Raw genomic sequence first — 57,671 nt, 5'->3', positions numbered from 1 at the left:
AAATCGAGCATCAAACCAAAAGAGATTTCCAATCCACAGGTTTATAAAAACCTGGTTGAATGGCGCAAAACCATCGCATTGCAGCGGGGCACGCAGGATTATGCTGTACTTTCTGACTTAGCGCTACTTTCTATTGCCGAAAAAATGCCCAGAACGACCGACCAGCTGGCGGCGCTTAAAAGCGTAGGGATTGGTAATGCAAAAGAACTGGGCCAGCAAATTACCCGCATTGTAAACGCCCATTTGGGCACAAGCGAGTTATTTTAAATGATTAAGCATTTATAGCCTTTACAATAAAGAAAATATTTAAAAGAAGGTAAATGGTTAAAAGCGAGATGGAGAAAAACCGGTCAAACTTTTCCGCTTTTTTCTCTTCTCCTCTTTTGATCATTTTTAAAGAAAAGGCCGTTAATATGATCACAATCAAAATAAATACCAGGGTAATTCCGTGTAAGGTATCTACCAGCGTAAAAGTAGTCGATTCGGGCAGCGAGCCATCAATAATGTATTTATTACCAATTACGGCAAAAAGCGAGCCTACACTTAGTCCAAAGCGCGAATCGATGCTATCTGCATGGATATAAAAACACATGTAGGCAATAAAAAAAGCAACATACATGCCTAAAAACATTTTCCAGAACAGGCCAAAAGCATCTCTGCTAATCCCGATCCTTACCTTATAACTGCTGTATTCGGTTCTCGGCACTTTTATACTGGGATCGCCAAAAGCTGTTTCATAAATTTTATTGGCTGCAGAAGTTTTTAAACTGTCGATATTCCAGCCGCGCAGGGTAAAACGGGGATCAAATTGTTTGCCCAGGGTATCGGGTACAAATATGAGTGATGAGGAATCGAATTGTGAATTTTCTACCGAAAGCCTCAGTAACTGATGGTCGAATGGAAAATTGTTAATCGACCATGAATCTTTCATTACACATTGCAGTTTCATCAGCATGTACACTTCATTTCCACTGGTATCGATGGTAGAAAACGACTTACTAACGGTTTTAGCCTGAGGCACTTCAAGGTTATCGGCAAAATTAAATTCTTTGTTTTTATATTTCAGCCATAACCAGAAGTTAACGGTATATTCTTTGTCTTTAAAATCTATATCGTGTATACTGGTAACGTAAATGCCGGTTTTTACCGTATCTGGTGTGTTTTTCTGTGCGAAAGAAACGGTAATGATACAGAAAAGCTGGAGCATTAAACCCAGTAAAAAGAGTTTGGCGGTTTTCAACTGTGTTTTTAATTTATGGTGTAAAGAATTTCTTAAATATACAGAATAAGACTTTATTTATAAGCGATATTTTAGCTTATCGCTTTCAGGCCTCGCTTTTTTTTAATACTTTCGCAACCCCATTTTAGTCGCCAACCACAGCATTTCAAGCATGAGCAAGTTTTTATACGGAATCGATTTTGGAACAACCAATTCGGCACTTTCTATTTATGATGAAGAGAAGAAAGAAATTGTAGATACGATTTCTATTCCTTCGTTAATTTATTTTACAGAAGTAAAAAGCATTGTTGATGGTGAAAGTCATATTGTGGGCGAAAAAGCAATAGCTGCTTACCTAAGCGATGGCATGAAAGGGCGCTTTATCAAATCCATCAAACAGATCCTCTCGAGAACGACGTTTACCGAAACCCGTATCCACAATAAAAGGTATACCGCTTCCGATCTGGTTACACTGATTCTTAAAGACCTGAAAGAAAAAGCCGACCTGATTACCGGCGAAGATTGCCACAAAGCCATTATCGGCCGTCCGGTTTTCTTTGACGACGATAACACCATGAAAGATACCCTGGCACAAACCAGGTTAAAAAAAGCTGCCGAAAGCGCGGGTTTTACTGATGTTCGTTTTCAATTCGAACCTATTGGAGCGGCTTTTGCCTACGAGAAAACCATTCAGAAAAAAGAACGCGTTTTAGTAGCCGATTTAGGTGGAGGTACTACCGATTTCACCTACCTGATCCTCGATCCGGATAAGGTGGGTAGCAAAGACCGTAAAAACGATATGATTGCCTCTGGTGGTATCTACATTGGTGGCGATAGTCTCGATTCTGCTTTTATGTGGGATAAAGGCACACCCTATTTCGGAAAAAATACCATGTACGAGGCTACCCCTGGTAAAGTTTTAAATGTGCCGAAATCGCTTTTTGCCAATATTTGTACCTGGGATAAAATGAACTTTTTTAATGGTTTAAAAATCCAGAAAGAGATTGAAGAATATTATTATTACTCGGGCAACGATCCGAAATTCAAAAACCTGATTACCCTGATCGAAAACAACCTGGGTTATTCGTTGTTCAGATCGATCGAGAAAACAAAAATCGAACTTTCTGACCAGCCTGTATCTAATTTTGCTTACAGCAATATGGAAATTGAAATCGATGAAAATATTTCACTCGAGCAGTATAATTCGATTATCGAAAAAGACATTAATAAAATCGATGCTTACCTGGATCAGTTTATGGAAACCCACAAAATCAATCCAGAAGACATTGACTGTTTATTTTTAACCGGAGGAACCTCGATGGTTTCTGCCGTACAAAACCTGTTTAAAAACAAATTCCCACACATCCCGTTAAACTCCGGCGATAACTTTAAAAGTGTAGCCAAAGGACTGGCATATAGCGGTTACCTGTTTGAGGATTAAAGATAAATCTGCAACATAACAGCGCTGTCTGCACACGCCATAGGTCGAAGAGAAGAAAAACTGATTTGGATTTGGAGCGCAATGTCTGTGCAAACAGTCAGTTTCTTATACCATGGTCTGTGTCCGCACAGACCATTTAATTTAAGATCTTGAACCACATAAGAAATATAAGTTCATTGAAGCTAATATGTTCTTAAATGACTTATATGGTTAAAATTAGATGTTCAGTAGCCAAATAATCACAAAGAATCGTCAGCATCATTCATGTTGGGATCTTCACAAACCATTTAATTTTAGATTTCGGAGAGAAGTCAAGTTTTGAAAACTTGACTTCTCTGGCATTGCAGCCGCGGCTTATGGACCAAAACAGTGTTTCATTTTTAGGGTTGTTAGGCGCACCTTATACCATGGTTTGTGTTCGCACTGGCCATTAATTTAAGATCTTGAACCACATAAGAAATATAAGTTCATTGAAGCTAATATGTCCTTAAATGACTTATATGGTTAAAATTATATGTTCAGTTGCCAAATAATCACCAAAAATCCTCAGCATCATTCATGATTGGGATCTTCACAAACCCTTTAATTTTAGATTTCGGCCTGTGAGGACACAGGCCAAGGAGAAAAAATGTTCAATAAACAGAGAGAAGTCAAGCTTTAAAAACTTGACTTCTCTGGCATTGCATCCTTGGCTAGTGAGCAAAAACAGCATTTCATTTTTGGGATTGTTAGGCGCACCTTATACCATGGTCTGTGTCTGCACAGACCATTTAATTTAAGACCTTGAACCACATAAGAAATATAAGTTCATTGAAGCTTATATGTTCTTAAATAACTTATATGGTTAAAATTAGATGTTCAGTAGCTAAATAATTATAAAAAATAGCATCATTATGGTTGGGACCTTCATAAACCATTTAATTTTAGATTTCGGCCTGTGAGGACACAGGCCAAGGAGAAGCCAGGAACCACAAGCTATTCCTTTTCTAATCATTCATAAAAATAATTATCCCTCCACTTTACGACGATATCAGATTCAAAAAAAAGGTTGGTGAGACACCAACCTTGAATTCATTTTACAATGATTTTTTAACCTGTTTATCGCCAAATGGCAGCACCTTACTTGCTGCTTTTATACCAAACCTGGAGGGCAGATTGGACGAGCAACAAATTGCCGGTTTCTTTTTCTCTTTTACCTGCGCAATTTCTTTAACCTTGCCGTTTTTACAGGTGAAAAGCAAAGCGCAGCTTAAAACTAGCATTATCCTGATCACTTTCATCTATTTTTCAATTTCTGACCAATCAAAACGTGGATTTTCTGCCGGCGTTTTAGCCTGTTTCATTAATGCATAAAGCGCCTTTACCGTATCAGGGTTTTTGGCTGCAATATCATGCTTTTCACCGATATCCGCTTTTAAATTATATAATTCTAACTTTTCGGCAGTGCCTTTATCTTTAAAACGGATTAATTTCCAGTCGCCTTTGGTTAAAGCTTCTTTTAAACCGCCTTCGTTAAACTGCCAGTAGAAATAATCATGTTCTTTAACTGCTTTTTTGCCGCTTAACAATGGAGAGAACGACAGCCCATCAATATTTTTTGGTGTGGCTGTTCCGCTAAGTTCACCAAGCGTTGGCAATACATCCCAAAAGGCCCATGGCGTAGGATTAACCTGACCGGCAGCAATTTTACCTGGTGCCCTTACAATTAAAGGTACACGAATTCCACCTTCGTAGAGATCTCTTTTTACGCCCCTAAACTCGCCACCACTGTTAAAAAACACCGGATCGGCACCTCCTTCTTTATGCGGACCGTTATCACTGGTAAAGAAAATGTAGGTATCGTTATCCAAACCTAACTTTTTGATCAACGCCACAATCGTACCCACATCGGCATCCAGTTTATTTACCATTGCTGCAAAAGTAGCATGTGGCTGCGCCTGACTGTCGTAGTTTCCTTTTTTCTCAAAAGGCGTTTCAGGTGGAAATTTACTCGAACCATCTGCATTTTGGAATTTCTTCAATAATTCTGCAGGTACTTTCAATTCCGCATGCGGAACTGTTAATGGCAGATACAAAAAGAAAGGCTGATCTTTATTGGCGTTAATAAAATCAACAGCTTTATTTACAATCAGGTCTTCGGTATATTTTGTGGTATCAACAGGTACTTCTACAGTTTTACCACCAACAATTTCGTACAAACGATTGGTGTAATAATCGTGTGCATGCGATTGATCCAGGTATCCGTAAAAACTATCGAAACCTTTTAAATGTGGCGCTCCTTTGCTGTCTTCATCGCCGAGTCCCCATTTACCAAACATGCCGGTTTTATATCCGTTTCCTTTTAAACGTTCGGCCAGGGTAGTATCCTGTGCACGTAAGGCAGCAAGACCGTCTTTGGCTTTTGCGTTGCCCCTTACCCAGGCATGGCCCATGGTATAACCGGTCATTAAGGCGCATCTTGAAGGGGCACAAACGGTATTTCCGGAATAGAAACGGGTAAACTTAATTCCCTCTTCGGTAAGCTTATCCAGATTTGGCGTTGGAATTTTAGAATTCGGGTTAAAGCTGTGTACATTACCATAACCTAAATCATCGGCCAGGATAAAAATAATGTTGGGTTTCTTTTTACTTTGTGCCTGTGCCGTAGCTAAACTGCCCATCAGACCAGCAAAAACGATAAATTTTAATATTTTTTTCATCTCTATTTGTTATAGTTAGGATTCTGTTTTAACGCCGGATTATTCTGGATCGCAATGGAAGGTACCGGCCATAAATAATCTTTATTGGCATCGAAGAGGCGGCTATCAATCCTTGCCCCTGCGCTATTGGTAATATTTCCGTTTAATAACTGATCGGCTATCCTCCACCTGCGTATATCGTAATAATACAAACCTTCGCCTGCCAGCTCTACTCTCCGCTCGTGTCTGATCTCTGCCCTCAATTCTTCCTGACCTAAGGTAGATGGAATATTTGGCATCTTCGCCCTTGCCCTAATTAGGTTTAAAGCATCAAAAACCGATTGATCTGGTCCGCTGTCTTCATTTTTTGCTTCGGCGTACATCAGGAGCACATCAGCATAACGAAGTAAAATTAAATTTAACTCTGATGTTCCGCTGGTTGGTGCGGCCACAGGTTTTTCATTGTCTTTAAAAATAGTGTATTTTTTTAATCCGTAACCTGTACTCGGGTATTGAATTGCGGTTACGGTAGCACCTTTAAACTGCGTACCTGGTAAAATTACAGTAGCCTGCAATCTGCTATCGCGGTTTTCGAAAGGTTTTGCGGCATTATAAACGGCAGAACTGTTAATCGGCTTACCATCCGTTGCGTAATAGGTATTAACCAGATCGGGCAAAGGTGCTGAACCCAATTGCTGATCTAAACTGATATCGAGTGAATGGGTAAACTCCGGATATTTGTATTGCACATCAAAAATAACTTCTGCATTGCCTTCATTTTCCAGATAAAACAAGCCGCGGTAATCCGGAAATAAACTGTAGGTTTTTAAATCGATAACGGCTTTTGCAGCTTCTGCAGCTTCTTTCCAACGTTTGGCATACAACAAAACCCTCGCCTTTAAAGCCAAAGCCGCACCACGCGTAGCCCTTCCTTTATCTACACCTGAGTAGGTTAAAGGTAATACGGTTCCTGATGAAGCTTCGGTTAAATCTTTTAAAATCTGCGCCAGCAACTCATCGGCAGTGTTTCTTGGCAAATTGGCCTGCGTTTCGTAATTGGTGGCATCGGTAATTAATGGTGCACCACCAAACAGGTTCCAAAGGGGAATATAATATAAGGCGCGGAGGTATTTGGCTTCTGCTTTATACCTTTCTTTTAAAGCGCCGTCCATATTTACTTTATCGATATTGGCCAATACGTTATTGGCCCTGCCTATACCTTTGTAACTGCCATTCCAGGTTTCGTTAAAATAACCCGTTGCCGCGTTGTGCAAGCCCCTCGAAATGATGTTATAATCGTTATTATACTGATAGGTATTCGGACTTAAAGCATCCAGATAAATGGAATTGGCCGCATAAACATTATAGTAAATTGCTGCATAGGTTCCGTTCAGGGCAGCTTCTGCCTGAACTTTTGTATTCCAATAGGTGTCTTGTGTAAAACGATCTGTTGGCGTTACATCCAGATAATCTTTACAGCCAAACAGGAACACCGAAATTAATATGAATAGAATATATTTTTTCATGACCGGTTATTTAAATGATACATTAATTCCCGCACTAATTGTTTTTGCATTTGGGTATTCAATCAGATCGGCCCGGGTTAAATTCCTTTCCGGATCGCTAAACTTGAAGTTCGAGAAGGTTAAATAGTTTTGTGCATTCACAAATACCTTTAACACATCAATGCCTGCTTTATTGAGCCATTTATTGGGAAAGGAATAACTGATCTGCACATTTTTCAACCGGAGATAAGAGGCATCTCTTACCCAAAAACTCGAAGTCTGAAAGTTTTGAGGGTAGCCATTCGATGTCGTTAAACGCGGTAAAGAAGCGCCAGTATTGGTAGGCGTCCACGAATCGGTAAGCCAGTCTTTGGTTACACCTGCGCCATTTTTAAATGGCTGTGCTAAATTTCCGGTTAAGTAGGTATCCACATCCTGCAAGCCCTGGAAGATGAAACTGAAATCCCACCTCTTATAACCAAAACCACCTGAAAAACCGTAAACAAATTTTGGAATACTATTACCGATGACCACACGGTCGTTATTATCGATCACTCCATTGGCATCTACATCTTTATATTTCAAATCGCCGGGAACCGTACCTGCATTTTGAAAAGCGTGTGCTTTCACTTCTTCTGCGCTTTGAAAAATTCCTTCGGCCTGTAGTCCAAAAAAGCTGTCAATTGGCGATCCTTCCTGAATAATGGTATTACCGCTATAATATTTCTGGCCGTTTACATTGGTGACTTTGTTTTTCACATAGGTAAGGTTCGCGTCGATGTTGTAGCGAAAATCTTTAACAGAATCTTTAAAACCCAGTGTGATTTCAAAACCACGGTTATTTACCGCACCGATGTTTTTTACAGGTCCGGCTAAATTGCCTACCTGCCCCGGAACGCTGATCTGTCTGAGGATTTTCGAAGTCTGTTTATCAAAAAAATCGACTTCAAAAGTCAGCTTGTTTTTAAAGAAACTACCTTCTAAGCCGATATCGCTCATGGTGGTGGTTTCCCAGGTAATGTTAGGGTCGCTTAGCTGCGTAATGGCCGCGCCACTTACAATGGTTCCGTTAAAATTGTAATTCTGTCCCAGGGCAATGGCATCTACATAACTGAATAAGGGTACATTCTGATTACCCAGCTTACCATATGATGCCCTAAGTTTTAAGTTGCTAAAAACATTTAAATTTTTAATAAAATCTTCTTCACTGGCTCTCCATCCTGCTGAAAAGGAAGGAAAAAAGCCCCACCTGTTGTCTTTAGCAAATCGTGACGAACCATCATACCTGAAATTGGCCTCGAACAGGTATTTTTCATTGTAATTGTAGTTGAAACGACCAAAGTAAGATTGTAATCTAGAAGCGCCCGAGGTACCGGTCACCTGTGGTGATGTGCTTCCGGCATTGAGTTCGGTTAGGTCATTGCCCAGATAACCCTCATTATAAGCAGAGAAATTGCTGTCATCAAAACGTTCTAAACTAAACCCTGCCAAGGCACCAAAATGGTGTTTATCAAGTGAACCTTCCCAGTTTAAGGTATGAAAATTGGTAATATTGATATTGTTCTGGCTGATTTGTCTAACTCCTCGTGCCGGTGTATTGCCAATTGGGGTTACTACTCCGGTTTTGGGGTTGGTTAAATTAATAGCCGGATAAGAATATTTGTTGATACCATAAAGTAAGTTAGCACCTAAGGTGGTTTTATACCTGATGTTAAATGGCAACTGATATTCTAAAAACACATTGGCCAGGGTGCGGTACTGGTTATTTTTATTAAAACCTTCGTTCGCCAGGGCAACGGTATTCCTGAAAAAGTTATGTCCGGGTACCCTTATCCATTGATCGGCATAAGTACCATCCTGTGCATAGGGTGTTTGAAAAGGCAAACCACGATAGGTTAACCCCATTAAACCGCCCTCGCCATTGCCATCATCGGCGCTATAGGCACTTTCTTTACTATTCCAAAAGTTAGCAGTCAAACTTGCACCCACCTTTAGGTTTTTGGTGATATCAGAGCTGATATTCGAATTTAAGGAATAACGTTTACCCGAAGAGGCGATTAAAATCCCATCCTGATCTAAATAACCCAGTGAAATGGAAAAAGCTGTTTTTTCTGATCCGCCGGATATACGCAGGTTATGTTCCTGTATGGCAGCATTGCGGAACATGATATCGAACCAGTTGGTATTTGGATAAATAAAGGGATCGGTACCGTTTCTAAATTCGTTAATCAATGCGTCGCTACTTTCGGCAGGCTTGCCTTCATTAGCCAGGGCACGGTTTTTACCGATCATATAATCGACCGTATTGGTTACCACATCGGGAAACTGCGTGGCTTTTTGCGAACCTGCGTAAAAGTTATAATCGATAGAAAATGTTCCTTTTTTACCGGTTTTAGTCTTTACTAAAATGACGCCGTTTGCGGCACGGTTACCGTAAATGGCAGCAGATGCGGCATCTTTTAAAACGGTTACACTTTCAATATCGTTTGGATTAACATCGCCCAGGGGGAATTCAACACCATCAACCAGCACCAAAGGGTTGTTGTTATTCAATGTACCTGCCCCACGGATGCGAATGGTTGCGGCATCAGCCCCAGGACGGCCTTTGGTTTGATTGGTAAAAACACCAGGTACATTTTGAAGTGCCTGGGTAGCATTGGTAATGGGTCTGTTGGCCAATGTTTTGGCATCTACAGTGGCTAACGATCCGGTCAGGTTAATTTTCTTCTGTGTGCCGTAACCTACAACCACCACATCATCCAGCGGATTATAGTCTTCTACAAGTTCTACCGTAATCTGACTTTGGGTAACCACCACCTCGGTTTGTTTATACCCAACAAAATTAACCAGTAAAGTAAAGGGGAACTTTTGTCCGGTAATTAAACGAAACTTCCCTTCCCTATCGGTTGAGGAACCGTTGGTTGTACCCTGAATTTTAACTGATGCACCGATTAAGGTTTCTTTGGTTTTTGCATCAATTACAGTTCCCGATAAGGTGGCATTAATGGTAGGTTCTGATGGGTTTTGTGCCTGCGAAAACAGTGGAGAGCATAAAAACAGCACAGGTAATAAAATACGGCAGGTTTGCCGTATGCCCAACCGAAAATTGGACATCATACTTCGTAAAGCCAGATCCCCTTGTACGGGATTGACTTTCTCAAAATTTTGCATAACTTTGAAATAGGTGATTTGATTGATTTGAAACAGGTGCAACGCCAATTGAATTCCTGTTTCGTTAATTTTGCCTGGGGAAAATACACTTGTATTTTCCTTTTTTGTTACTACACGAGTAGAAACAAACCATTATTTTTAAATCAACAGCAACAATACATTCTATTTACAGCGATAAATAAAGGGCCGGGTATGAGAACGGATTTCGTAAACTCTTGTTTCATAATGATTATATTTTTGGCAAATATAATTTTTTTCAAATAGACTACAAATTTACTAGACTTTTTATTTTTCCCACGCCAAACTGAGGCAGATACCCATTTGTAAACGCCGAAATACAGCTATGTAACATTATTAAGAATATTTTTTTTCTTTAGCCTGAGATTTTATAATTTAGCCGATGTAAAATTGGTGCGGCTGATAAAATAGCGTCAGTAAGCAAAACTTTACGCGTTAGGCGCGCAAGCAATTAATGTGGTGAGGTCTGGAATACCTGTCTTCTAGAAGAGATGAAATCAAACTGATGAACATTTCTTTGGCAGACGCACCAATTTTCATTCAACTTAGTTTTGGCGGCTAAACTGCAGTACCGATATGCCTTTGTGGCGTCTAAAACTGGTGCTAAAATTAGTGGTTTGCTCAAAACCCAATAGCTCAGCTATTTCATCAACAGTATAATCACTATGCAGCAGCAATTCTTCTGCTTCGCGCATAATCCGATCTTTGATCAGTACAGTCAGGCTTTTCCCAAGTACACGGTCTAAAAATTTATTTAATTTACCAGTACTCATCCCCATGCCTTCTGCATAAAACTGAATGGATCTTTCTTGTTTGTAAAATTGTTCTAAAATGGCCCTAAACCGCAACACCTGCTGCAAATCATCTAAGGTTAAGGCCGCAAGATAGCCATCTAAACCAGCCGTAAATCCAAGAAATAAGGATAAGTATTGTGCTAAAAAGGGCATATCCTTTTTAATATTGATTTCTCTTTTTAGCTGATCGAGTAAACTATACGTTTTAGTTGATTCTTGCAAATCGAGATCCCTGAAAGACAGATTTAAAAAGAGGTTCTTAGCCTGTGGATCTAAGTGCTGAAGTAAAAATTCGGCATACAATAAGCTACTGAAACTTAACCAGTAACCTGAAGTAATTTCTCCATCGATCCTGACCAGGCCTTCCTCAGGGATAAAAAAAATCCTGCCTTTTAACAGGGGGTAATCGCCAGAATTCATGCACAAAAAGCCATTCCCTTCGCGTACAATCAACATACGCATAGGGTATATTGCCTGCAACGCACGTTCTCTTTTAAAAAACCCGTTAATTGGCTCTAATTGTATCATAAAAACTTAAGGATAAACAACAGTAAGACCAAATTTATCAGATTTGGTTACAAGTTGCTAAATTAATTTATTATAATATTAAATGCTATCTGTAATACAGACGAAGAATCAAAGCATTAAACAATCATTAATCTTTCGGCTCAAGAATTAGCACATTTACTGCAATTGATAATGTTTGATGCAGTTCAAAAGAAACTTTTAACCCCCTTCTTGGATTAAATCCATTTATCGGGCCGCTTTGATAAAACAGAACTTCTTCTCCAATATCGCTCCTGATTTTCCCAAAGCCTTCAGTCTCATTATAATAATCTATTGTTCCCATTTCTTTTGCCTCCATTTTCGACGATTTGCGTTAACTATTGTATAGCTAACCCAAAAAACTGTGCCAAATAATAACAGAAGCCTATATAATATAAAAACAACTTTACAATAAATGTATTGTCTATGCAGATAACACCATCACCTGAACAGCCTCAATGCCACTTGGTGTAAATTCGATGTCAAACTGAACAATATTATTGGATTTTATCGGATCAATTACACCATGGGCAAAAACACTCACTTCTCTCCCTCCGTTTGATGGTGTGATACTGCCAACGCCTTCTTCCTGATTATAAAATTTTACGGTACCTAATCTCATAGAACTACTGAATCAGTTTTACATTAACCGCATTGGGTCCTTTTTTCCCCTGGGTGATTTCGAATTCTACCCGATCATTCTGACTTATTTTATCAGTTAAACCTGTAACATGAACGAAAACTTCTTCTCCGTTTTCTGTGATGATGAAACCAAATCCTTTAGATTCATTATAAAATTTTACTGTTCCTTGCATTTAATTTAGATTTTAATACAACAAACATACAAAAACTCAAAAAGGTTTTGGGAATTAAATCGATTTCTATACTAAATCTATAGATTAAGCAATAATTTGTGCTGATTTTGGAATTTAGACAAGCAAAGCGCATTTAAACAAAAAAGTCGCAGACTGAATCCACAACTTCCCTATTTTGATACCATACACTAAGCATTGATCAACTGGATTAAAATAAAAGAAAGGATATAATGAAGAAATTACCGGTATAGAAATCCCGATAGGCATACAACAAGGCATAGCAAGCGGTTAGCTTACATTGTTGCATAGTCAATCAATCCTAGTTATATAGGACTGTGTAATACCAGAAAGTGAAATCTTTTTTATTTGGATACCGAATTTTGCCGAATCATCAAAATAAACCATTCAAGGAGGAAAGTCCCTCCTGAAAAAAGTATTTGAAAATTGAACTAACCCTTTTTTCCACTAAAAATCACAACGAAAACACTAAAACCACCTAAAAGGAAAACTATTCCAAGAATCAAATTTACTTTATCGCCCATTCCGTAATTTACAGATTAAAATGACAATGACAATAGGCTGACACAAAATAATTCTAAAAAACAACTTAAAGTTGTACGATTATTAAATTAGCTTACATTTTTACGCAGTTGTTATAAGCTGATAACGAGCCAAAGGGAATGTTGAGCAGGAGATGATATGAGATTTAAAATCGAAAGCTGTGTATTAAATTAAGGTTTTGGGTCTGATCTTTAATTTAGCCACGCCCATGATGTTTTTAGCCACTACTCCTCTTTTGGTAATAGCGGTATCAAACTCCACTGTACTCCCAACATACAAACCTTTTGCTTTGCAATCTACTATATCAAAATAGATGCTTTCTAAAACTAAATATTGAGAGATCAAACCGAAACCTCTTTCTTTATTATAAGCTGTTATTACTCCAGTCATAGCATTATTTTTAGCGATTTTACCTATATAAAACTAACATTATCAACGCAATACCAATTCAACAGTAGAGATCCTGAAAGAAAAAATAGATAACCTTAATAAATTTGTTGATGACTGGATTTTGATTAAAAACGTTTTATAACATCCTTTTTTGATTTTCAGCATGAGCGAAGCCTTCCTTAATAAAATTAAACAGGCCCACATTACTTCCTGCTGTTTAAGTTACATAATCTTTACTTATTGTGAAAAAATTAACCCGATATCTTTAACGCAGTGATGTGCTTTATTTAATCATTGCTTCATGCTATAATTCAATCATTCATTAAATAATAACTAATTCTATTTTGACATTATTCGCATAAATTTTGATACAATACCACAGGCTATAAAACTATATCCTATATTTATTAAAAATCTCTGAACCAAATAAATGAAAACAACTTTTACCCTACTGTTATCTGCCCTTGCATTTGTATTTATATCGGCAACCACATTAAACAAAAACATTTACGAGAGCAAGGCTTTCGAATTTTTCACCAAATCTAAAATAGACACACCAGATCAAGATCGTTTTGTAAAAGTTACCCTCGCGCAGGGAGAATTTACAGAACCTACCGAAATGACCATCCTCCCTAACCTGGATATTTTGGTGGCACAGCGCAGAGGAGAAGTGTTGATTTATAAAAACCAGACTAAAAAAATTAAGGAGGCGGGTAAACTCGATGTTTATTTTAAAACCTCTGTACCCGACGTGAATGCTGAAGAAGGTTTACTGGGTATGGCTGCAGATCCGAAATTTGCAGTTAATCAATACATCTATCTTTTCTATAGTCCGTTTGATAAATCGGTAAATCGATTATCCAGATTTAAATTGATAAACGATCAGATTGTAAAAGAATCAGAAAAAATCATTTTAGAATTTTATTCTCAACGCGAAATCTGCTGCCATACCGGAGGATCTATTGCTTTTGGATCGGATAATTTACTTTATGTTTCAACAGGTGATAACTCTACTCCTTTTGATGTACCCAAACAACAATATGTGAACAAAGGTTATGCCCCGCTCGACAATAGAAAAGGTTTAGAACAATATGATGCCAGAAGATCGGCCGGAAATACCAACGATTTAAGAGGCAAAATTTTAAGGATCAAAGTAAATGAAGACGGCACTTACAGCATACCTGATGGCAACCTTTTTTCTAAAAACGATCCAAAAGCCAGACCAGAAATTTATGTAATGGGCAATAGAAACCCTTACCGCATTTCGGTAGATCAAAAAAACAACTTTTTGTACTGGGGAGAAGTTGGTCCCGATGCCAGTAATGATGACGCTTTAAGAGGCCCAAGGGGTTATGATGAAGTTAACCAGGCTCGTAAAGCAGGTAATTTTGGCTGGCCATTATTCGTCGGTAATAACTATGCGTATAAAGCTTACGATTATACCAATGGCGCCAACGGGAATGCATTTGATCCTGAATCGCCTATCAATAACTCCCCAAACAATACGGGTTTGGAAAAACTTCCGGCGGCACAACCGGCATTTATCTGGTATCCTTATGGTGCATCGAAAGAGTTTCCACAGGTGGGTGCAGGTGGCCGTACAGCAATGGCTGGTCCGGTATATTATGCTACAGCAAACTCACCCTACCCGGCTTATTATAACGGCAAGCTGATTATTTATGAATGGGTACGTGGATGGGTTAAAGCGGTAACCATGAATGCACAGGGCGATTACCTGAGCATGGAGCCCTTTATGGCTAAAGTTTCTTTAGCAGCACCTATTGATATGGAATTGGGACCTGATGGAAAAATATATGTCCTTGAATATGGTAAAGGCTGGTTCACCAAAAATCCTGATGCTGCCATTACCCGAATCGATTACCTGAAAGGTAACCGTCCGCCAACAGTTGAAGACCTAAATATTGCAAAAACAAGTGGCCTGCTTCCCTATAAGATGACAGCAACAGTTACCGCTAAAGATCCTGACGGAGATGCTTTAACTTATATCTGGAACCTGGGCAAAGGAGTAACCAAAACAACCACTATACCAACCATACAGCATACCTATACCAAAGCAGGCGAATATCCGTTAAGTGTTACGGTGATGGATAAAAGTAAAGCTTCAGCAAAAAGCCAGGTAATTCCGGTTTTTGCAGGCAACGAACACCCTAATGTGAATATAGATTTAGCCGGTAATAAAAGTTTTTATTTCCCGAATAAACCCGTTGATTACAAGGTTTTAGTGAGCGATAAGGGCGCAAAAGTAAATAATAGCCGCATTTATATTTCCAATACCTATACCGAAGGAAGCGATTTAGCTGGAGCACAATTGGGCCATCAGCAGGCAGCACAAACCCTTGTGGGTAAAACCATAATGTTAAAATCTGATTGCAGCACCTGCCACAAAGAAGCTGCTGTTTCCATCGGACCTGCGTTTAACAAAATTGCCGCAAAATATAAAAACGACAGCAAAGCGGTTGATTACCTGGCTTCGAAAGTGATTGCGGGCAGCCATGGTGTATGGGGAGAAGTACCCATGCCGGCACATACCACGATGAAAGAAGCTGAAGTGAAAAAAATTACAGAGTGGATTATGACTTTGGGTAACAAGGAAGCCGTTAAGGCATCACTCCCAACTTCTGGCAAAATTGTTCCGCCAGCAGCTACCGATAAAAAGAAATCGGTACTTACCTTAAAAGCAACTTATACCGATGCAGGTGCTGCAGGTTTAAAACCTTTAACCACGACCAATCTCATTAACCTTAAAAGCAGCGTAATTGATGCGGACGACATTAAAGATTTTGGAGGCTTTCAGCGAAAAGATGTTTTTGGTGGAGAAAAACTGGTATTAACGAAGGATAATGGCTGGTTAGCCCTCAAAAATATCGACTTAACCGGTATTTCTGGCTTTGGTTTCTCATTCTTAAACCTTGATCCGGGTGCTGATGGAGAGATCGAAATCAGATTGGATGACAGCAAAGGCATTATGATCGGAAAATCTACTTTTAGAAAAAGTATACCAATCAACATGCTTTCGGATGGAAAATTTCATTCCATTTATTTTGTGTTCAAAGAGTTAAAAACAAGTGATAAAAAAAACAGGCCAATTATTCAATCGATAACGGTAGAGCCTAAATAATATAAATCATTATGGAGTTGTTGTCAGTCTGAGCTTGTCGAAGACCTTTTGATAACGAAAACAAAAAAACATTTGTCCTTCTACAGGCACAGGATGACAATGTTTTGTTTTCTCCTTAATTTAACAACATTGGCTGGGAATCTTAAGATAAAAAAAACACTAAAGCATTAAGGTTCCCAATCCAGTTGGGAATGATGATATCGCAAATTATGAAGCCCGAAACTTATCGACTATAGGTTTCGGGTTTTTTATTGTAAAAAAACTTCGTTTAATACACTTCATTAAACCAGCAATAATATCTTTGCAGCAAATCAAGATGATTTCCATGCAAAACATTAAAAACATTATTTTCGATTACGGAAACGTAATATTTGATATCGATTTCAGAATTGCTCAGGCATCTTTTCAAAAATTGGGCATCACCGATATTGAGAATTTCTTTGCCCATAAAGCACACAATCAATTATTTGATGATTTTGAAACCGGGGCAATTTCTCCTGCCGAATTTAGGGCTGGAATTAGAAGGGCGGCAGGAAAACCTGAATTAACCGATCAGCAGATTGATGAGGCATGGAACAGTTTATTAATTGGCACCATTCAGGAAAACCACGATTTACTGCTTGAAGTAAAAGAAAAATACCGTACTTTTTTGTTAAGCAACAACAACGAAATCCACTACGACTGGATCATTGATTACCTGAAAGCAACTTTCCAGATCAATAATTACGATGCTTATTTTGAGAAAGCTTATTTCTCTCAGCACATGAAACTGCGCAAGCCCAATACCAATATTTTTGAGCAGGTATTAAAAGAAAACAATCTAAACCCGGCCGAAACCTTATTTATCGACGATAGTCCGCAACATATTGAAGGTGCTAAAAAAGTGGGTTTAAATACCCTATTGATGACCGAAAAACCTGCTCAACTGGGGGCCTTTTTAAAAGCAAATGGAATTTTGTAAATTAGTATATGTCAGAAAAAAAGTTTAAGTCGCTAAAAGAGTTCTACCCTTTTTACTTGTCAGAACATACCAATACCACCTCGCGTATTTTACATTTTATCGGGACCGGATTGGTTTGTCTTGCCTTTTTTACTGGTTTTCTTTTTCACAACTGGCATTTCTTTCTCGCCATACCTGTATTGGGATATGGTTTTGCCTGGGTTGGACATTTCTTTTTCGAGAAAAATAAACCCGCTACTTTTCAATATCCCGGTTACAGCTTAGTGAGCGATTTTATTTTATTCTACGACCTCTTAACTGGCAAACAATCTTTTGTGGTGAAGAAATAGTTAGTAGTTTTCAATTGACAATTTTCAGTTCGCAGCATCTATTGACTACCCTGGCCTGGAGCGAAAGAGGACTTGGGAAGTTTAAGCCATAGATTTCAAAATCTACTACCGCTCAACCTAAACTCGATTGAAGCGGCATCCTTTTTGGCTGTCACCCTGAGCGTAGTTGAAGGGCAGCCAAAAAGATATAGCGCAAAGCGAGACTGTACGTCCCGAAGAACTACTGCATGCTCATTTTCAAAAAAATAATGGATTAATAAGATGCTGAACTAAATTACCTTCGGTGAGCTCGCTTAAGGCTCGGTTTACTTCGTAGCTTTCCACTTCGTTACAGGTCAGCATGACGATACGAAAATAAAAAACAGCTGGCAATTTCCAGTCAGCAGTTTCTATTACCGCCCAAAACTGAAAATTTCCAACTGTTAACCGAAAACCGAACTACAGTTTCCTTCTTTTTAATTCTCTTTCAATCAAACCTAATTCACGGCCTGTTTGTCCGGCAACAGATGTATTTTCTTGTGCCCTTCTGAACAAATAAGGCATTACCGCTTTAATCGGTCCATAAGGAACATATTTGGCTACATTATAATTCGAATCGGCAAGGTTAAAGCTTAAGTTATCGCTCATCCCCAACAACTGGGCAAAATAAACATGCGGGTGATTGTGTGTAATATTCTTTTCCTCTAAAAGATATGTCAATAAACGGCTGCTATCTTCATTGTGCGTTCCGGCCACAATGGCAATTTCTTCAATATGATCTACACAATAACGCAAAGACTCATTGTAGTCACGGTCTGAAGCTGCTTTATCTGGCTGAATTGGCGAAGGATAACCCATTTCTGCTGCGCGTTTACGTTCTTTTTCCATGTAGGCCCCACGAACCATTTTCACACCGAGAATAAAACCATCTGCTTTAGCAATTAAATGATCAGCTTTCATATCGGCCAGCTTATCATGACGGTACATTTGATAGGTATTGTAAACAATAATGCGTTCACGGTTAAATTTACGCATCATATCCAGGGCCAATTCATCAATTGTATCCTGAATCCAGGTTTCTTCCGCATCGATCATAATGGGAACCCCTTTATCGAAAGCGGTCTGGCAAATCTTCTCGCAACGTTGTTTCACCTTTTCGTACTCAGCTTTTTCGCTGGCATTTAGCGTTTCTTTAGCGTCCAATTTCTGCAACAAGGCAAAACGACCAATTCCGGTGATTTTGAAAACGGTAATCGGGATTTTGACATCGCCATCAGCGCGCATAATGGTGCGGATAATTTCGGCACAGGTTTCATCAAAAACCTGCTCTTCTTCTTCTCCTTCTACCGAATAATCTAAAATGGTACCTACACCACCTTTATGTAATTGTTCAATGGCTTTATCACATTCGGCAATGGTTTCGCCACCACAAAATTGCTGAAAGATAGTTGCTTTTATTGCGCCCTGAATGGGTAAACCGATATTTAAAAAGAAATTGGTAATGGCAGGACCAACTTTGGTAAGAAAATTACTGCCAATCATTTTAAAAAGCCAGTAAGCTTTTTTTAGTTCGCCGTTTGTTTTTTGTCGGAAAGCGACTTCCGTATTATCGAAATTTGGTTGCTTGTTGGGGGATAAATCCATTTTTTATCTATAATTAAGTCAGATTGGTGCAAAATTATAAAAAGCATTGATTGTTAAAACTAAAAACCTCTAAATAATCGTATTTTTGCAGAAAATGATACAATTCAAATTAGAAGGCGAATTTATTCCACTCATCCAGCTGTTAAAAGCAAGCGGATTGGTTGGCAGTGGCGGCGATGCCCAAACCGTTGTTGAAGATGGTTTAGTAAAAACAAACGGCGAGGTCGAATTCCGCAAACGTTATAAGGTTAGGGTTGGCGATATTATTACTTTTGGCGAAAACAAAATAGAAGTTATTTAATGAAACCACTAACCAGCGCAGGTCACACCCTATATTTCGAAAGTAGTTTAGCCGCACTAAAAACACTTTTAGAAAGCAACAAATACAGTAAAGTTTTTGTACTTGCTGATGAGCATACCAGCGAAATCTGCTTACCGCTTTTTCAGTCGCTTTTAGATGATTTTTCTGAATTTGACCTGATCGAAACTTCGGCAGGTGAAGAAAACAAGAATATTGATTTTTGTATCGGCATCTGGAAAACGCTTTTAGATTTTGAGGCCGACCGCAAAAGTTTAATGATTAATTTAGGTGGCGGTGTAATTACCGATATGGGCGGATTTATTGCCTCTACCTACAAACGAGGTATCGATTTTATCAATGTACCTACTACCCTTTTATCGCAGGTTGATGCTTCGGTAGGTGGTAAAACAGGAATTGACATCGACAATGTAAAAAACATGGTGGGTACCTTTACCTTGCCACAAATGGTTTTTATCGAAACCGCATTCTTAAAAACATTGCCACAACGCGAGCTTTTATCGGGCTTTGCCGAAATGATTAAACATGGCTTGATTTATGATAAGCCCTATTACGAAAAGTTAAAAGAAAGCAACTACTTAACCCCTTCTGCTGAAGACATTTATCGATCTGTAGAAATTAAAAACGAAGTGGTTACCATCGATCCGCATGAGAAAAACCTGCGTAAGATTTTAAACTTCGGCCATACCATTGGGCATGCCGTTGAAGGTTATTCTTTGGCTAATGACGAAAATCCGCTAACGCATGGTGAAGCCATTGCTATCGGTTTTGTTTGTGAAGCTGCATTATCGATTAAAAACAGTACGTTAACACAAGCGGAACTGAAAGATATTAGTGAATATATTTTATCCTTATATCCTAAATACCACATCAAAAAAGAAAGCTTTGATACGCTTTTAGAATTGATGCAGAGTGATAAAAAGAATGAAGATGGAAACATTCTCTTTTCGCTTTTAGAAACAACAGGCAAATGCACGTTTAACTGCCGTGTAAGCACTGCCGATATTTTGAGCAGTTTAGATTATTATAACAGTTTATAAAATGAAATTTACAGGAAGTGATATTTCTGTTGTTGGCCTGTTTGGTTTTGTAATCGTTTTAACCCTGGTTGAAATGTATTTCAGCTATGTGCACGACAGAAAATTATATACTAAACGCGATACCTGGACCAATATCTACCTGATGACGGCCGCTATTGTGATTAATTTAGCCACAAAAACAGGCACTTTTTTTCTATTGCAGTTCTGTTATCAATTCCGTTTGTTCCAAATTCCTAATATTTGGCTTTACTGGTTCGTTTTGATTTTAGCGCAAGACTTCCTGTATTGGTTTTTGCATACGGTTGGTCATTATGTACGCTTTTTCTGGGCCATGCATGTTACACACCACTCGTCTGAACATTTTAATTTAACCACTGGTTTCCGTTCAACTGTTTTCGAGCCATTGTACCGTGTTTTCTTTTATTTGCCACTGGCATTTATGGGTTTCACCGCGGTTGACATTCTTTTTGCTTACCTGGTGACCCAAATTTATGGTAATCTGGTGCATACGCAGTACAACATTAAACTTCCGAAATGGTACGGATATATTTTCGTTACCCCATCACATCACCGGGTGCACCACGCCAGCAATGTACGTTACCTTGACAAAAACATGGGCATGGTTTTAATCCTTTGGGATAGATGGTTCGGCACTTTCCAGGAGGAGTTACCTGAAGATGTGGTGAAGTACGGCTTAACAACCCAGCCTGAAGATACAGGTGCCGTTAACATTATTTTCCATGAGTTTGTTGCATTAAGTGCCGATGTTAAAAAAGCACCAACTTTTATAGATAAAGTGAAATACATTTTCAATCCGCCGGGTTGGAGCCATGATGGAAGCACCAAAATTGCTAAAATTATGCAGCGGGAATTACGTGAAGAGGAAGAGAAAAGGTATGAAGCGTTACAACAGAATAAAGTAAAAGGGCTCAACGACCGCGGAGAGTTAAGTTCTACCGGATAAAAAATAATCTAAAGGTCTGTGGCTCCACAGGCCTTTTTTGTTAACATCTTTTCTATGTTTTTTTTGCCACGGATGCACGGAAAAACACGGATGACGTTTTAGCACGATAAGGTGCTGTGATTATGAGGGGTAATTTATTTTAAACAAATAAATATAAATGACGTTTAAATATCAGCAAGTATATAATTCCCCTCTTTTAGAGGGGTGTCCGCAGGACGGGGTGTTCTATTTGCCCTAGCCAGACGGGCCTCTCTTTTTCTAATCACTTGCAGATGCTGAACGGCAAAGCATTCGATCTGTAATTAATAGATCTCACTTATGCATAACTTTAATTCGATATTTAGCATATTGCAGTAAATTATCGTCATGAAAAAACTAATGCTCTCGCTCCTCTCCATTTTCTTCCTCACACTCAGTGTTAAATCGCAGCAAATTAATAACATCAGGTATTTTGATATAGATAGTAAGGAAATCAGTAAATCAATCTTCGAAGAAAAACGGGCAAACCATGCTGTGCTGGATATTTCTGGTGATTCATTAAACCATCGTAAATTAATTAAAAGAGAAGAGCAGGGAAAAATCGGCAACCGTAAAGAACTCATTGCCCTGCTCCAAAATGCTTCGCATAAAAAGATCGACACTTTACAACAGATCGTCATCATCTATTATCCCGGACCGGATCCCTGCAATGCTAATGGCAATACCAGCTTCATCACATCAGCCTACAAGGAGATTGAAAAAGGCGTTAGAGACATCGCAAATGCCAAAACACTTTATATTTATAAAGACATTGCAGGCCTTGAGAAATATAAAAATGCCATTCCATGGATAAAAGATCCGGAACAAATTGTAGAAAAGACATTTTTTAAACACCCCTATCCTTGTAGCAGCTTTACCGTTATTTCGAAAGACGGCAGCTATTTCAGTTATTTTGGAGAATTTTATAGCGGTTTTGTGCTGGAAATCTCAAAAAAAATGCGGTAAATAATCTCGGTCTTTACATGATTGATAAATTCGATACCTTAAGCACAAAGCATCTTTAACCATATAAAAATCCGTTTTTCAACCGTTTTAATCAACAAAAAGACCTATTAAGAAACCAGTTCATTTTAAACAAAATTAAATTTTATTAAAAATATTTTCAATTTCCTATTGACAAATAAAATTTTGTTACTACATTTGGCTCAACAAAAAAAAGAGATGCAAATTACAAACACATATTACTTTGGTTACTTTTACTATTTTAGTAAGAGCCGGGGCTAATATGCAAAAAGATATATAACAATATTAAAATGTATAAGAAAGTCCCGGCAAACAGCCGGGACTTTTTTGTTTTAACGCAAAAATGGAAACGACAAAACGAGTAGCAATTCAGGGTATTAAAGCATCTTTCCACGAAGAAGCTGCATACAAATTCTTTGGTAAAGACATTGAAACTGTTGAGTGTAATTCTTTTAAAGAAACCTGCGACAAGCTAGAGAAAAACGATGCCGATTTCGTAGTAATGGCTATCGAAAACTCTATCGCTGGCAGTTTATTGCCAAACTATACACTGATCCGTGATTTTGGTTTTTCGGTTGTAGGCGAAGTTTACTTACCTATTCAGTTGCACTTAATGGCGCTACCAGGCGTAAAATTTGAGGATATTAAAGTAGTTACTTCTCATCCCATCGCCATCCGCCAGTGTATCGATTTCTTTTACGATTATCCACACATTAAAATTGTAGAAAGCAACGATACCGCTGCCTGCGCTAAACGGATCCAGGAAGAGCAATTAACCGATACCATGGCCATTGCAAACAGTTTAGCTGCAGAACTTTACAGCCTGAACATTTTAGAACGCCGCGTAGAATCGAATAAAAAAAATTACACCCGTTTTTTAATCCTTAAAAAAGATAAAACAGACGAAGGAAAGAAAATAAACAAAGCATCAATCTGTTTTCAAGTTGGACACAAAGCCGGCTCGCTGGCCACAGTGTTAAATATCTTTGCAGAACAGGATGTAAGCTTAACAAAAATACAATCTATGCCGGTTTTAGGTAAGAGAAATGAGTATTACTTTTACGTCGATTTAGAATGGCCAAGTACTGAAAAATACGATAAAGCCATTAGAAAAGCATTAAAATATACATCGAACTTCAACATTTTAGGAGAATATCAGAAGAACGATAAAGTATAAAAAGTCGGGAGTCCGAAGTCAGGAGTCCGCAGACAAAGTGAGCATTCAAACTTGTAATAATAAAATAATTAAAATATAACTCCGGACTTCCGACTAGGAACTCCGGACTTTAAACAACCCCATCATCATGAAACTTAATTTAAACATCCAATCCTTAAACACCTGGTTAAACGTAAACAACGAACCATTAATCATTTCTGGTCCTTGTAGCGCAGAAACTGAAGAACAATTATTAACTACAGCGCATTTATTGGCTGCTACCGGTAAAGTATCGGTATTGAGAGCTGGTATCTGGAAACCACGTACCCGTCCGGGAGAATTTGAAGGTATCGGAAGTATCGGTTTAGAGTGGTTAAAACGTGCTAAAGCAGAAACTGGTTTACCAACAGCTGTTGAGGTTGCGAATGCAAAACACGTTGAAGAGGCTTTGGCAGCGGGTGTTGATATCCTTTGGATTGGTGCACGTTCTACTGTAAATCCTTTCACTGTTCAGGAGATTGCTGATGCTTTAAAAGGCCATGATGTTCCGGTATTGATCAAAAATCCGGTTAACCCTGATCTACAATTATGGATTGGTGCAATTGAGCGTATTAATGGTGCAGGAATTACTAAAATTGGTGCTATTCACCGTGGTTTCTCTTCATTCGAGAAAAGTTCTTTCCGTAACGAACCAATGTGGGAACTTGCTATCCAGTTAAAAACACTTTGCCCTGAATTACCAATCATCAATGATCCAAGTCACATTTGCGGTAACCGTGAGTTAATCCCTTACATTTCTCAAAAAGCATTAGATTTAGATATGCAAGGTTTAATGATCGAATCTCACGTAGATCCTTCAGTTGCCTGGACAGATGCTAAACAACAAGTTACTCCAGCAGCTTTAGCTGAATTGGTTGATCGTTTAACTGTTCGTGAACCAGAAGCACCAAACGAAGCTTTCGCTGATAAATTAGCTGATTTACGTAAATCAATTGATAAAATTGATGATGTATTATTGCAAAAACTAGGCGAACGTATGGCTATTGTAGAGAAAATTGGTGAATTTAAACGCGATAACCAGGTAACTATTTTACAGGTTAACCGTTGGGATGCCATCATTAAAAAAGGTCATGCTTTTGCAAAAGCTTTAAAATTAGACTTAAACTTTACCGAGAAATTCTTAGAATTGGTGCACGGTGAATCGATCCGTAAGCAAACTGAAATTATGAATGCCGGCAAAGCTGAACAAGGCATTGCTGCTGAGCAACATACTGAAGTTAAAGCATAATAAAGCTGGAAGGTTTAGCAGTTTAGGGTAAAACCAAATGCTTAACCCAAACTTGAAAACTGAAAGACGAGAGCTTAAAGCCGAGTTTAACAGTGGTGTCATGCTGAGCCTGTCGAAGGATTTATGATAATTTTCGGCAAACTCAATATGATATAAAAAACAAATATAATGTGGTGTCAGATGTTTCATCTGACACTTACATTTAAGAATAAAAACAGAATAAAATGTCGAAAAACGCCTTAGTTTCTTTTAAAGGAACCAAGAATATTAATACGGAAATCCAATTAACGGGCTCGAAAAGCGAATGCAACAGGGCTTTAATTATTAGCGCTTTAAGCAAGAAACTGGTTAAAGTTGAAAACCTTTCCAATGCTGCCGATACGGTAACCTTAAATGGCATTCTGAATAATCTTGAAGAAGAGTTAGAAGTAGAAATCCAGGAATCAAAAACAGTTGATGTTGGCCCTGCCGGAACCGCTATGCGTTTCTTATCGGCTTATCTTTCAGCTAAAAATGGCAATTTCTTACTTACCGGTACCGAGCGGATGAAACAACGTCCTATTGGTATTTTGGCAGAAGCCTTAAAAACAATCGGGGCTGATATTTCTTATGCAGAAGCCGAAGGTTTCCCCCCATTGAATATTGTTGGGCCCTTAAATCAAAAAACTGCTGAAGTTAAAATTAAAGGCGATATCAGCAGTCAATATATTTCGGCTTTGCTGATGATTGCCCCTATCCTACCTCAGGGTTTAACTTTAGAAATTGAAGGCGAGCTCACTTCTAAACCATATGTAGATATGACTTTAGATATGTTGGCTGAAGTTGGCATTGCACATTCCTGGAATGGAAATTCAATCTCCATTAAACCACAGGCTTTTAAACCCGGCACCTTGGTTGTAGAACCCGACTGGAGTGCAGCATCGTATTGGTACAGCATTGCAGCTTTAGCTGATGAAGCAGAAATTAGTTTACCTGCCTTAAAAGAAAAAAGTTTGCAGGGTGATAGCCAGATCAAAAATATCATGAAGATTTTTGGCATTGCAACCAGCAAAACCGATAATGGAATTGCGATTAGCAACTTAGGCCTTTCTTTAGATACAAAAGAAGTTTTAGACTTAAAAACCTGTCCTGATTTAGCACAAACTATTGTCGTTATTGCGGCAGCTTTGGGTAAAAACATGGCCTTTACAGGTTTAGAAACCTTAAAAATTAAAGAAACAGACCGTATTGCAGCCCTTCAGAACGAATTGGCCAAAATAGGTGTGACATTAACGGAAGACAACCTGGTGTATACACTAAACACTGACAATCTTCATTTCCCGGATAAAATTACGATTGCAACCTACGAGGACCACCGTATGGCAATGGCTTTTGCACCGCTTGCACTATTGATTAACGAAGTTGAAATTGAAGAAATGCAGGTCGTAGAAAAATCTTATCCGTATTATTGGGAAGATTTGAAAAAAGCGGGATTTGATGTTAGCATCAAGTAGCGAGAAGAAAGTATAAAGAACTAAGTATCAAGAACCAACTATTAAGATTGGGTGTTAAAATCCATTCAATAATTTAATCAATCTATAATTCAATCACTAAATAATGGCAGGCAACTCATTCGGACAACTATTTCGCATCACCACTTTTGGCGAATCTCATGGCGTAGCCATTGGGGTAATTATTGATGGCTGTCCGGCGCAATTGGATATCGACATGGATTTTATCCAATCAGAACTGGATAAACGTAAACCGGGTCAATCCAAAATTACCACCCAAAGAAAAGAAAGCGATACCGTACAGATTTTATCGGGTGTGTTTGAAGGAAAAAGTACAGGTACGCCTATTGCACTTTTAATTCCGAACGAAGATCAGCGGTCAAAAGATTACGGTCATAATGTTGATGTTTATCGTCCCAGCCATGCCGATTATGTTTACGATGCGAAATATGGTATCCGCGATCACCGTGGCGGAGGTCGTTCCTCAGCCCGCGAAACAGCTGCCCGAGTAGCCGCCGGGGCAATTGCCAAGCTATTTTTAAAGCAGCAGGGCATTGAAATTTTTGCACATGTAACTTCAGTAGGTACCATAGAAGCACCTAATTTAGAAAGCAATGATTTATCGGCTTTGCTGCAAATCAGGGAAGAAAATATTGTACGTTGTGCTGATCCTGCAACGGCACACGAAATGATTGAATTTATCGATTCGGTTCGTAAAGATGGTGATACCGTTGGCGGAAAAATTGGCTGTGTAGTTAAAGGCTGCCCTGCGGGTTTAGGCGAGCCTGTTTTTGATAAATTACATGCCGATTTAGGTAAAGCCATGCTCAGCATTAATGCGGTTCATGGTTTCGAATACGGCTCAGGCTTTGCCGGAAGCGAATTAAGAGGATCGCAGCACAATGATATTCCTCAGCCAAAAGCTGCCGATTCGAAAGTTTTTAAAACCACCACCAATTATGCCGGTGGTATTTTAGGGGGCATTTCTAACGGAATGGATATTACCTTCAAGGTAGCTTTTAAGCCAGTTGCCACCATTATGCATAACCAACAAACCATTAATGCAGCTGGTGAAGCCTCAGAGATTAAAGGAAAAGGCCGACATGATCCTTGTGTGGTACCCAGAGCGGTAGTTATTGTTGAGGCCATGGCAGCACTTGTTTTAGCCGATCAGTTTTTAAGAAACAAAGCCAGCATTATTTAATTTGCATTAATGAGAATTATTACCTTCTTACTGCTATTGATCAGCATGAATAGCTTTGCACAAAGTTATGCTGAACAGATCGCAAAACATCGTGAAGCCTATAAACAGGATTTCATTAAAGACGAACGGTCTCCACTGAAGAAAAACGACCTGCAAAACCTCCACTTTTATGAGGCAGACAGTGCCTATAAAGTTTTGGCTGACGTGGAAATACTGAAGAATGAAAAAGTTTTCAAAATGCCTACATTTAATGGCTCCAGCAGCGATTACTATAAATATGCACATGTAAATTTCGTTCTGAATGACCAAAAAATTCAAATGACTTTATATCGAAGTGTTGCTTTATCAACCAACCCGGTTTATAAAGATCACCTCTTTCTCCCTTTTACTGATGAGACCAACAATAAGGAAACCTATGGCGGCGGCAGGTACATCGATCTGGACGCAAAAGAAATCATAAACAACCACATCGAAATCGATTTTAATAAAGCCTATAATCCTTATTGTGCCTATAGCGACGGATACCGTTGCCCTGTTCCACCAGAAGAAAACGACTTGCCATTGGCCCTAAAAGCAGGCGAGAAATTATATACTGGTGAAAAGAAACATCAGAAATAAAAGTTAATGTTACGTTTATCTATAAAATGATACCTGGATTGTATTATAATCCACATTTTAACGTAAATTACAAACATTAAGTAATAATAAGTGTTCTCTAAATAAATTATATAACCTATCCCTAAATGACGTACAGCTGTTTAATTGTTGATGATAACGAAATTGAAAGAGATGCCATAGAAATGCACCTCAAAAAAATCCCATCATTAAATATTATTGCTGTCTGTAATAACGGTATAGAAGCTTCTCAAATTTTAACCAGTACCCCGGTAGATATCGTTTATTCTGATATTGATATGCCAGAGCTGTCTGGTATGGATTTACTAAAAAGCCTTAAAAAACAGCCGTTATTTATCTTTATCACTTCATTTAGTGAGTACGCCGCAGAAAGCTTTAACCTGGATGCCCTTGATTTTATTGTTAAGCCGGCAACATTCGAACGCATATTAAAAGCTACCAATAAAGCAATTGAGTATATTGAATTGAGAAAACAGGTTAATAAACTTCCTGTTGAAAATTTAAACAACGAAGATAAAGACGACGATTATTTCTTTTTTAGGGAAACTAAAGGCATTACCAAGCTGAAATATAATGATGTGATTTATATTGAAAGTATGGGTGATTTTTCGAAGCTGTTTACCAGTATCGATAAACATGTGATTTTGGTCAGCCTAAAAAATTTAGAAAAACAATTGCCTTCGAAAATTTTTTCAAGGGTACACAAACAGTATATCATTAACATTAACCATATTGTAACCTTAACCAATCACGAGGTTCATTTAGATCATAACTTCCTGGTTCCAATTAGCGCTTCAAACCGTCAGGAATTACTGGAGAAATCCATTGACAAGAAAATTCTGTCGAGATTTTTAAAATAAGTTATTTCTTCAAAATAATTTTAAAATAACTTCCGCCTGCCGGATTAGTATCAGCGCTGATTTTACCGTCCATTAAGCTAATAAAGGTTCTACAGAGCAATAAACCTAAACCAGTACCTTTTTCTTTATTGGTACCCAAGGTGCTCACACCCGCCCCCAAATAACCTGCTTTATTAAAATGTTCGACCTGTACGGCTGTTAAACCGATACCCGTATCTGAAATTTTAATTTCCAGCGAATTTCCATTAGAAACTGAATTTATGGTGATGGCACCACCATTTGGCGTAAACTTAATGGCATTACTAACGATATTGCGAATAACCAGCATAAACATATTCGAATCTGCTTTGCAAAATGTTTTGGCTGGCACTAAATTCTCGATAGCTAAGTGCTTATCATTGGCGTTATCCTGTAAAGAAAGGATGACCTCATTAATCAGCTCATGAACGTCTAATGCTTCTAAATACGGATTAAATCCCTGCATCTGGCTTGCCGCCCAATTGAGGAGGTTCTCCATCATGGTGGAGGTATAGGTGAGGTTATTTTTTAGTGATGCAGCATATCGGTTTAACTTCTCTTGCTCAATATTGCCACCTTCCAATAACTGCATAAAGGAAATTAACGAATTAACAGGGGTACGCATATCATGACTTACCACACTAAAAATACGATCCTTAACCTTACTTAATTGCTCTAACTCCCGTTTTTGAGTATTGATGATCTTATTCAGCCTGGTGGTTTTCCGCTGATTAAAAAATATAACAACCGCAATAACCAGAATAAGTGTAGTGGCTATGGTCAGGAATAATTTTACACGTTCATCAAATTTAATCTGCTGTACCTGTTTACTAATCTGTTTATCCTTTATTCCGGCGGCTAACTGTGCTTCGAATTTAGCATTGGCAAATTTGCTATCCTGAGCCAAGCGCTGAATATCGAGATCGGCTTTTGCTTTTTGAAAAGTTAACAGATCCAATGCTTTTTCTTTATCGCTCAACACCAATTGCTGCCTTTTTAATGCAAGTTCCTGTTGTTGTCTTTTTAACTCGCCTTCTGTCAGTTTCTGCTTCAGTAAATAATCGCGCTCTTTAATGCCAAAATCGAGCTGCATCTGCCTCCTGGTGATTTCTTTTTCCTTTTCCTGGTCGAAAATCTTATCCCTAACGGCAATATACTGCCTGTAATAGGCTAAGGATTTGTTATAGTCTTTTTGTTTTTCATATACAGCACTCAGCCCTAAACTTGATTGTTTTTCAATATCCAACAACCTGTTTTCTTCTGCAATTTTTAAGCTGTTATTGAGTAATACAATTGCATTTCCTAAATCATTTTCTTTTTGGTAAAAGTTTCCCAAAGCATATAAACTTGCCGCATAAGCCTCCTTATCTTCGCCCGATTTATTGAGCTCAACCGATTTTTGATATGATTTTAACGCCACATCCTTTTGCCCTATCGAACTGTACAAGTCGGCAAGGTCTCGTTTAACGGTTGCCACTAATCCTACATCTCCAATCGCTTCTGATACCCGTAACGATTTGTTGTAATACTCTAAGGCCAGTTTTATTTTCTGGCCAGGCACTACATTCATCTCCGTTAATTCACGATCTGAAGCCTCAAAATAATTGGTTCCAATCAGGCCATAAACAACGGCTACACCTCTTGTATTTTCGCCTTCCTTAGCAAAAACCTTGAGTGCCATGTTCATGTACACCAGTGCCTGACTCTGATTACCCAGACTCTGATAAATGGCAGAAATATTGGTATAACAACTTGCCATATCGGTTTCGTTGCCCATTTTTTCGTAGATGGCTATTGCTTTTTGGTTAACTTCTAATGATTTGACATAATCAGGAATACTGCCATATAAAGCTCCCAGATTGAGGTAAGTACCGGCTACCATATCCAAATTGCCTATTGAGGAAAACTCAGCAACTGCATTTTGATAGTTTTCTTCTGCCTTTTGATAATCAGACCTGCCATGATACATTAAGCCTCTGCGGTAGTAGGCCATGGCCGAGAATTTTTTTAGGTTTTTCTCATGCGAAAGCTGAATGGTTTTATCTACGTATTCTTCCGCTTTATCTACATTTTTCATCCTCATGTATTGGCGGTAAACTTCCGTCAATATTTTGATTTTGGTAGAGTCTGATTTTAGATTATTATAATTTAAACTTAAAAGGCTATCCAGTTTCTTCTGCGGCGCACTCACCTGGCTAAAGCCGGCTTTGCATAAAAATAAGAAAAAGAGCAACAGCATGCCTTTTTTAAAAAAACACACTTTACTAACGAACTGAGCATTTACAAGATAGCGCTTCATTTGCAGGTCAAACCAATGAATTATTTTTACTACAAAATGAGCATGAAAAATCTTGAAAATGACAGCGTTTCATATCCGGGATGAGATAAAACATACTGAAATAACAAAATAGAATTTGGTTTATAAAAGTAAGTAAAAAACTGATCAATAGGTAACTGGTTTTTTACCTTTTCATCAAAATCTTAATCATTTTAAGCTTCAACCAAATAAGAAACTGATTGTAAACCCTTTAAATTATTCAGCGGGTTAAATCTTTTAGCTTATCTACGCTATTAAAAAAATGAAGGATATTTAACAGGATTGGCATCATGCATCATCTGGTAAATGGTTTCAATAACATCATCAACCGATGGTTTACTGAAATAATCACCATCTGATCCAAACGGCGGACGATGTGCTTTAGCAGACAATGTTTTCGGCTGACCATCTAAATGGAAATAACCTTTTTGTTCTTCCAGTACCTTTTGCAGGATATATGCCGATGCACCTCCGGGAACATCTTCATCCACCACCAGTAATTTATTGGTTTTGGCAAGCGAGTTGACACAAACCTGTGTGGTATCGAAAGGCAATAGTGTTTGCGGATCTATAATTTCTACTGAAATACCCAATAAACTCAATTCTTCTGCCGCTTCCTGGACAATTCTTAATGAAGAACCATACGAGATTACCGTAATATCAGTTCCTTCTTCTAAAACCTCAGCTTTGCCTAATGGAACCGTAAATTCGCCAACATTAACCGGTAGTTTTTCTTTAAGCCGGTAACCGTTTAAACACTCAATTACTACTGCAGGTTCATCAGCCCTGAAAAGGGTGTTGTACATCCCGGCAGCCTGGGTCATATTTCTGGGTACACACAAATGCATCCCTCTTAAGGCACCTAAAATCATGCTGATTGGTGATCCCGAATGCCAGATTCCTTCCAAACGATGGCCACGGGTACGCACAATAACGGGTGCCTTCTGAATCCCTTTGGTACGGTATGAAAGTGACGCTAAATCATCGCTCAGTACATTTAGTGCAAAAATTAAATAATCCAGGTATTGTATTTCGGCAATCGGTTTTAAGCCCCTCATGGCCAAACCAATACCCTGCCCCATAATGGTCATTTCCCTGATTCCGGTATCGGTAATTCTCAGTTCACCATATTTGGCCTGCAAACCAGCAAAACCCTGATTTACATCACCAATATTCCCTAAATCTTCTCCAAAAGCTACTAAACGCGGATCGCGGGCAAAATTTTCGTTAAAGCAGGCATTAAGCACTTCCCTGCCGTCAACCATTTTCGATTGCTCATCATAAGCCGCGTTAACCACTGCAATCATATCCGGGCTTTCTTTACCGTTGGTATGCAGTTTAGAATTATAACGGTCGTAATTAAACTTAGCCTGTTGTTTGTACCATGCCAACAGCTCATTCCGTTCAGGAGAGTTAAAACTAGCCGATAAACGTATGGCTTTCCGGGCTGCAGTAAAAACTTCCCTTCGCTGTGCATCGGCCGTTGAAGCCAGGCTTGCTGCAATTTTAGCCAGCTCAGGTTGATGTTTAGCTACGCCACTAATTAAATCAATTACTTGTTTTTGTTCGGGTTTAATACTATCCAAAAACTCATTCCAGGCTTCTTTTTGTGCATTACGTACAAAAACCTTTGCTTCTTTTTCAATTTCTGCAATCTCCTCTTCGGTTGCTACCGCCGAATCGAGCATCCAGGCACGCATTTTCAGGATACAATCGTGCTCGGTTTCCCAGGATAAACGATCCTTTGACTTGTATCTTTCATGCGAGCCAGAAGTAGAATGTCCCTGGGGTTGAGTAAGTTCGGTCACGTGAATTAAAACAGGTACATGTTCATCTCTACAAACATGTATTGCTTTTTCATATACCTCACATAAAGCGGGATAATCCCAGCCTTTTACTTTATAAATTTCATATCCTGGCTGATCAGCATCACGCTGAAAACCTTTTAACACTTCAGAAATATCTTCTTTTGTAGTTTGATATTTTGCCGGAACCGAAATACCATAGGCATCATCCCAAATCGAAATGGCCATCGGTATCTGTAAGACGCCTGCTGCATTAATGGCTTCAAAAAATACCCCTTCCGAAGTTGAGGCATTGCCAATGGTACCAAAAGCAACTTCATTTCCGTTTACCGAAAAGTTTTTCAGGTAATCGAGTTCTTTATTTTGTCTGAATAATTTAGAAGCATAAGCCAAACCAACCAAACGGGCCATCTGGCCACCTGTTGGAGAAATATCTGATGAGCAGTTTTTAATCTGCGTTAAATCGTTCCAGCTGCCATCTTCATTAACTGATTTTGTTGCAAAATGGCAGTTCATTTGCCTCCCGCCAGAAAAGGGATCTGCTCCTTCGGTTGGATTGGCGTAAAGCTGTGCAAAAAATTCTTTAATGGTAGAAATGCCTGTAGCAAAGGCAAAAGTTTGATCGCGGTAATAACCCGAACGCCAGTCGCCGTTTTTAAAAGCTTTCGCCATAGCCACCTGGGGCACTTCTTTCCCATCGCCGAAAATACCAAATTTAGCCTTCCCTGTTAATACTTCTCTACGGCCTAAAACGCTGGCCTGCCTACTTTCAAAGGCTATTTTGTAGTCGTTTATCACGATCGATTTAAAATCGTTAAAACTGAGTTCGGAAGCATCAATAGTGTTGGTCATCAATTTTTCATTCGGCATAGTAATCAAAGATTGGTTGCGGCAAATATATACAAAATTAAAAGTTTGCCTTTATCCTCCATTGTAAAATTATATATGGATTTGTAAAATATATTTGGAATAGTTTTTGTTTTAATATGAAAACATTAAATTTGTTTTAGAATTTAAAAAATAAATTACAACCACATAACATGAAAAAGATCTTAGTATTATTCGCTTTTGTTTTAGGTTTAGGTATTGCTGTAAATGCACAAACTAAACCTGCAGAGTTTAAATTTGAATCGGAGACGCACGATTTCGGTAAAATTGTTTTGAACAAACCAGTAACATACGATTTTAAATACACCAACGTTGGCGAAGAACCTTTAATTATTACCAAAGCTGAAGCAAGCTGTGGATGTACAGTACCTAAATACACTTCTACTCCATTGAAAAAAGGTGAAACTGGTGTTATTTCGGTAACGTTTAACGCTGCTGCTGGTCCATCTAGTTTTTCGAAAACCGTAACCATTACTTCAAATGCTAAAACACCAATTAAAGTGCTTTACATTAAAGGTGAAACCGTTGCCGCAGCTTCAAAATAATTTTTTAAACGATAATATTTAAAAAGTCCCGATTTTCATCGGGACTTTTTTATTTTTGTGCCATGCCAAAAATTTCACAAAAAGGCGTGCAGATGCCTGCATCGCCAATCAGAAAGTTAACTCCATTTGCAGATCAAGCTAAAAAAGATGGTAAAAAAGTTTTCCATTTAAATATTGGTCAACCCGATATAGAAACACCTGAAGGAATGTTAAATGCCATCAAAAATATTGATTTTAATGTTTGGGCTTATACACCATCAGAAGGTACACTTGCGTACCGTTTAAAACTGACCGAATATTACAATAAACTGGGTTACAATATTACACCTGAAAATATTTTGGTAACAGTTGGTGGCTCTGAGGCCATCACCATTGCGATGCAAACCTGCGTAAACGAGGGCGACGAAATTATCATTCCTGAACCTTTTTATGCCAATTATAATGGTTTTGCCTGTATGAGCAATGTGGTGGTAAAACCAATCCTTTCTTATATTGAAAATGGTTTTGCCTTACCGCCAATTGCCGAATTCGAAAAATTGATTACAGAAAAAACAAAGGCGATCATTATCTGTAACCCCAATAACCCGACTGGTTATTTATATTCAAGAGCAGAATTAGAGGCATTAAAAACACTTTGTGTTAAATACGATCTGTTTTTATTCTCTGACGAAGCTTATCGTGAATTCTGTTACGATGGAAGGGAATTTATTTCTCCAATGCATTTAGATGGCTTAGATGAAAATGTGGTCATAATGGATACGGTTTCTAAACGTTACAGCGCTTGTGGTGCACGTTTAGGTTGTTTAATTACCAAAAACAAGGAAGTTATCGCATCAGGATTAAAATTTGCGCAGGCAAGATTAAGCCCGGGCATGGTTGAACAAATTGCGGGTGCAGCGGCTGTAGATACACCGGATAGTTATTTTGAAAAAGTAAATACCGAATATACTTTACGCCGCGATACTTTAGTTGGCCGGTTAAATCAAATAGAAGGTGTTTTCTGTCCTAATCCAGGTGGTGCATTTTACGTAGTCGCAAAATTCCCAATTGATGATGCGGATCAATTCTGTCAATGGATTTTAGAGGATTTTAACCACAATAACCAAACGGTAATGATGGCACCTGCAACGGGCTTCTACTCTACCCCAGGTTCTGGTAAAAACGAAGTGCGTATGGCATACGTATTAAATACCGATGATTTAAACGCAGCTATGGACTGCCTGGAAGTAGCCTTGCAGCAATACCCTGGAAGAACGGTATAGTTTGCAGTTGGCAATTTCCAGTTTTCAGTTTTAGATGCCAAATATTAGTTTACAGCTATTATTTGGCATTTTATTTGTATATTTGCATTGGTTAATCTGTTTGATGTGTTGCCAAGACCAGGCAGCTGCAAACTGATAACCGCAAATTAAACTGGGGCCGTTCTTGGATTTGACAGGGTGGCGAAGGTTATGTTAGCATGCAGTGCGTTGTACGGAGAGCACTTAAAGTGAACGTTCACATTTTAGTTGGCGAAAATACTTACGCCTTAGCTGCTTAGTTTAGAACTAACTAGCTTTTGTCCCTCTAACTGCTGCATTGTTGGGTTAGAATCCGGGGCATCGAAACAACAAAGCTGGCTTTAAGGAGATACGACTTAAAGTGAGACAAAGTATCTAAGGATTTAAATAAGGTCGGTTTTCAGCCCGTTTATTTCCCTAAAATCAATTGAAAAATAAGCATGTAGAAGGTATAATTTATCTCACAACTGGACAAGGGTTCGACTCCCTTCGGCTCCACTGAAATCAGTATCAAAAATCACTGAAAAACATTAAAAGCCTGCAAATCAACGATTTGCAGGCTTTTGTTTTTTGGTATTTAGTGGCTTTTTTGACCAAATAACGCATATGCGAGGTGAGTAAAGCGGTGAGTAGAACTACGAAAGTTTCGGACTCACCGCTTTAGGGGTTAATCGATTGTTAATCAACTAGTTTACCTCGTACACATCTTGACTTTTTTTGACTGCAATCTTAACTTTATTTCACCTTTAAGATTACTTTTATGAAAAGAAATTTCAGTTTACTTTACTTTTTAAAAAAAGCAAAGACAGATCAAGAGGGTATTTCCTCCATCTACATGAGGATTACAATCGAAAAAAAACGCGTCGATCTTGCAACAGGCAAACAATGCGCAGATACCGACTGGTTGAATGGCAAAGTAGCGGGAAATTCTGCCCATGCAAAAACCATCAACCAATACCTAAGACAATTAGAATCAAAGGTTCATGAATCACATCGTAACCTAATCATGATCGGTGACGAGGTGACGGCCAAAACTTTGGCGGATGATTTTCTGGGAAAAGGAAGCAAAGTAAGAAAACTAGTAGAAGTTTTTGAAGACCACAATAGAGAAATGGCAGAACTAGTGGGCATAGAATTCGCACCAATGACGCTGCTACGTTACCAGACGGCACTTAGACACTTGCGGCAATATCTTCAGGAAAAACATAAAGTCCATGACATTGACATCAAAAAAATTGATCACCAGTTCCTGACGAACTACGAATTCTTTTTAAGGACAACCAGAAAATGCAATAATAACTCGGCAGTAAAGTATATTAAAAATCTTAAAAAAATCATCAAAAGATGTTTGGCAAATGGCTGGCTATATAGAGATCCGTTTGCAAACTTCAAAGCCAAAGTAAGAGTTATTGAAAGACCCTGCCTCTCTGAGGAGCAAGTAAGTTCTTTGGAAATGCGCGAATTTACTAACGAACGACTGAACCGTGTAAAAGATATATTTCTTTTCAGCTGCTACACTGGACTTGCCTACATTGATATTTACCAGTTGAAAAGGTGTGAAATCATTAACAAAAATGGGGATGAAAAGTGGATTATGATTAATAGGCAGAAGACAGGCACTCCAACCCGTGTACCGCTTTTACCTAAAGCCGTGGCCTTGCTCGACAAATATGAAAATCATCCACTTTGTGTTGATCTGGATAAAGCTTTCCCGGTTAGCTCCAATCAAAAAATGAATGCCTACCTCAAAGAAATCGCAGATGTATGTGGCATTAAAATTCCCCTATCCTATCATATTGCCCGCCATACTTTTGCTACAACAATAACCCTTCAGAACGGAGTCCCCATCGAAACAGTAAGTAAAATGCTGGGACATAAGGACATAAGGACAACACAGCACTACGCCAAAACCCTGGATGTAAAAGTGGGCAGAGACATGGCAATGCTGAAAGAGAAGCTTGCGAGAGCAAAACCTTTAGCCAAAAATACCATCTACAACTACACTATAACTAATAATAATGGAAAATAACCCACAACACCCGATCACCGAAGAAACGATCACTGGCAAAATATACCACATAAGAAATCAAAAAGTAATGCTGGACAGTGATTTATCTAATCTTTACCAGGTCGAAACCAAACAGCTTAAGCGGCAGGTAAAGAGAAACCTTTTAAGATTCCCTGCTGATTTTATGTTTGAACTTAGTGATGACGAACAGAAAATCCTAAGGAGCCAATTTGGCACCTTAGGACATGGAACGTATTCGAAATATCGGACTATGGCTTTTACAGAACAGGGAGTTGCAATGCTTTCAAGTGTTCTGAACAGTGAACGGGCCATTCTGGTCAACATCGAAATCATCAGGACATTTACTAAAATTCGTTCAACGATTGCGCAAAGCATAGTTTTAAAACAAGAAATCGATAAGATCAAAAGCCGTCTGGACAATCAGGACAAAAATCTGGAACTTGTATTTAAATACCTAGATGAGCTCATTTCACCAAAGGTTCCTGAAGCTGTTCCAAGACAACGGATTGGCTTCAGACCTGACATAATATAAGCAAGCAAACGCACCTCGGAGGCGATTTGCTTCCGAGGTATTATCAAGTTAGTAGGAAATACTCAGTCAATGAAAAACATTAAAAATCAAGCCTAACTAAAAATTCTTCTCCCCAGCTCGATAGCTGCCAGCACAACACTGGATCGGGCTGAACCAATACCCTTGAACCTTGATAAATCTGCATGTCGTACCGCCGCCAGACATCTCAGATCAGACCCACCGGCTTTAAATATCTGATCGCCGATATCCAAGGCACTGTTGTCAGGTGTCCCTGAGCCAATTAGTATCGCCAGCAACTCAGCAGTTTTCATCTTGTCTCCTCCTGATAAAAGAAGTTTCTCCCTGGGCCTTAACTCCACAGGAAGCCCCTTTATCCCATAGATACGTTCCTGTTTATTTTCATGAAATAAATCAAGTACAGACTTTTCCTTTTCTTCAATCTGCGTGGCAGTGGTAAACAGCGAACAAAACGCCGAAATCAGGAATTCAAAATCTTCTTGAAAAACAACTATCCTACGCATGTTGTAACTACCATCCTGCTGCTCGTCACTTCTGGTTATCTGGATATAGTTAGTATTATTCCTCGCTGTCTTAAAATCAAGAAAAAAATTCCTTCTTCCGGAATTAAATGTTTCTGTGGCAATCGTTCTGTTTTTCATAGCATAAAAAATTGATTAACCCAAAGCTGCATCACAATTACATTTTAAACGGAAATTAACCGATTATAAACGTTTAAAATCGGTTAGCAGTAAATGTTTCATACTTATTAGAAGCTGAGAGAATTACCACTTTTGGCAGATAATACTTAAATTCAATAATGAATCATCAACGCTTAAATTATGAAGACCGACATCGCCCCAATCAAGATCCATTGCGAAGAATGTAATGAAATACTCCACGGGAGAACAGATAAACGCTTTTGCAGCGACCTTTGCCGCACCAGTTTCAATAATCGCCGAAGGCAAAAAGAAGCTGCAATTGATCCGCCCTTCATCCAGGAGATACCCAAGGTTATCCTGAAAAACTACCGTATACTTCGTAAACTTAGTGCTGGAGAGAAAATAACAGTTAAAAAAAGTATGCTTGAAAAACAAGGCTTCAATTTTAAATTTATGACCAGTTATTATACCACTTTAGATGGCGACATCTATCATTTTTGCTTTGATCTGGGGTATCTGCCCATTAAGAGTGATAGAATACTCATCGTCAATCAGCCTTCGCAGATAGAAATCTAACTGACATCAGTTCAAAATACCCACACAAAGCACCGGCAAATACTATTGCTCTTCGTTTGATAGAAATTATCGGAAAAATGAACCGGTACGTTAATGCCTATTTTGCTACAACTCATACCAATTATAACTTTCCTGCTTTAGTTTGGATCAGATAAATATTTTGACAAACAAATTCGGCATAAGACTGATCATGGAACAGTTTTAGATTCCCCCATTCTTCTTGGATTTAAAAAAGTAAAATCATTACATTTGGCTTGCTGATTTTGGGTTTTCCTGGCCCGAGAAGCTTAACCAAATTGCTCTATGACAGAAATGTCGTCTATAACTGAGAAATCACTTTTAAACGCTTTAATCGGAGGCGACAGGAAAGCATTTATTCAAATTTATGAATATTATTGGCTACCCTTATTGCTTCATGCCGAGCGGATGTTGAACGATGAACAACAAGCTCAGGATGTTGTTCAGGATGTTTTTGTCATGCTATGGGAAAAAAGGGACACCTTGATTATTCAATCCTCCATTAAAGGTTTTTTATATGCCGCTACTCGAAATCGGATTCTCAATGTTTTCAAAAAGGAAAAGGTAAAAGCGAACCATTTTAATACATTGGCCAACTCCGAGGAATCCGAAACCATACAAACTGATTATTTAATACGTGAAAAGGAGCTTGAGGCATTGATAGAAAGTGAAATTGAAAAGCTACCACCAAAAATGAGAACAGTTTTTCTGCTAAAGCGTAAAGACCAATTGTCATATAAGGAAATTTCAACAACCTTAGGTATTTCTGATTTAACGGTGAAAACACAGATGAACAAAGCCATTAAGATTCTAAGATTGAGACTGGAAGGCTTACGAATTTTATTTTTCTAAATAAATTAATTCTCCAATACAACATTGCCTTAAGCAAATTGTCCTAAGTATATAAAGGAGAATTTATTTTGGACAAAAACAAAGATCAGCTACTCGAAAAATACCTGTCAGGCCACTGCAGTGAAGAAGAAAGAGCCGCAATAGAACAAGAATATAACCACTTTGCCAAAAGTAAAGAGAATCTGATTAAGCCTGACCAAAATCGGTTAGCGCAAACCAAACTGGCGATGTGGTCTCAGATAGATACTCGTACTTCTCTAAAAAAACGCAATTATACTGGCAGATGGCTTATTGGCGCAGCCGCATCACTGATCATAGTATTTGGACTGTATTATTCTTATCGGAATACTGAAGCCCCCCTACCAGCAGGTAAATCAGCTAAACACCTAACGAGTATTCCTCCAGGTGGCAATAACGCGACGTTAACATTGGCCAGTGGCCATCAGATTATTTTAAACAACCTAAAAGATGGAGCGATCCAACAGGAAAATGGTGTACGTATCCAAAAAAATAAAGATGGAGAATTAACCTATGTATTCGCTGCAAACCAAAACCAGAACGTAAACTCCTATAATACAATTACCACACCACGAGGTGGAAAATATACCGTTAAACTTGCTGATGGCACCCTCGCAATGCTTGATGCGCAATCTTCTATACATTTCCCTGTGGTTTTCCAAGGTAAAACAAGAGCTGTTACCACGACAGGTCAGGTTTATTTTGAGGTAGCCCATGACCCAACAAAACCTTTTATAGTAACTTCTGGCAAACAAAGCATTGAAGTTTTGGGCACACACTTTAACATAGAAAATTATAATGAAAAAGGTGATGCAACTACAACCCTCATTGAGGGAAAAGTTAAAGTCCATTTTAATGGCCGTACCGCAGTTTTAAAGCCTGGTCAACAATCAACTGTAAATGCTACGAAGCCAGAAATTATCGTCGGCACTGTTGATGATATAGAGGAAGTTCTTGCCTGGAAAAATGGATTCTTCAAATTTAATTATGCCGATGTTGTGAGTATCATGCAGGAACTGAGCAGATGGTATGATATAAAAGTTCAGTACCAGGGCAGTGTAGCTACTAAAAGATTTTCTGGTAAAATTTATCGAACCTTAAATTTCGATGAAGTTTTGAACATCCTGAAGTTTTCTAAAATAAAGCTAAAACGGGATGGGAATACGATAACCGTTACCAATTAACTAACCAAAACCAAACCAACAAACTATGCAACTCATCTACACATAAATCCACCTGAGCATTAAAATATAAAAACCGCAAAAGTGATGCAACACTTTTACGGTAAGTTTTATTGAGCTCCCCGTTTCTAATCAAGGATTAGAAACGCCAATCTTAAGAAAATCAAGAATTTCAACTCAAACCACTAAGTTAATGAAAATATATTTTTTGTTGGCCAAAATCAAGTATTGGCTAAACTTTATTCCACTCTATATGAAATTGAGTACACTTTTATTATTTATTGTAATCATGCACACCAATGCAAAAAGTGTTGGGCAACAGATTACAGTAAACGCAAAAAACCAACCACTGCAACAATTGTTCAAGGTTATTGAAAAGCAAAGTGCTTACGTGTTTTTCTATAGTCCTACAGATATAAAAGAGACAAGATCTACAGTATCTGCAGTCAACCAAAACATTGAGGCAATCATGGAGCAATGCTTGAAAAACTCTTCCCTGATTTATAAAGTGGTGGGCAAAAACATTATCATCTCTAAAAAGGATGAGGTATTAAGCCCTGTGGCCGACATTGTTATCAGAGGAAAGGTAACCGATACTACCGGCCAAGCCCTTCCCGACGTAAGTGTACTGGTAAAGGGAACTACCCAGGGTACGAGAACAGACAAAAACGGAAATTTTATGTTAACCTTAAAAGATAGCAAATCTACGCTTATTATATCGTTGATTGGCTATTCAAGTAAGGAAATCAATGTAAGCTCAAGTGGTGTTTTAGATATCGTACTTAAAGAAGCAGCAAATCAGTTACAAAATGTAGTTGTGGTAGGTTATGGTAGCCAGAAGAAAGAAAATTTAATCGGTTCAGTGGCCCAGGTAAGTGCCAAAGATATCAATAACAGAACAGCTCCATCTCTTTCCAATGCCTTAACTGGCCAACTACCAGGGGTAACACTAATTCAAAGGAGCGGTCAGCCTGGTTCAGATGGGGCCAATATCCAGGTGAGAGGATTAGGATCATTTGGCGCCAGTGCAGTTCCGTTTATTTTGGTTGACGGTATTCCGGTAAATTCTTTTAATGATATCAATCCCAATGAAGTAAGCAGTATATCGGTATTAAAAGATGCCTCCACTGCCGCAATCTACGGATCAAGGGCTGCCAATGGTGTTATTTTAGTCACGACCAAAACAGGACAGGGAGCAGATGGAAAACTGGCAATCAATTACAATGGTTATGCAGGTTTCCAAAAACCTACGGCCTATCCAAATTTCGTGAATTCCACAGATTATGCCCGACTAATAAACGAGGCTCAGCCAGGTACTTACTCTGCAGCAGAAATTCAAAAATTTACTGATGGAAGCGACCCGAATAATTATCCGAATTCGAATTGGATTGATATGGTTTTCAAAAAATCGGCATTTCAAACAGGTCACAACCTTAGTTTTGCAAATAACACCAAAAACACGCAATACCTGGTCGCGTTCGGATTATTAGATCAGGATGGAATTGTAGCCAAGAACAATTATAACCGTTATAACCTTCGATTAAATTTAACCAATAAAATATTAGACAACTTAACCTTAACGTCGAGAGTTAGCGCAGCCCAATACAGTGATAACCAGCCTGCCCCACCGGCCAACCTGGATTTTAATGATATGTTAACTGCTATTGGTCAGGCGGTAAGGACCCCTCCCACTTACGTAAACCAACTTACAAATGGCGATTATGGCTTGGGATTTATTGGCAAAGGCACCCCATACACCTATTTGAATAATGAATCATTCTATAAAAACAAACAAACTGACCTGTTAATTAATGAACGTATAGATTATAAAGTTATACCAGAACTCACCCTTTCTGTTATTGGTGCTTACACCCAGTTGAGCGGCACAGAAAAACGCTACCTGTCTACGCAACGGCTTAATTCATTGGTAAATACCGGCCCTGGTAACTTAACTCAAATAAGCACGCTAAACTATTATAAAACATTCCAGCAACTAGCAGAGTTTAAAAAGAATTTTGGAGCACATCAATTGGGTGTTTTAGCCGGGCATACTTTTGAATATAACTATAACAGCCGAAACGCAGCAAGTAGAGGAAATTACTTTACCAATGCCTTAACAGAGCTTAATGCAGGTGATGCAAGTACACAAACCAATAATGGCACTGCAAGTGAGGCGGCATTAGATTCCTATTTTGGGCGTTTAAATTATTCATTTGCGAATAGATACCTGGTAGAAGGTACGATACGGTACGATGGTTCTTCCAGATTTGGACCTAGCAATAAATATGCTACTTACCCTGCGGTGGCAGTGGGATGGCGAATCTCTGAAGAGAAATTCTTGAAGAATAAGCTTTCGTGGCTAAATGAACTGAAATTTAAGGCTTCATACGGTACATTGGGCAACCAGAATATCGGAAATTATCCTTACCAGGAATTATTAGTATCAGGTTTTAATTATTCATTTGGCAATGTTATCTATCCAGGTGCGGCATTAAACAATGTTGTCGACCCTAATATTAAATGGGAATCAACCCGTACAAAAGATATCGGTATTGAAGGTACCTTATTTAAAACACTGAATTTTTCGGCAACTTATTTTGATAGGTACACATATGATATCCTTGTAGTGCCAACGGGCAGTGTGTCGCGAGTGCTGGGCTTTTCGCTTAGCAATGTAAACTCTGGCAGTTTAAGCAATAAAGGTTTTGAATTTACTTTAGATTACCGTAATAAAATTGGTGAACTCAGTTACAATGTGGGCGGTAACTTAAGCATTATCACCAATAAAGTACTTGATTTGGGTGTTGGCAACGTCAATCAGCCAAATGGCCTGATAGGTAATGGAAGTACTATTTTTATAGGTTACCCGCTAAATATATACTATGGTCATGTTGCCGATGGTATATTCGTTAATCCGGCTGATGTGGCCAGCTACCCCACTCAGACAGCAATTAACCCTACGGTGCAGCCAGGAGATATTCGGTATAAGGACATTAGCGGCCCCAATGGATTACCGGATGGTAAAGTAGACGCTACCTACGATCGTACCTATCTGGGGAGCCAAATTCCCAAATATACTTTCGCACTCAATATAGGGCTTAATTATAAAAATTTTGACCTACAAATCAACGGACAGGGTGTAGCTAAAGTTAAAGGGCAATTAAACGGATATGCTGGTTTTGCCTTCTTTGGAAACGGCAGCATTCAACAATACATGGCTGATGATCACTGGACAACCAGTAACCCTAACCCTAATGCAAAGTATCCAAGGCTACAGGTGATACCTAATGCGGGTACACCAAACACACTAGCTTCTTCCTTTTACTTGTTAGATGCAAGTTATTTTAAAATTAGAAATATCCAACTGGGTTACACATTGCCAGCAACATTGTTCAAAAACACCCTTATAAAAAGTTTAAGGATCAATGCCAGTGCACAAAATGCCATCTCATTTCATAAATACCCTAAAGGCTGGGATCCTGAAATTAACAGTGGCGGTGCTTATTATCCGATTATGGCTAATTACACTTTTGGACTAAACGCGAATTTTTAACCTTACACTCCTCGATAAATGAAGACTCAATGGCTTTTAACTAATACCATAAACGGAAAAGTAAATCATAGAGGCATCATCAAGGACAAAAAAATAAACAGATGAAAAAATATATTTATTCATTGAGCATCGTCATCTTATTAACTGGCTCAATATCGTGCCGCAAACAACTCGATACCACACCATTAGATAGTTTTGCTAACGAAACCTTCTGGACCACTCCGCAAAACGTGCTCATAGCACTTACAGGCGTTTATAGAGGAAACATACAAATGCTAACCATTCCCGCAACAGATGTTGAGTTTAACCCCACAGACTGGTGGTCCTACAACGGACTCTTGTTTACTGAGTTTGCTACCGATAATGTATATGATAGAAGAGGTGATAATTCAGCTTATAATACACTCACTAATGGTGCACTAACCAATTCAAATGCAAATTTGAGCCAGGTTTGGAATTTTAGCTACGGTAAAATTGCGAGATGCAATTATTTTCTAGAAAACATCAGTAAAGCAACTTCCTTAGATGCTAAGTTACTTAAACGTTATATGGCAGAAGTCAGGTTTATTAGGGCTTGCCAGTATTTTTATCTTTCCCAACATTTCGGATCGGTACCATTGGTAACTAAAGTGCTTACCAAAGAGGAAGCCAATACCGTAAAAAAGGCATCGGTGCTAGAGGTACAAAATTATGTAGAAAGTGAGTTAAAAACAGTTATCCCGGATTTACCTAAATATGGCGCAATACCAGCCTCTGAGAAAGGAAGAGCAAGTGCGCAGGTTGCAATGGCTTTTTTAGGCCGTTTGTACATGGCAGAACAAAAATGGGCTGATGGCGCCGCAGTTTATAAACAGATTATCGATTATAACGAAAATATCATCGATCCCAAATTTAGCAGCCTGTTTGATGGCACCAACGAGAGCAGTAAGGAAATCATCTTTGCTACACAATATCAGCAAGACCTGGGACCAAATTCCATGCTCTTGCATATGTATCCGGCAGCTTTAGGTGGTTATCATTTATCTAATCCCTTGGGTAACCTGGCAGAATCTTACGAATTTAATGATGGCACACCTTTTTCTTTTACAGATCCACGTTACAATCCTGCCGACTTAGGGCAAAATCGCGATCCAAGGTTAAAGTATACGTTGCTTTATAATGGCCAGTTGTTCAAAAATATAATTTATGACTGCCATCCCGACCATACCTCTTCACCAGATCAACTTACAACAAGTAAACAGGCTACCCGTACGGGCTTTGCACCACGCAAATTCCTTGCTGAAACCTTTGGCGGCAGTAATTTAGCAAATAGTGGTATCGATCTCCCTATAATTAGATATGCAGAGGTATTATTGAGTTACTTAGAATGTCAGCTAGAGGCTGGCTCAGCTATCGATCAAACATTACTAGATGCAACCATTAATAAAGTAAGGGGCAGAGCCGACGTAAGCATGCCTAAAGTAACTGAAACCAATCCTGCCAATTTAAGAACCATTTTAAGAAGAGAAAGAAGGAATGAACTTGCCCTTGAAGGTATTAGGCTGTGGGATTTGTTAAGATGGAAAATAGCTGGAACGGTTTTGAAAGGAAACTTTTACGGTGCAGCCTATCCTGGGGCAACGAATTTAAGGAAAAACGGAACAACTGTTGACCCTTACAGCAGGTGGTTTGTAACAAGTAAAAACTTTAGGACTGGTCAGGATGAACTATGGCCAATTCCACTATCAGAAGTAAGTATTAACCCAAATCTTAAATAGTATCATTATTTATAGAGCGTGTTCTAAATGCAATATTATTTAGGTCTGTACCTGACTGAATTAAAAACTTCATTTAGACATGCTCATTTACATCATCAATATGAATAAATTTATTGCTACAATCTTTTTTGTACTATCCGGCTTTGCCCTTTATGCACAAAACAAACCTAACGTAATTATCATTTGCGCGGATGACCTGGGTTATGGAGACTTAAGCTGTTATGGCGCAACCAAAATCCATACGCCTAATTTAGATGCACTGGCTAAAAACGGATTACGTTTTACCAATGCGCATGCTACAGCATCAACCTGCACGCCATCTCGTTTTTCACTAATGACAGGCCAATATGCCTGGCGTAAATCCGGAACCGGGATCTTGCCCGGCGACGCTGCCTTAATTGTACCTACTGATGGTACCGCTTTGCCTGCGATATTTAAAAAAGCGGGTTACACTACAGGCCTTGTTGGCAAATGGCACCTGGGTTTAGGCAATCAGGTAGAAAAAGACTGGAATAAGGAAATTGCTCCCGGACCAAGGGAAGTAGGATTTGACTATTCATTTATTTTCCCCGCAACAGCAGATCGTGTGCCTACAGTTTTCTTAGAGAACCAAAAGGTAGTTGGGTTAGATCCTAACGATCCGATAACGGTAAGTTATGGTAAAATGATTGGAAATGACCCTATAGGCAAAGAACATCCCGAATTACTGAAGATGTTTCCATCCCCGAACCAGGGTCATAACCAAACCATTGTAAATAACATTGGTAGGATCGGTTATATGACAGGTGGTAAACTAGCCCGTTGGACAGACGAGGAAGTGCCATTAACTTTCTTGGCAAAAGCACAAGAATTTGTCGAAAAACACCAGACTCAGCCTTTTTTATTGTATTATGCTTTAACAGAGCCACACGCGCCCAGAATGCCGGCAACGATGAACAAAGGTAAAAGTGATTTAGGTTACCGGGGAGATGTGATCTTGCAATTAGACTGGGCTGTGGGAGAATTGATGAAACGTTTAAAATCTTTGAAATTGGATAAAAATACCATCGTCATTTTTACCAGCGATAATGGCCCTGTACTTAATGACGGGTACCTCGATAAAGATGTAGAACAGCTAAATGGCCATACACCAGCTGGGGTATTAAGAGGAGGAAAATATAGTATTTTAGAAGGAGGCAACAGAGAGCCTTTTATCGTTTCCTGGCCTAAAGAAATCAAACCTGGAGTAAGTGATGCCATGATTTCGCAGGTTGATCTGGTTAAATCATTTGCCAGTTATTTTAATATCCCTGCTGAACCAATGGATAGTCAAAATATGTGGCAAGCATTGATTGGCAAAAATAAGGTAGGCCGTTCAGTTTTGATCGAACAAAGTAACCAACTGGCCATTATACAGGATAACTGGAAATACATCAGACCTTCGAAGGGTAAAGCATATTATGCAGACACCCATACAGATAGTGGCAATCTTCCCACTGCACAGCTTTACAACCTATCTAACGATTTAGGAGAAAAAACCAATCTTGCGGATAAATATCCCGATAAAGTTTTAGCACTGGAAAATTTATTAAAAAAGGAAGAGACCAGAGTTAGATAATCCGCTGTAAAGAAAAGGATAGTCGTTAAGTTCTTTTTGAAAAGAAAGGTTCAAGTGATTTAGTATGATGTAATTCTTATTAAACCACCTTTGTAACTGACAATATTTGCGGCTACCCGTTCAAGTTTAGGATATCTATTTCAATATGCCTGCTCAAAAATAGTTAACAATACTTTGAGCAGGTATATATAATTTCGATCTCAAAAAAAAAGCGCCCCACTGTTGTGGGAACACTTTCTTTTTTAAACAAAGCCTAGTATACATTTATTTGTATAAATAATTGAGTGCAATAACATCATTAGCATTAAAGGTTCCGGACCCACTGCCAGCACACGCCAGCATGAATGATCCGGCATCAGCTGCAGATGGCGTTCCCGGTATCCTGATGGCTCCGACACCCGCTTGTCCTTCATTGTTCGTCCTTGCATCATAAGGGCAACTGAAATCACGGTTGAAATAATCTGTATGGCGGAAACCGATGCAATGTCCCACTTCATGTTGGATTACAGATGTTATGAATGCTGTACTTCTGCTTCCGTAAGCATCAGGATGTGTGTTCATTTGGATCTGACTGCCTGGCTGTCCTGACGCATTAGGAAAACTGCCAATGCCTAGCGTTACCAGCCCATTTTCGTCAGCTGGTTCAGAAAATCCGAAGAGGTCAATATTTCCTTTCGTACCTGCTGCTGCGCGCTGAAACCTTAAGCGAAGTCCCAAGGAATTATATCTGGAAATCATCGTATTGGCCGCATCACTGAACTTTTGTGGCAGATTGGTCAAAGAAATGGTAACTACACGGGGTAGGCCCTTAACTATGTTTGTAGTCCTATACTGTTCAGTTTCCGCAATATTCAAACTTGTACCGGCAGAAAGCCCCGTTAGATTTTCATCAGTCAACAGCAGATCACCCTCGACAATATAACCACTAGCGGTCTTTTTGACACCATTTGTGCTAAAGCCCAAAGCTTTTATCTGGGCCAGTTTTTCAGCACTTACAGGATCCTTGTCAGGTGCCTCAGTAATCTTTTCTGTATTGTTTTCTTTACAAGAATAAAAACATACAACTACAACTAGTAGTGCCGTCTGAATTAAAAATTTCATTTTTTTCATTTTGTAGATAAGTTAGTTAATGGATAATTTTATACTAGGCTTTAGGTTAAACTCAACTATATAATATACCAAGTCAATATTTTGACACTGGTTTTAAACTGATGGAACAGACAGTAATAGCTTGCGGGATACCTGGAATTCAGGAACCGTTCGGTCATAAGTATTATAATAAAGAAATGGTGGAAGAGCCTTTTGGCGTGTTTGACTACATAGAATTTTCCCACAGTTAATCTAATTAATTTGACAATATACGTGTGGGATGTATACAAATATATGTAGGAATAAATTACATCACCGACGTTGATTATTGTTTTTTACACCAAAAGAGATACTACCATGCACAGATAACATATATCCCAACATTTAACACAAAACTTTACACGAAACCTGGGTAAAAGATATAACACCTCTAAACCTTTAAATCTTGCCTTCTTCCCCAAGAAACCATACTCCCAAATTTTGGATGGTATGATGGAGTATATACAATGTATCCAAGATTGACTAATTTTTTAATGCTCTTATGATAGGTGCGCGTTGAAGAGATTTTACTTATTTCCATCAATCCACTACGCGAAACCTGAAAAATCTCCCTGTACTCCGCCTGAGAATAGTAAATAATTATAGCATATAACAAAGCCATATCAGTAGTGGTAATGCTGGCATCTGAATGAACACACCTTAAAATCAGACTCAGTTTTTTATCTTTGCCGAAACCCATCATTGCTTTACCTATATTTTTTGTTTTTCAGCCCCTACAGTTTTTCGTTCCAGTAAGTCATCCACCAGTTTGGAATCATAGTAATAGATACTCCCAATCTTTGAATACGGAAGTGTTCCATTTAATCTGAGATTTTGTAAAGTCCCTTGCGAAATGCCCAATATTTTTCTCACCTCATGCCCTTTCAAAAACCTTTTTTTGACGGGTTCCCTGATGTTGACGATCTTTTTAATCTCTTCAATCAAAAAAGTTCCGAAGCCAGCCAGATCTTCTTTGGTTAATATTTCTATACCCATAATTCATTTTATTTTCGATAAAAATTTGGGACATACAAAAACAGGGGACTAAAAGTCCCCTGCATAAGCACACCAATGTCCGCATTCGACTATCTACCCCGACCCATTTTCTCTTCCACCTGAGGCTCCGTTTCAACCGAAACTACCCTTTCTCTACTATTGTCATCCTTCACCAAAGGCTCATGACGGTCGATAGCTTTACTATAAACCTGGCTTAAATCTTTATCGTAAAAATCCAGCGTTTTAAACTGCGGATTTGCAGTGACAAAACCGGAAGCCTCCTTTCCATTCTTCATAAATGATACCTCATGAAGGTTACCCCTTTCCAGGCTTTTCAGCAGCTGATCCTTAAAACCGGGTTTTTCCATATTCAGTATTTTGAATTTGTCTATAGTTTCGGCTAAATTAAAACCATATTGCTCCCCATAACTTTTCATCCCATATCCCTTTTCCGGAGTATGTTCCGAGAAATCCAGCTTCATCCATAGATTGGCCTTTTCTCCACTCTTGAGCACCACATCCTTATTTACCGCACGTCCGGAAAGCAGATTGTAACTTTCTTTGGCTGTTACCCCCTTCCCTTTGTTGATATAAAATGTCTGCGAAACCAGGTCGGTTGTATTAGCCTTTTTTACTGTGGCTTGATAGTGATTAAAAAAATACATATCTGTTTCCTTACTTTTAGAAAAGTTAAGCAGATAGGATATTTTATCTCCAAACCCTGGGTCATATCGTTTTGCAGGATCCGGCATCTCACTGGTGGCACTTTGAAGGTTAAAACCTTCGGGACCATGTGCAATTGATTGTTTTAGACTTTCATTTAGAGAATCTCCAAACCCAAGATATTTAAGCGTGTTCTGAAGATATTCAAGATTACTTTCATTCATAACTAAAAAATTAATGGTTAATAACTCAATTGATTATATTTTATTCATGCTGGTCTATCTGGAAACGCCCGATCTGCCATATCCACGCGAATATTCATTGTGGTTCGCATTAGCAGCACCTGGTTCTGCTGCATGCTTGTGGGTAGATTTTTGGGCAGCATCCTGTAGCGCTTTTTGATAGTTACTATTGCGCTCATCAGTCTGCGACAATAATCCGCGATCACCCACCATAGCCTTTAGCCCTGTTAATAGCAGATAGGTCAAACCGCCATCCATCACCAGAGAAACCACGAGCACTAACCTGTTGGAGCGGACTCCTTCAGGCGAGGTACTACTGGCTTGAAAAGTCGTTCCGTCCGGCATCTCAATCTGGCGCCCATTGGCATACCGTTCTTTCTGATAGGGAGTCAGTTGCATTCCGTTGACCATTTCAGGCACACGTAATCTTGAGGTGTCAGTCACAATGAACTCTTTGGTATCCCAATCATATTCAACTATCATTTTTTTGTGTCTGCCATCCTCCGTTGTCTCTTTAATAAGGTTCGCTTTAAGCCCGGTGATCAGATCATCTCCTTCAGTGCTGGAAATAATAGCAGGTACATGGGATTGTTTATACACAGGATGCACCAGCAACTCTGGCTTTCCCGCTGCACTTTTTGCCAATGAAAGCTTAACATGGATTTCCTTAACCTCAATATCGCCATGATTAATATCCTGAAGTTTAACCAGTCCTGTCCGCATACCGCTAATGAGCGCATCAATATCTTTTTTTGGAAGAGTAACCTCTCCGTCCTTAATTAGTCCTAGATCGCGCAAATCTTCCATGGGAAGATCCCGCACATTCAAATTTGAGTACTGCATATAGGTACATTTTAAAATGTTTGAATTAAAATTTGGTGGTTTAAAAACAATGGAAACCTGAATTACCGCGAAAGGTAGTCCAGCAGATCTTCACCCGACCTGGATAGTATATTCAGCAGGAAATAGAGTGGATTTATTGCCAGCCCATTGTACTTAACTGATAAGTGCAAGTGTTCCCCAGTTGTTCTACCGGTAGATCCGGTGAGGCCGAGGGGATATCCTGAGAAGAGTTTCTGCCCACTAATGCAATATACTTTGGACAGGTGCGCATAATATACGGCGTAACGGCCATGCTTTACCACAACATAATTTCCCATTATCGATTGATAGGCAATTTTTACCACCACACCGTCCAGAACTGAACTTACAATCTCATTCTTAGCCCTAATATCGATTCCCCTATGAAAAGAGTTTTTTTCTCCGGTTACCGGATGAAGTCTGTAACCAAAGCCTGAACTCAGATTAAAATGCTGTAGTGGCAGCTGCGCATCAAGATTACTTGTTCTTACAGTATCTTGAAAAAGATAGTAAACGCTGGCCAAACAGGAAACATTACATAAAAGCAGTAACCAAAGACTCAATATCCTGATTGATCTGAAGAAAATTCCTTCTGAGTATCTCTTCTTTATGTCCGCCAAAATCATAAAAATCGGGAAGTTCAACATATTCCTTTTCCTCCTTTTCTATTTCCTTTAAATCAAGACTGACCCGGCAATTGATCGCCGAAGTCTCATATTGCCCGGTAAAGCTGGAACTTGCATCCGCTGCGATCACGCCAACAATCTCTCCGGCCCCTAATGAGGCGATCTTGCCAGCAGGAATGAGCACCTCCAGCTTTTCACTAATCGATTTAGAAACCTTACTACGATCTATAGAGATACTCTCTCCCATCTGTTTGGATTTTCCCAGTATCCGCTCCAGCCAGTCCAGTGTTTCCTTGTTTCGCACAGATCCGGAGAGTACATTCCCCACAACTGAAGTGATTGTGGTCGCCGTGTCCTTACCATATTGCTGCTTAAACTGCGGCAACTCCTGAAGCCCCATCAACACTGCTACTTTGTTCGATCTTGCTGTGGCAATCAGGTTTTCAATACGGTGTACAAATAAGGTAGGTACCTCGTCTAAAATCAATGCAGAAGGAAGATTTCCCTTACTATTGATCAACCTGGTGAGCCTGTTTAGAACCACTGAGTAACATCCGGAATTAATATTCTGCGTATTGGGGTCATTAGCCAGTACCAGAATCCCAGGTGAAGAAGCATCGGATATTTTCAGGTTAAAATCATCCCCGGAAAAAACCCAAAAAGTCTCTTTGGTAGCCATCCGGCTAATAAAAATCTTTAAAGTCCCAATCTGTCCTTCGAGCTGATCAAAAGCCTTAGCCATAAATGCAGAACGAAACGGCGACAATAAAGAGACCAGCTCCGGTTCGGTAAAAAGAACCGTAAAAATCTCCTGATAAGGCCTGTTTAAAAAAGACATCACATGGGGAAGCGAAGAAAATATACCATTATTATACCTGCTCATAAAATAGATGCAGGAAGCTAAAAAGTTAATGGCACTCTGGGTAAAAAAAGCATCACTGCCACTGGCCTTGTCTCCTTTCTTTAGTGCCTCCACTAACGCTTCAGCAGTTTCAGAGGCATCTGCAAGTGTCCTGATATAATCCGCTCTGAATGGATTGATCCGCCTGCTTTTTTCAACCTGATTGAGGTTGATGACATGAAAACCAAAACCCTCCAGTTTTCCCTCAAGCCTGCATTTGCGGAATTGATGATAGGCAATCCTACCCAGGTCAGGGAACTTGAAATCATAAATCAGGGAAGCAAACCCTTTAGCGATGAGCTGCCTGATAAAGGGATTAACAATCGAAAAAGATTTCCCAGATCCCGGAGTTCCGATCACCATGGTAGCCCTGAAGGGATTAACCAAATTAATCCAACCCTTCCTCACCTTTCTTTTATAATAAAAAAGCATCGGAATATTCACCGAATAAGCATGCTCAGTCTTAATGGTCTGTTGCATAAAACTTTCCGCTTCTACATTCCACTTGTCTTTCCCCAATCCTGAACGGATAATTTTGGAGACATTGTCAATGGAAATACTGATCACTATAGCACCTAAAAATGAAAGTATCATGTAAACCAGATCGGTGGCAGAGGTGTACGAAAATAGCAAGACAGATTTCTTCCCATAAAAAAGCATACTTCCGAAATAGCATAACAATCCCAGACATAAGGGGTAGACAATTTTAGTCTTTGGATCCAGGTCCAACTGCTTTTTGGATAAGGTGCCAATGCTGACCAGACAGATCAATAGCAGCACAGCGAGTTTACTATATAAAAGTTCATGGAATATGATTAGCGACTTTACCTTAAGCAGCCCCGCATTAAAGATTCCCCAGAATGGTGCACCAAGGTAGACAAAAACCGATACCTCCGTAGCTATCATAAAATAGATCAGGCATTGCAGGAAACCGTGGAGCTTCTGAATCTCTCTAGTTTCTTCCATTACCTAGTGCCTAATGATTACTTCTTTAGCTTTTAGGATATCGGAGTGATGGATACTAAAAGTGATTGCGCGACCCGAAATCTGCTTTTCGGAGAGTTCCACCTTCAGCACCTTATGATCAGGAAAGGTCAGCCTGCGCAGCACAAATATATTCCGGTAGTGTTGCCCAAAAACAGTGACATCCTGCAGACTGGACAAGGGCACAAGCTCCAAAGACTGCACAGTGGTCGCCTTATGTTGCTTCTGATCTTCCAGGCGAAACCTCAGCCCATCAATTTCGTACGGGACGTGTGTAGTATTTTCAAAACCAAGATCCAACAGCAGGAACTCGCCTACTGAAACGATGCCGTTAAGCGTAGCCCTGATGCCGTATTTCTTTTTCCTTACTTCCGCCTTTACCGGTTGCCGCTCCAGCATTTCCCTTGCAATACTATCCAGTTCAGCACTGGATATCATTGAGCTTTTTGGGTCAATGACCCTCATCTCTCCCATGCGGATATCAATCAATGAAGTAAAAGCCGTTTCCGGCCGTTCCTCAAAAATGATGGAATATTGCTTGATCCTTTTTTCGCCGAGTATAGTAAGCACACCAATGAAAGCCTCTTTTATTTTAGCAGAATCCGGTATTTTTATCCTAAGCAGGTTTTTATCGGGAAGATCCCCAATGAGCCCTTTAGGAATATCCACATAGGTGATCTTCTCCGGAGCGATAAAATGTAAAGTCAATGCCCGCTTAATAAAGATTTTGGGGATCGACTGCCCTGCTCCTACAGTATTGGCTGAAACCTGCGCAAAAAGTGATCCTGCCATAGCCAGCAGCAGGAAAACCGTTAATATTGTATTTTTCATATTATCTTATTTTTATTTCTGGAGATCTCGTGGATCAACCAGAAAAACCTGGTTATTGTATTTTAATTTCGCCCTGTTTTTTCTGACCATATTGGCTATCGCCGATGACGTAGACTGAAAAAGCCTACTGGCAGTACTCATCACAAATTCGTTCTGATCTAAGGCACTACCCATGGTATTAAAACCCTGAACAGAACTTGCTCCCAGTCCCTTGGAAAACTCCCTGAACGCAGACGCAGGAACATATGAACCCGGCAAACCATCCAGGTCATAAAGCAAGAGTTTAACGGGCAGAATCTTTCCTGCGCAGTGTACAGAATTAATCTCCAGTTGCACGCGCTGCTCGGAAAAGCCACTAATTCTGGCATAGAGATAAGTTCCCTTTGTCAGCAGCGATTTCCCGGCATATACTTCCTCAAGCAACCTCAATCTGATCCTGGAACCGGAATATCCGGTGATATCCTCATCAATAATTGCTGTGATTAACTGCTGTTTTTCCCTAACGCTAATGGTATTGAATTCTCCTGAAACTTCTGCAGACCTGGAAATCCGAAGCACATTCTTACCCACCAAAACTCCCTCTTCCGTTCTCTTTTTTTCCTTTTGCTGCGCGATATAACTGGGATCAGCCGCCTTCCCCATACTGTCCATATAGGCCATCTGTTTTTTAAAAAGATCCATCGGATCAGTTTCTTTATTCACCATAACCGCTGCATGGCGCTCTCTTTTCCTGGCCTCCTCGAGACTCGCCAATGCCTGCGCCACAGCCCGATCCTCAGGCTTTAACCCAGTGATCTTATCCGGCTTAATAGCAGCATAGCCAGAATGGGATTTAGCCTCCGAGGGCCTGGACATGTAGGCCTGCTTTTTTATTGATGCTTCAATAGAATCAAGCTTTTGTTTTTCCCGTTCGGAATAGCTACCCGTAATGGTGGCCTCGGGCAATCGGTCTTCGTCTACCGTTTTGATCGCCGAATAACCATCAGCCTCTTTGAAGCTATTTTTGTAAGCTTCGAGTTTATCGGAAAGGCCCTTTTCGCGAACCTGGTCTGAGATTTCGGCCAAGTTTCCGTTCACATCCTTTTCCATCACCACTACCTGACTTTTAGCATGCCACTGCTGATAAGCATAAAAGAAAAGGCATAAAAACGGAATAGCAATCAGCGGAATAATATACCGTGGTTTTTTAAAATCTATTTTCATAATTTACTCATTAACGGAGTCGTTTTAACTCCTCTAGTTTAGCTGCCAGAAAAAGTGTATCTCTATGGTTCAACCGCTGCCTGTCTAGTACAGAATCCAACTGTTTTCTGATTTCGACCGTTTTCCTGAGTTTAACACTAGTGCTACTGATCTTTGATAAGCCATCGTCAATGCCAGCAGGCTGCTTTCCCTTTTCAGCCTTGCCAGCCGGTGGCAAGAGCTTAATTTCCTTTGTATTTCCAGAAGGAAGTATGCCAAAAGAAAACAGCACCGAAAAGATGAGCATCAAGACCATGAGCGCAAAGACCTGTCTGGAATAAGTTTTCAGCAAACGGACCAATCTCCTGCGAAGCAGCGTCAGATAAGGCCTAAACTGTTGATAGAGTGTGTATTTCAGTGAAAGTGACCCCTCTGTTTCGGGCCAAACTGGCCACCAATTTGGTTACCGGATCATGCACATCT

49 protein-coding genes and 1 other RNA gene (1 of these 50 running past the window's edge) are annotated in these 57,671 nt (G+C 39.1%); 26 read left to right on the top strand and 24 right to left on the bottom strand.

What is annotated here, in order from left to right:
- Positions 1-267, top strand: the end of a protein-coding gene (locus AC07YT_RS10275) for an HRDC domain-containing protein (RefSeq protein ID WP_086546806.1). 1,827 nt of this gene lie to the left of the window's left edge; 267 of the gene's 2,094 nt are visible here — the last part of the coding sequence; its start codon lies beyond the left edge, outside the window; the stop codon is at positions 265-267.
- A gap of 4 nt (positions 268-271) precedes the next feature.
- On the opposite strand, the gene AC07YT_RS10270 is transcribed toward AC07YT_RS10275, so the two are convergent.
- The gene (locus tag AC07YT_RS10270) at positions 272-1,240 is read right to left on the bottom strand and encodes a ligand-gated ion channel (RefSeq protein WP_086546807.1); all 969 of its coding nucleotides are present in this window, start codon (positions 1,238-1,240) and stop codon (positions 272-274) included.
- Between the two features lie 151 nt (positions 1,241-1,391).
- On the opposite strand from AC07YT_RS10270, the gene AC07YT_RS10265 reads away from it, so the two are divergent.
- Entirely contained in the window at positions 1,392-2,660 is a 1,269-nt protein-coding gene (locus AC07YT_RS10265; RefSeq protein WP_086546808.1) for an Hsp70 family protein, read from the top strand.
- 1,076 nt (positions 2,661-3,736) lie between these two features.
- Here AC07YT_RS10265 and AC07YT_RS10260 read toward each other — a convergent pair.
- The 9 genes from AC07YT_RS10260 to AC07YT_RS10220 all read right to left on the bottom strand — a co-directional run bounded on the left by AC07YT_RS10260 (position 3,737) and on the right by AC07YT_RS10220 (position 13,138).
- Entirely contained in the window at positions 3,737-3,922 is a 186-nt protein-coding gene (locus AC07YT_RS10260; protein ID WP_145954251.1) for a hypothetical protein, read from the bottom strand.
- Between the two features lie 18 nt (positions 3,923-3,940).
- Complete coding sequence (locus AC07YT_RS10255; RefSeq protein ID WP_086546810.1) at positions 3,941-5,359, bottom strand: arylsulfatase; 1,419 nt, start codon at positions 5,357-5,359, stop codon at positions 3,941-3,943.
- Positions 5,360-5,361: 2 nt separating this feature from the next.
- Complete coding sequence (locus tag AC07YT_RS10250) at positions 5,362-6,864, bottom strand: RagB/SusD family nutrient uptake outer membrane protein (RefSeq protein ID WP_086546811.1); 1,503 nt, start codon at positions 6,862-6,864, stop codon at positions 5,362-5,364.
- A gap of 6 nt (positions 6,865-6,870) precedes the next feature.
- A complete protein-coding gene (locus tag AC07YT_RS10245; protein WP_494945301.1) occupies positions 6,871-10,014 on the bottom strand; it encodes a SusC/RagA family TonB-linked outer membrane protein in 3,144 nt (1,047 codons plus the stop codon).
- 563 nt (positions 10,015-10,577) lie between these two features.
- Positions 10,578-11,354, bottom strand: a complete 777-nt coding sequence (locus AC07YT_RS10240; protein WP_086546813.1) for a helix-turn-helix domain-containing protein — start codon at positions 11,352-11,354, stop codon at positions 10,578-10,580.
- Between the two features lie 127 nt (positions 11,355-11,481).
- A complete protein-coding gene (locus AC07YT_RS10235) occupies positions 11,482-11,691 on the bottom strand; it encodes a S1 domain-containing protein (RefSeq protein ID WP_086546814.1) in 210 nt (69 codons plus the stop codon).
- A 105-nt stretch (positions 11,692-11,796) separates the two neighbouring features.
- Positions 11,797-11,994 (bottom strand): cold-shock protein, encoded by a 198-nt coding sequence (locus tag AC07YT_RS10230; protein ID WP_086546815.1) that lies wholly within the window; start codon positions 11,992-11,994, stop codon positions 11,797-11,799.
- Positions 11,995-11,998: 4 nt separating this feature from the next.
- Positions 11,999-12,187, bottom strand: coding sequence for a cold-shock protein (locus tag AC07YT_RS10225; RefSeq protein ID WP_086546816.1), 189 nt, complete (start codon positions 12,185-12,187; stop codon positions 11,999-12,001).
- Positions 12,188-12,913: 726 nt separating this feature from the next.
- Positions 12,914-13,138 carry a cold shock domain-containing protein gene (locus AC07YT_RS10220; protein ID WP_086546817.1) on the bottom strand — a complete coding sequence of 75 codons (225 nt, stop codon included), beginning with the start codon at positions 13,136-13,138 and terminating at the stop codon, positions 12,914-12,916.
- 430 nt (positions 13,139-13,568) lie between these two features.
- On the opposite strand from AC07YT_RS10220, the gene AC07YT_RS10215 reads away from it, so the two are divergent.
- The 3 genes from AC07YT_RS10215 to AC07YT_RS10205 all read left to right on the top strand — a co-directional run bounded on the left by AC07YT_RS10215 (position 13,569) and on the right by AC07YT_RS10205 (position 17,567).
- The gene (locus tag AC07YT_RS10215) at positions 13,569-16,277 is read left to right on the top strand and encodes a PQQ-dependent sugar dehydrogenase (protein ID WP_086546818.1); all 2,709 of its coding nucleotides are present in this window, start codon (positions 13,569-13,571) and stop codon (positions 16,275-16,277) included.
- A 325-nt stretch (positions 16,278-16,602) separates the two neighbouring features.
- Entirely contained in the window at positions 16,603-17,238 is a 636-nt protein-coding gene (locus AC07YT_RS10210) for an HAD family hydrolase (RefSeq protein WP_086546819.1), read from the top strand.
- Between the two features lie 8 nt (positions 17,239-17,246).
- On the top strand, positions 17,247-17,567 hold the full coding sequence (locus AC07YT_RS10205) for an Mpo1-like protein (RefSeq protein ID WP_029279495.1): 321 nt from the start codon (positions 17,247-17,249) through the stop codon (positions 17,565-17,567).
- 438 nt (positions 17,568-18,005) lie between these two features.
- Here AC07YT_RS10205 and AC07YT_RS10200 read toward each other — a convergent pair whose 3' ends face one another.
- Positions 18,006-19,190 (bottom strand): proline dehydrogenase family protein, encoded by a 1,185-nt coding sequence (locus AC07YT_RS10200; protein WP_086546820.1) that lies wholly within the window; start codon positions 19,188-19,190, stop codon positions 18,006-18,008.
- Positions 19,191-19,284: 94 nt separating this feature from the next.
- Between AC07YT_RS10200 and AC07YT_RS10195 the strand changes: the two genes are divergently transcribed.
- From AC07YT_RS10195 to AC07YT_RS10150, 10 genes are all read left to right on the top strand, one after another.
- On the top strand, positions 19,285-19,491 hold the full coding sequence (locus AC07YT_RS10195; RefSeq protein WP_029275915.1) for an RNA-binding S4 domain-containing protein: 207 nt from the start codon (positions 19,285-19,287) through the stop codon (positions 19,489-19,491).
- On the top strand, positions 19,491-20,549 hold the full coding sequence (aroB, locus tag AC07YT_RS10190) for a 3-dehydroquinate synthase (RefSeq protein ID WP_086546821.1): 1,059 nt from the start codon (positions 19,491-19,493) through the stop codon (positions 20,547-20,549). Before AC07YT_RS10195 ends, aroB begins: the two co-directional genes overlap by 1 nt.
- 1 nt (position 20,550) lies before the next feature.
- Positions 20,551-21,513 carry a sterol desaturase family protein gene (locus tag AC07YT_RS10185; protein ID WP_086546822.1) on the top strand — a complete coding sequence of 321 codons (963 nt, stop codon included), beginning with the start codon at positions 20,551-20,553 and terminating at the stop codon, positions 21,511-21,513.
- Positions 21,514-21,879: 366 nt separating this feature from the next.
- Entirely contained in the window at positions 21,880-22,497 is a 618-nt protein-coding gene (locus AC07YT_RS10180; protein ID WP_086546823.1) for a hypothetical protein, read from the top strand.
- 361 nt (positions 22,498-22,858) lie between these two features.
- Positions 22,859-23,692: a prephenate dehydratase gene (locus AC07YT_RS10175; protein WP_029275918.1), complete on the top strand. Its 834-nt coding sequence runs from the start codon at positions 22,859-22,861 to the stop codon at positions 23,690-23,692.
- 127 nt (positions 23,693-23,819) lie between these two features.
- Complete coding sequence (locus tag AC07YT_RS10170; protein ID WP_086546824.1) at positions 23,820-24,959, top strand: chorismate mutase; 1,140 nt, start codon at positions 23,820-23,822, stop codon at positions 24,957-24,959.
- Between the two features lie 224 nt (positions 24,960-25,183).
- On the top strand, positions 25,184-26,452 hold the full coding sequence (gene aroA, locus AC07YT_RS10165) for a 3-phosphoshikimate 1-carboxyvinyltransferase (protein WP_086546825.1): 1,269 nt from the start codon (positions 25,184-25,186) through the stop codon (positions 26,450-26,452).
- 103 nt (positions 26,453-26,555) lie between these two features.
- Entirely contained in the window at positions 26,556-27,653 is a 1,098-nt protein-coding gene (gene aroC / locus AC07YT_RS10160; protein WP_086546826.1) for a chorismate synthase, read from the top strand.
- A gap of 9 nt (positions 27,654-27,662) precedes the next feature.
- On the top strand, positions 27,663-28,271 hold the full coding sequence (locus AC07YT_RS10155; RefSeq protein WP_086546827.1) for a DUF1684 domain-containing protein: 609 nt from the start codon (positions 27,663-27,665) through the stop codon (positions 28,269-28,271).
- 125 nt (positions 28,272-28,396) lie between these two features.
- Complete coding sequence (locus AC07YT_RS10150; protein WP_086546828.1) at positions 28,397-29,149, top strand: LytR/AlgR family response regulator transcription factor; 753 nt, start codon at positions 28,397-28,399, stop codon at positions 29,147-29,149.
- Between the two features lies 1 nt (position 29,150).
- Here the strand turns inward: AC07YT_RS10150 and AC07YT_RS10145 are convergent, their stop codons facing one another.
- Both AC07YT_RS10145 and AC07YT_RS10140 read right to left on the bottom strand, forming a co-directional pair.
- The gene (locus AC07YT_RS10145; RefSeq protein ID WP_086546829.1) at positions 29,151-31,466 is read right to left on the bottom strand and encodes a tetratricopeptide repeat protein; all 2,316 of its coding nucleotides are present in this window, start codon (positions 31,464-31,466) and stop codon (positions 29,151-29,153) included.
- A gap of 272 nt (positions 31,467-31,738) precedes the next feature.
- Positions 31,739-34,159: an alpha-ketoacid dehydrogenase subunit alpha/beta gene (locus AC07YT_RS10140; protein ID WP_086546830.1), complete on the bottom strand. Its 2,421-nt coding sequence runs from the start codon at positions 34,157-34,159 to the stop codon at positions 31,739-31,741.
- 170 nt (positions 34,160-34,329) lie between these two features.
- Between AC07YT_RS10140 and AC07YT_RS10135 the strand changes: the two genes are divergently transcribed.
- The 5 genes from AC07YT_RS10135 to AC07YT_RS10115 all read left to right on the top strand — a co-directional run bounded on the left by AC07YT_RS10135 (position 34,330) and on the right by AC07YT_RS10115 (position 38,563).
- A complete protein-coding gene (locus tag AC07YT_RS10135) occupies positions 34,330-34,722 on the top strand; it encodes a DUF1573 domain-containing protein (RefSeq protein ID WP_086546831.1) in 393 nt (130 codons plus the stop codon).
- A gap of 62 nt (positions 34,723-34,784) precedes the next feature.
- Complete coding sequence (locus tag AC07YT_RS10130; protein WP_086546832.1) at positions 34,785-35,984, top strand: pyridoxal phosphate-dependent aminotransferase; 1,200 nt, start codon at positions 34,785-34,787, stop codon at positions 35,982-35,984.
- 153 nt (positions 35,985-36,137) lie between these two features.
- Positions 36,138-36,503: a transfer-messenger RNA gene (gene ssrA / locus AC07YT_RS10125) on the top strand.
- Positions 36,504-36,762: 259 nt separating this feature from the next.
- Positions 36,763-38,031 carry a site-specific integrase gene (locus AC07YT_RS10120; RefSeq protein ID WP_086546833.1) on the top strand — a complete coding sequence of 423 codons (1,269 nt, stop codon included), beginning with the start codon at positions 36,763-36,765 and terminating at the stop codon, positions 38,029-38,031.
- Complete coding sequence (locus AC07YT_RS10115) at positions 38,021-38,563, top strand: ORF6N domain-containing protein (protein WP_086546834.1); 543 nt, start codon at positions 38,021-38,023, stop codon at positions 38,561-38,563. Before AC07YT_RS10120 ends, AC07YT_RS10115 begins: the two co-directional genes overlap by 11 nt.
- 92 nt (positions 38,564-38,655) lie before the next feature.
- On the opposite strand, the gene AC07YT_RS10110 is transcribed toward AC07YT_RS10115, so the two are convergent.
- Positions 38,656-39,222 carry a UPF0758 domain-containing protein gene (locus AC07YT_RS10110; RefSeq protein ID WP_086546835.1) on the bottom strand — a complete coding sequence of 189 codons (567 nt, stop codon included), beginning with the start codon at positions 39,220-39,222 and terminating at the stop codon, positions 38,656-38,658.
- 180 nt (positions 39,223-39,402) lie between these two features.
- Here AC07YT_RS10110 and AC07YT_RS10105 point away from each other — a divergent pair, with 180 nt between their 5' ends.
- From AC07YT_RS10105 to AC07YT_RS10080, 6 genes are all read left to right on the top strand, one after another.
- Positions 39,403-39,798: a hypothetical protein gene (locus tag AC07YT_RS10105; RefSeq protein ID WP_086546836.1), complete on the top strand. Its 396-nt coding sequence runs from the start codon at positions 39,403-39,405 to the stop codon at positions 39,796-39,798.
- A gap of 303 nt (positions 39,799-40,101) precedes the next feature.
- The gene (locus AC07YT_RS10100) at positions 40,102-40,668 is read left to right on the top strand and encodes an RNA polymerase sigma factor (protein ID WP_086546837.1); all 567 of its coding nucleotides are present in this window, start codon (positions 40,102-40,104) and stop codon (positions 40,666-40,668) included.
- A 68-nt stretch (positions 40,669-40,736) separates the two neighbouring features.
- The gene (locus AC07YT_RS10095; protein ID WP_086546838.1) at positions 40,737-41,870 is read left to right on the top strand and encodes a FecR family protein; all 1,134 of its coding nucleotides are present in this window, start codon (positions 40,737-40,739) and stop codon (positions 41,868-41,870) included.
- Positions 41,871-42,060: 190 nt separating this feature from the next.
- Complete coding sequence (locus AC07YT_RS10090) at positions 42,061-45,420, top strand: TonB-dependent receptor (RefSeq protein ID WP_086546839.1); 3,360 nt, start codon at positions 42,061-42,063, stop codon at positions 45,418-45,420.
- 101 nt (positions 45,421-45,521) lie between these two features.
- Positions 45,522-47,177 carry a RagB/SusD family nutrient uptake outer membrane protein gene (locus tag AC07YT_RS10085; protein WP_086546840.1) on the top strand — a complete coding sequence of 552 codons (1,656 nt, stop codon included), beginning with the start codon at positions 45,522-45,524 and terminating at the stop codon, positions 47,175-47,177.
- 100 nt (positions 47,178-47,277) lie between these two features.
- Positions 47,278-48,774, top strand: a complete 1,497-nt coding sequence (locus AC07YT_RS10080; RefSeq protein ID WP_086546841.1) for a sulfatase family protein — start codon at positions 47,278-47,280, stop codon at positions 48,772-48,774.
- 264 nt (positions 48,775-49,038) lie between these two features.
- Here AC07YT_RS10080 and AC07YT_RS10075 read toward each other — a convergent pair whose 3' ends face one another.
- From AC07YT_RS10075 to AC07YT_RS10030, 10 genes are all read right to left on the bottom strand, one after another.
- Entirely contained in the window at positions 49,039-49,884 is an 846-nt protein-coding gene (locus tag AC07YT_RS10075; RefSeq protein ID WP_086546842.1) for a M57 family metalloprotease, read from the bottom strand.
- Positions 49,885-50,293: 409 nt separating this feature from the next.
- The gene (locus AC07YT_RS10070) at positions 50,294-50,605 is read right to left on the bottom strand and encodes a hypothetical protein (protein ID WP_145954252.1); all 312 of its coding nucleotides are present in this window, start codon (positions 50,603-50,605) and stop codon (positions 50,294-50,296) included.
- An 8-nt stretch (positions 50,606-50,613) separates the two neighbouring features.
- Positions 50,614-50,898, bottom strand: a complete 285-nt coding sequence (locus AC07YT_RS10065; protein WP_086546844.1) for a helix-turn-helix domain-containing protein — start codon at positions 50,896-50,898, stop codon at positions 50,614-50,616.
- Between the two features lie 89 nt (positions 50,899-50,987).
- Entirely contained in the window at positions 50,988-51,785 is a 798-nt protein-coding gene (locus AC07YT_RS10060; protein ID WP_086546845.1) for a hypothetical protein, read from the bottom strand.
- A 54-nt stretch (positions 51,786-51,839) separates the two neighbouring features.
- A complete protein-coding gene (locus AC07YT_RS10055) occupies positions 51,840-52,646 on the bottom strand; it encodes a DUF4099 domain-containing protein (RefSeq protein WP_086546846.1) in 807 nt (268 codons plus the stop codon).
- A 62-nt stretch (positions 52,647-52,708) separates the two neighbouring features.
- The gene (locus AC07YT_RS10050) at positions 52,709-53,188 is read right to left on the bottom strand and encodes a M23 family metallopeptidase (protein WP_494945300.1); all 480 of its coding nucleotides are present in this window, start codon (positions 53,186-53,188) and stop codon (positions 52,709-52,711) included.
- 10 nt (positions 53,189-53,198) lie between these two features.
- Positions 53,199-55,157, bottom strand: coding sequence for a type IV secretion system DNA-binding domain-containing protein (locus AC07YT_RS10045; protein WP_086546848.1), 1,959 nt, complete (start codon positions 55,155-55,157; stop codon positions 53,199-53,201).
- Between the two features lie 3 nt (positions 55,158-55,160).
- Positions 55,161-56,006, bottom strand: coding sequence for a conjugative transposon protein TraN (gene traN / locus AC07YT_RS10040; protein WP_086546849.1), 846 nt, complete (start codon positions 56,004-56,006; stop codon positions 55,161-55,163).
- A gap of 12 nt (positions 56,007-56,018) precedes the next feature.
- On the bottom strand, positions 56,019-57,209 hold the full coding sequence (gene traM / locus AC07YT_RS10035) for a conjugative transposon protein TraM (protein ID WP_086546850.1): 1,191 nt from the start codon (positions 57,207-57,209) through the stop codon (positions 56,019-56,021).
- 10 nt (positions 57,210-57,219) lie between these two features.
- The gene (locus AC07YT_RS10030) at positions 57,220-57,504 is read right to left on the bottom strand and encodes a hypothetical protein (protein ID WP_086546851.1); all 285 of its coding nucleotides are present in this window, start codon (positions 57,502-57,504) and stop codon (positions 57,220-57,222) included.
- Positions 57,505-57,671 lie beyond the last annotated feature (167 nt).

The sequence above is a fragment of the Pedobacter sp. GW460-11-11-14-TSB4 genome (genome assembly GCF_059423705.1).
The sequence above is the reverse complement of the archived record's forward strand: the minus strand, read 5'-3'. Positions and strand labels throughout refer to the sequence as shown.

Coding starts and splice junctions, on each gene's coding strand:
- AC07YT_RS10135 (WP_086546831.1), top strand. CDS start 34,330: ATGAAAAAGATCTTAGTATTATTCGCTTTTGTTTTAGGTTTAGGTATT.
- AC07YT_RS10200 (WP_086546820.1), bottom strand. CDS start 19,190: ATGGATTTATCCCCCAACAAGCAACCAAATTTCGATAATACGGAAGTC.
- AC07YT_RS10070 (WP_145954252.1), bottom strand. CDS start 50,605: ATGATGGGTTTCGGCAAAGATAAAAAACTGAGTCTGATTTTAAGGTGT.
- AC07YT_RS10180 (WP_086546823.1), top strand. CDS start 21,880: ATGAAAAAACTAATGCTCTCGCTCCTCTCCATTTTCTTCCTCACACTC.
- AC07YT_RS10045 (WP_086546848.1), bottom strand. CDS start 55,157: ATGGAAGAAACTAGAGAGATTCAGAAGCTCCACGGTTTCCTGCAATGC.
- AC07YT_RS10085 (WP_086546840.1), top strand. CDS start 45,522: ATGAAAAAATATATTTATTCATTGAGCATCGTCATCTTATTAACTGGC.
- AC07YT_RS10060 (WP_086546845.1), bottom strand. CDS start 51,785: ATGAATGAAAGTAATCTTGAATATCTTCAGAACACGCTTAAATATCTT.
- AC07YT_RS10150 (WP_086546828.1), top strand. CDS start 28,397: ATGACGTACAGCTGTTTAATTGTTGATGATAACGAAATTGAAAGAGAT.
- AC07YT_RS10140 (WP_086546830.1), bottom strand. CDS start 34,159: ATGCCGAATGAAAAATTGATGACCAACACTATTGATGCTTCCGAACTC.
- AC07YT_RS10145 (WP_086546829.1), bottom strand. CDS start 31,466: ATGAAGCGCTATCTTGTAAATGCTCAGTTCGTTAGTAAAGTGTGTTTT.
- traM (WP_086546850.1), bottom strand. CDS start 57,209: ATGAAAATAGATTTTAAAAAACCACGGTATATTATTCCGCTGATTGCT.
- AC07YT_RS10265 (WP_086546808.1), top strand. CDS start 1,392: ATGAGCAAGTTTTTATACGGAATCGATTTTGGAACAACCAATTCGGCA.
- traN (WP_086546849.1), bottom strand. CDS start 56,006: ATGAAAAATACAATATTAACGGTTTTCCTGCTGCTGGCTATGGCAGGA.
- AC07YT_RS10155 (WP_086546827.1), top strand. CDS start 27,663: ATGAGAATTATTACCTTCTTACTGCTATTGATCAGCATGAATAGCTTT.
- aroC (WP_086546826.1), top strand. CDS start 26,556: ATGGCAGGCAACTCATTCGGACAACTATTTCGCATCACCACTTTTGGC.
- AC07YT_RS10220 (WP_086546817.1), bottom strand. CDS start 13,138: ATGACTGGAGTAATAACAGCTTATAATAAAGAAAGAGGTTTCGGTTTG.
- AC07YT_RS10065 (WP_086546844.1), bottom strand. CDS start 50,898: ATGGGTATAGAAATATTAACCAAAGAAGATCTGGCTGGCTTCGGAACT.
- AC07YT_RS10175 (WP_029275918.1), top strand. CDS start 22,859: ATGGAAACGACAAAACGAGTAGCAATTCAGGGTATTAAAGCATCTTTC.
- AC07YT_RS10230 (WP_086546815.1), bottom strand. CDS start 11,994: ATGAGATTAGGTACCGTAAAATTTTATAATCAGGAAGAAGGCGTTGGC.
- AC07YT_RS10170 (WP_086546824.1), top strand. CDS start 23,820: ATGAAACTTAATTTAAACATCCAATCCTTAAACACCTGGTTAAACGTA.
- AC07YT_RS10250 (WP_086546811.1), bottom strand. CDS start 6,864: ATGAAAAAATATATTCTATTCATATTAATTTCGGTGTTCCTGTTTGGC.
- AC07YT_RS10090 (WP_086546839.1), top strand. CDS start 42,061: ATGAAAATATATTTTTTGTTGGCCAAAATCAAGTATTGGCTAAACTTT.
- AC07YT_RS10100 (WP_086546837.1), top strand. CDS start 40,102: ATGACAGAAATGTCGTCTATAACTGAGAAATCACTTTTAAACGCTTTA.
- AC07YT_RS10195 (WP_029275915.1), top strand. CDS start 19,285: ATGATACAATTCAAATTAGAAGGCGAATTTATTCCACTCATCCAGCTG.
- AC07YT_RS10030 (WP_086546851.1), bottom strand. CDS start 57,504: ATGGTCTTGATGCTCATCTTTTCGGTGCTGTTTTCTTTTGGCATACTT.
- AC07YT_RS10080 (WP_086546841.1), top strand. CDS start 47,278: ATGAATAAATTTATTGCTACAATCTTTTTTGTACTATCCGGCTTTGCC.
- aroB (WP_086546821.1), top strand. CDS start 19,491: ATGAAACCACTAACCAGCGCAGGTCACACCCTATATTTCGAAAGTAGT.
- AC07YT_RS10225 (WP_086546816.1), bottom strand. CDS start 12,187: ATGCAAGGAACAGTAAAATTTTATAATGAATCTAAAGGATTTGGTTTC.
- AC07YT_RS10120 (WP_086546833.1), top strand. CDS start 36,763: ATGAAAAGAAATTTCAGTTTACTTTACTTTTTAAAAAAAGCAAAGACA.
- AC07YT_RS10110 (WP_086546835.1), bottom strand. CDS start 39,222: ATGAAAAACAGAACGATTGCCACAGAAACATTTAATTCCGGAAGAAGG.
- AC07YT_RS10185 (WP_086546822.1), top strand. CDS start 20,551: ATGAAATTTACAGGAAGTGATATTTCTGTTGTTGGCCTGTTTGGTTTT.
- AC07YT_RS10240 (WP_086546813.1), bottom strand. CDS start 11,354: ATGATACAATTAGAGCCAATTAACGGGTTTTTTAAAAGAGAACGTGCG.
- AC07YT_RS10205 (WP_029279495.1), top strand. CDS start 17,247: ATGTCAGAAAAAAAGTTTAAGTCGCTAAAAGAGTTCTACCCTTTTTAC.
- AC07YT_RS10115 (WP_086546834.1), top strand. CDS start 38,021: ATGGAAAATAACCCACAACACCCGATCACCGAAGAAACGATCACTGGC.
- AC07YT_RS10075 (WP_086546842.1), bottom strand. CDS start 49,884: ATGAAAAAAATGAAATTTTTAATTCAGACGGCACTACTAGTTGTAGTT.
- AC07YT_RS10235 (WP_086546814.1), bottom strand. CDS start 11,691: ATGGAGGCAAAAGAAATGGGAACAATAGATTATTATAATGAGACTGAA.
- AC07YT_RS10105 (WP_086546836.1), top strand. CDS start 39,403: ATGAAGACCGACATCGCCCCAATCAAGATCCATTGCGAAGAATGTAAT.
- AC07YT_RS10245 (WP_494945301.1), bottom strand. CDS start 10,014: ATGCAAAATTTTGAGAAAGTCAATCCCGTACAAGGGGATCTGGCTTTA.
- AC07YT_RS10260 (WP_145954251.1), bottom strand. CDS start 3,922: ATGCTAGTTTTAAGCTGCGCTTTGCTTTTCACCTGTAAAAACGGCAAG.
- AC07YT_RS10215 (WP_086546818.1), top strand. CDS start 13,569: ATGAAAACAACTTTTACCCTACTGTTATCTGCCCTTGCATTTGTATTT.
- AC07YT_RS10255 (WP_086546810.1), bottom strand. CDS start 5,359: ATGAAAAAAATATTAAAATTTATCGTTTTTGCTGGTCTGATGGGCAGT.
- AC07YT_RS10055 (WP_086546846.1), bottom strand. CDS start 52,646: ATGCAGTACTCAAATTTGAATGTGCGGGATCTTCCCATGGAAGATTTG.
- AC07YT_RS10130 (WP_086546832.1), top strand. CDS start 34,785: ATGCCAAAAATTTCACAAAAAGGCGTGCAGATGCCTGCATCGCCAATC.
- AC07YT_RS10210 (WP_086546819.1), top strand. CDS start 16,603: ATGCAAAACATTAAAAACATTATTTTCGATTACGGAAACGTAATATTT.
- aroA (WP_086546825.1), top strand. CDS start 25,184: ATGTCGAAAAACGCCTTAGTTTCTTTTAAAGGAACCAAGAATATTAAT.